Annotated in this window: 38 protein-coding genes, 2 pseudogenes and 1 other annotated feature; of the genes and pseudogenes, 23 read left to right on the top strand and 17 right to left on the bottom strand. The window is 51.1% G+C overall.

What is annotated here, in order from left to right; genetic code table 11:
• Together AD944_RS08015 and AD944_RS08010 are read left to right on the top strand one after the other, a co-directional pair.
• Nucleotides 1-400: transposase (locus AD944_RS08015; protein ID WP_156477254.1), on the top strand; the 400-nt coding region annotated here is incomplete at its 5' end.
• A gap of 649 nt (nucleotides 401-1,049) precedes the next feature.
• Entirely contained in the window at nucleotides 1,050-3,500 is a 2,451-nt protein-coding gene (locus tag AD944_RS08010) for a TonB-dependent siderophore receptor (protein WP_045543582.1), read from the top strand.
• A 38-nt stretch (nucleotides 3,501-3,538) separates the two neighbouring features.
• On the opposite strand, the gene AD944_RS08005 is transcribed toward AD944_RS08010, so the two are convergent.
• From AD944_RS08005 to AD944_RS17410, 3 genes are all read right to left on the bottom strand, one after another.
• Nucleotides 3,539-4,492, bottom strand: coding sequence for a FecR family protein (locus tag AD944_RS08005; RefSeq protein ID WP_045543583.1), 954 nt, complete (start codon nucleotides 4,490-4,492; stop codon nucleotides 3,539-3,541).
• A 90-nt stretch (nucleotides 4,493-4,582) separates the two neighbouring features.
• Nucleotides 4,583-5,086: an RNA polymerase sigma factor gene (locus tag AD944_RS08000; RefSeq protein ID WP_045543584.1), complete on the bottom strand. Its 504-nt coding sequence runs from the start codon at nucleotides 5,084-5,086 to the stop codon at nucleotides 4,583-4,585.
• Between the two features lie 189 nt (nucleotides 5,087-5,275).
• The gene (locus AD944_RS17410; protein ID WP_061138871.1) at nucleotides 5,276-5,611 is read right to left on the bottom strand and encodes an efflux RND transporter permease subunit; all 336 of its coding nucleotides are present in this window, start codon (nucleotides 5,609-5,611) and stop codon (nucleotides 5,276-5,278) included.
• 270 nt (nucleotides 5,612-5,881) lie between these two features.
• Between AD944_RS17410 and AD944_RS07985 the strand changes: the two are divergent.
• Nucleotides 5,882-7,101: pseudogene (locus tag AD944_RS07985) on the top strand (IS3 family transposase).
• Nucleotides 6,160-6,276 (top strand) — a sequence feature (AL1L pseudoknot). It overlaps the preceding pseudogene by 117 nt.
• Here the strand turns inward: AD944_RS07985 and AD944_RS07980 are convergent.
• Nucleotides 7,081-7,629, bottom strand: a complete 549-nt coding sequence (locus AD944_RS07980; RefSeq protein ID WP_166443833.1) for an IS5 family transposase — start codon at nucleotides 7,627-7,629, stop codon at nucleotides 7,081-7,083. The pseudogene AD944_RS07985 and the gene AD944_RS07980 sit on opposite strands and share 21 nt — an antisense overlap.
• A 306-nt stretch (nucleotides 7,630-7,935) precedes the next feature.
• On the bottom strand, nucleotides 7,936-8,862 hold the full coding sequence (locus AD944_RS07975) for a DMT family transporter (protein ID WP_346190210.1): 927 nt from the start codon (nucleotides 8,860-8,862) through the stop codon (nucleotides 7,936-7,938).
• A gap of 182 nt (nucleotides 8,863-9,044) precedes the next feature.
• Here AD944_RS07975 and AD944_RS07970 point away from each other — a divergent pair, with 182 nt between their 5' ends.
• Complete coding sequence (locus AD944_RS07970) at nucleotides 9,045-9,533, top strand: Lrp/AsnC family transcriptional regulator (protein ID WP_035380549.1); 489 nt, start codon at nucleotides 9,045-9,047, stop codon at nucleotides 9,531-9,533.
• A gap of 103 nt (nucleotides 9,534-9,636) precedes the next feature.
• Here the strand turns inward: AD944_RS07970 and ehuD are convergent, their stop codons facing one another.
• From ehuD to AD944_RS07935, 7 genes are all read right to left on the bottom strand, one after another.
• Nucleotides 9,637-10,374, bottom strand: a complete 738-nt coding sequence (gene ehuD, locus AD944_RS07965) for an ectoine/hydroxyectoine ABC transporter permease subunit EhuD (RefSeq protein WP_045543589.1) — start codon at nucleotides 10,372-10,374, stop codon at nucleotides 9,637-9,639.
• Nucleotides 10,375-10,378: 4 nt separating this feature from the next.
• Nucleotides 10,379-11,038: an ectoine/hydroxyectoine ABC transporter permease subunit EhuC gene (ehuC, locus tag AD944_RS07960; protein ID WP_035380554.1), complete on the bottom strand. Its 660-nt coding sequence runs from the start codon at nucleotides 11,036-11,038 to the stop codon at nucleotides 10,379-10,381.
• A complete protein-coding gene (gene ehuB / locus AD944_RS07955) occupies nucleotides 11,035-11,919 on the bottom strand; it encodes an ectoine/hydroxyectoine ABC transporter substrate-binding protein EhuB (protein WP_052427293.1) in 885 nt (294 codons plus the stop codon). Before ehuB ends, ehuC begins: the two co-directional genes overlap by 4 nt.
• A gap of 8 nt (nucleotides 11,920-11,927) precedes the next feature.
• Entirely contained in the window at nucleotides 11,928-12,725 is a 798-nt protein-coding gene (locus AD944_RS07950) for an amino acid ABC transporter ATP-binding protein (protein ID WP_082741347.1), read from the bottom strand.
• Nucleotides 12,722-13,732, bottom strand: a complete 1,011-nt coding sequence (doeB, locus tag AD944_RS07945) for a N(2)-acetyl-L-2,4-diaminobutanoate deacetylase DoeB (RefSeq protein ID WP_045543590.1) — start codon at nucleotides 13,730-13,732, stop codon at nucleotides 12,722-12,724. Before doeB ends, AD944_RS07950 begins: the two co-directional genes overlap by 4 nt.
• 10 nt (nucleotides 13,733-13,742) lie before the next feature.
• A complete protein-coding gene (gene doeA, locus AD944_RS07940) occupies nucleotides 13,743-14,924 on the bottom strand; it encodes an ectoine hydrolase DoeA (protein WP_039903830.1) in 1,182 nt (393 codons plus the stop codon).
• Between the two features lie 66 nt (nucleotides 14,925-14,990).
• Nucleotides 14,991-17,246, bottom strand: a complete 2,256-nt coding sequence (locus AD944_RS07935) for a TonB-dependent receptor domain-containing protein (RefSeq protein ID WP_045543591.1) — start codon at nucleotides 17,244-17,246, stop codon at nucleotides 14,991-14,993.
• Nucleotides 17,247-18,025: 779 nt separating this feature from the next.
• Here AD944_RS07935 and AD944_RS16755 point away from each other — a divergent pair.
• From AD944_RS16755 to AD944_RS07920, 3 genes are read left to right on the top strand one after another with little or no spacing between them, the layout of a single operon-like run.
• Entirely contained in the window at nucleotides 18,026-18,199 is a 174-nt protein-coding gene (locus AD944_RS16755) for a hypothetical protein (RefSeq protein WP_156477253.1), read from the top strand.
• Between the two features lie 12 nt (nucleotides 18,200-18,211).
• Nucleotides 18,212-19,180 (top strand): hydroxyectoine utilization dehydratase EutB, encoded by a 969-nt coding sequence (gene eutB / locus AD944_RS07925; protein ID WP_045543592.1) that lies wholly within the window; start codon nucleotides 18,212-18,214, stop codon nucleotides 19,178-19,180.
• The gene (locus AD944_RS07920) at nucleotides 19,177-20,145 is read left to right on the top strand and encodes a cyclodeaminase (protein WP_045543593.1); all 969 of its coding nucleotides are present in this window, start codon (nucleotides 19,177-19,179) and stop codon (nucleotides 20,143-20,145) included. The genes eutB and AD944_RS07920 overlap by 4 nt, the downstream gene beginning before the upstream one ends.
• Nucleotides 20,146-20,321: 176 nt before the next feature.
• On the opposite strand, the gene AD944_RS07915 is transcribed toward AD944_RS07920, so the two are convergent.
• Nucleotides 20,322-20,801, bottom strand: coding sequence for an Lrp/AsnC family transcriptional regulator (locus AD944_RS07915; RefSeq protein WP_006558068.1), 480 nt, complete (start codon nucleotides 20,799-20,801; stop codon nucleotides 20,322-20,324).
• Between the two features lie 238 nt (nucleotides 20,802-21,039).
• On the opposite strand from AD944_RS07915, the gene AD944_RS07910 reads away from it, so the two are divergent.
• From AD944_RS07910 to eat, 9 genes and pseudogenes are all read left to right on the top strand, one after another.
• Complete coding sequence (locus tag AD944_RS07910) at nucleotides 21,040-22,215, top strand: cystathionine gamma-synthase family protein (protein ID WP_045543594.1); 1,176 nt, start codon at nucleotides 21,040-21,042, stop codon at nucleotides 22,213-22,215.
• 322 nt (nucleotides 22,216-22,537) lie between these two features.
• Nucleotides 22,538-23,095: pseudogene (locus tag AD944_RS07905) on the top strand (transposase); the annotation flags it as partial.
• Between the two features lie 486 nt (nucleotides 23,096-23,581).
• Nucleotides 23,582-25,993, top strand: coding sequence for a TonB-dependent receptor (locus AD944_RS07900; protein ID WP_045543595.1), 2,412 nt, complete (start codon nucleotides 23,582-23,584; stop codon nucleotides 25,991-25,993).
• A gap of 36 nt (nucleotides 25,994-26,029) precedes the next feature.
• Entirely contained in the window at nucleotides 26,030-28,099 is a 2,070-nt protein-coding gene (locus tag AD944_RS07895; protein WP_045543596.1) for a phosphocholine-specific phospholipase C, read from the top strand.
• A 68-nt stretch (nucleotides 28,100-28,167) separates the two neighbouring features.
• Nucleotides 28,168-29,337: an HAD family hydrolase gene (locus AD944_RS07890; protein ID WP_052427294.1), complete on the top strand. Its 1,170-nt coding sequence runs from the start codon at nucleotides 28,168-28,170 to the stop codon at nucleotides 29,335-29,337.
• Between the two features lie 124 nt (nucleotides 29,338-29,461).
• Nucleotides 29,462-30,541 (top strand): AraC-like transcriptional regulator QhpR, encoded by a 1,080-nt coding sequence (qhpR, locus tag AD944_RS07885; RefSeq protein WP_045543597.1) that lies wholly within the window; start codon nucleotides 29,462-29,464, stop codon nucleotides 30,539-30,541.
• A 106-nt stretch (nucleotides 30,542-30,647) separates the two neighbouring features.
• The gene (locus tag AD944_RS07880) at nucleotides 30,648-32,024 is read left to right on the top strand and encodes an ethanolamine ammonia-lyase subunit EutB (RefSeq protein ID WP_045543598.1); all 1,377 of its coding nucleotides are present in this window, start codon (nucleotides 30,648-30,650) and stop codon (nucleotides 32,022-32,024) included.
• Nucleotides 32,021-32,776, top strand: a complete 756-nt coding sequence (gene eutC, locus AD944_RS07875; protein ID WP_045543599.1) for an ethanolamine ammonia-lyase subunit EutC — start codon at nucleotides 32,021-32,023, stop codon at nucleotides 32,774-32,776. Before AD944_RS07880 ends, eutC begins: the two co-directional genes overlap by 4 nt.
• Nucleotides 32,773-34,125: an ethanolamine permease gene (gene eat, locus AD944_RS07870; RefSeq protein ID WP_035378850.1), complete on the top strand. Its 1,353-nt coding sequence runs from the start codon at nucleotides 32,773-32,775 to the stop codon at nucleotides 34,123-34,125. Before eutC ends, eat begins: the two co-directional genes overlap by 4 nt.
• A gap of 303 nt (nucleotides 34,126-34,428) precedes the next feature.
• Here the strand turns inward: eat and AD944_RS07865 are convergent, their stop codons facing one another.
• From AD944_RS07865 to AD944_RS07855, 3 genes are all read right to left on the bottom strand, one after another.
• Nucleotides 34,429-35,679 (bottom strand): M20 family metallo-hydrolase, encoded by a 1,251-nt coding sequence (locus AD944_RS07865; RefSeq protein ID WP_045543600.1) that lies wholly within the window; start codon nucleotides 35,677-35,679, stop codon nucleotides 34,429-34,431.
• 84 nt (nucleotides 35,680-35,763) lie between these two features.
• Nucleotides 35,764-36,705: a 2-hydroxyacid dehydrogenase gene (locus AD944_RS07860; RefSeq protein ID WP_045543601.1), complete on the bottom strand. Its 942-nt coding sequence runs from the start codon at nucleotides 36,703-36,705 to the stop codon at nucleotides 35,764-35,766.
• 127 nt (nucleotides 36,706-36,832) lie between these two features.
• Nucleotides 36,833-37,705, bottom strand: coding sequence for a dimethylarginine dimethylaminohydrolase family protein (locus AD944_RS07855; RefSeq protein WP_035378844.1), 873 nt, complete (start codon nucleotides 37,703-37,705; stop codon nucleotides 36,833-36,835).
• Nucleotides 37,706-38,132: 427 nt separating this feature from the next.
• On the opposite strand from AD944_RS07855, the gene AD944_RS07850 reads away from it, so the two are divergent.
• From AD944_RS07850 to AD944_RS07820, 6 genes are all read left to right on the top strand, one after another.
• Entirely contained in the window at nucleotides 38,133-39,113 is a 981-nt protein-coding gene (locus AD944_RS07850) for a LysR family transcriptional regulator (RefSeq protein WP_035378842.1), read from the top strand.
• Between the two features lie 200 nt (nucleotides 39,114-39,313).
• Nucleotides 39,314-40,834, top strand: a complete 1,521-nt coding sequence (locus AD944_RS07845; protein ID WP_373317150.1) for an ABC transporter substrate-binding protein/permease — start codon at nucleotides 39,314-39,316, stop codon at nucleotides 40,832-40,834.
• A 64-nt stretch (nucleotides 40,835-40,898) separates the two neighbouring features.
• Nucleotides 40,899-41,624, top strand: a complete 726-nt coding sequence (locus tag AD944_RS07840; RefSeq protein WP_045543612.1) for an amino acid ABC transporter ATP-binding protein — start codon at nucleotides 40,899-40,901, stop codon at nucleotides 41,622-41,624.
• A 339-nt stretch (nucleotides 41,625-41,963) separates the two neighbouring features.
• Nucleotides 41,964-42,815 carry a sugar phosphate isomerase/epimerase family protein gene (locus tag AD944_RS07830; RefSeq protein ID WP_045543603.1) on the top strand — a complete coding sequence of 284 codons (852 nt, stop codon included), beginning with the start codon at nucleotides 41,964-41,966 and terminating at the stop codon, nucleotides 42,813-42,815.
• 14 nt (nucleotides 42,816-42,829) lie between these two features.
• Nucleotides 42,830-43,894, top strand: coding sequence for an isopenicillin N synthase family dioxygenase (locus AD944_RS07825; RefSeq protein WP_045543604.1), 1,065 nt, complete (start codon nucleotides 42,830-42,832; stop codon nucleotides 43,892-43,894).
• A gap of 38 nt (nucleotides 43,895-43,932) precedes the next feature.
• On the top strand, nucleotides 43,933-44,679 hold the full coding sequence (locus tag AD944_RS07820) for a class II aldolase/adducin family protein (RefSeq protein ID WP_045543605.1): 747 nt from the start codon (nucleotides 43,933-43,935) through the stop codon (nucleotides 44,677-44,679).
• A 260-nt stretch (nucleotides 44,680-44,939) separates the two neighbouring features.
• Here AD944_RS07820 and AD944_RS07815 read toward each other — a convergent pair whose 3' ends face one another.
• The gene (locus tag AD944_RS07815) at nucleotides 44,940-45,788 is read right to left on the bottom strand and encodes a phytanoyl-CoA dioxygenase family protein (RefSeq protein WP_045543606.1); all 849 of its coding nucleotides are present in this window, start codon (nucleotides 45,786-45,788) and stop codon (nucleotides 44,940-44,942) included.
• A 238-nt stretch (nucleotides 45,789-46,026) separates the two neighbouring features.
• Between AD944_RS07815 and AD944_RS07810 the strand changes: the two genes are divergently transcribed.
• The gene (locus AD944_RS07810) at nucleotides 46,027-48,348 is read left to right on the top strand and encodes a TonB-dependent receptor (protein ID WP_082741349.1); all 2,322 of its coding nucleotides are present in this window, start codon (nucleotides 46,027-46,029) and stop codon (nucleotides 48,346-48,348) included.
• Nucleotides 48,349-48,527: the final 179 nt, after the last annotated feature.

The following is a 48,527-nucleotide window of genomic DNA, read 5'->3' as shown; positions in this document are numbered from 1 at the left end:
CATCCAGAAATGGAAGACGACAGATGCCGCCGCCAGTGATGGCACGCGATTGCGAGAAGGGCTGCTGGATAAAACCAATACGACCTCAAGCGTCTGGGCAGACACGGCGTATCGCTCCAAAGCCAACGAAGACTTCATGGAAAAGCAGAGCTTTGTCTCAAAGGTTCACAGGAAAAAGCCGCATCTCAAACCTATGCCCCGGCATATCCAGAAATCGAATGCTGGAAAGTCAGTGGTCCGATCTCGTGTCGAGCATGTCTTTGCCGATCAGAAATTGCAGACGGGACTGTTCATCCGAACCATCGGTATCACCCGGGCCACCATGAGGATCGGACTGGCCAATATTGTCTACAACATGCGCCGCTTTCTCTTCCTCGAAAGATTGAGCGCGAGCGCGTAGTCATCCAGAGGGGGCAGTCCCCTGTATGCTCAAATCGCAGAGCGAAAATCAGGCTAAGGAACCAGAAATTAACACGTCAAAAACAGGAAATCAGGCACAAAAGTAGTCAGTCAAAGGTTTTTCGAACCCTCCAGATTGCACTCCTTCTACTTAGCAAGACCACCGGCCTATTCGGCTTCGATTAGATGACCCTAATGCTCGGCTGGACAATCAGAACTATGTTAGCCAGCACCACAGCAACCCTCTTCAGGACGCCACAAGCCATCTATAAATGAAAGCAGACAAGCCCCCTCCGACCTTACGTTTAAACCGACATTAGATTTTGCGCTTTCTCCCGAAACACCACTCCATTGCTTTACCATTATCTATTTTTGGAATATTTAAATTAAATATACGGTATCCTTTGGTATAAATTTTATTTTATATATAATAATAATTTGAAAATTTTAAAACCATCTTTTATCCTAAAAACTGAATATACCATTTATTACTCTATATTTGCCAGCATAATTTTCAGACGATTTTGCCGCAGAAAGAAAATCTCAAAAAAAACTTACCCGGATGTGAAGACCCGCACTTTCATTTCGTCTTCCTTTTATAACTTTCTTTTTGAGAACACATCTCAGTTGCATTTAGGAAACCAGAGCCGATGGATGATATACGACGCCACGCGTCAGCCCCTCTTGTGAGCCTCTACCTTACTCTCCTCACATCCACCATCGCGCCTGGCCTGCTGTCACGGGCGGCCCATGCGGCAGAAAGTAACAGCGAAGCTACACACCATTTTTCAATTCCGGCACAACCACTTCGCACGGCATTGCAACACTACCTTGAACAATCTGGTGTGCAGGTAGCCTACCCCACCCTTGCCGCAGGGAACGCCCGCTCAACGGCAATATCTGGCACCATGACAGCGCAAGAGGCACTTACCCGACTGGCGGCGGCCTCAGGCCTTTCGCCACGTTTTACCGGCGCTCACAGCGCCACTCTTGGCAAAGAAAACTCAGCCATCATGTTAGGGCCTGTGCGTGTAGGGGGGAGAGCGTCTGTACTACAAGACGCACAATCTGCTTACGGACCCGGTGTAGGGTTTGTGGCAACGCGCAGTGCATCTGCTACCCGCACGGATACACCTTTAATCAGCACTCCCAAGTCTGTTTACGTTGTAACCCGACAGCAGATGGATGACCTCCAACCCCTGACCATTGGTGCTGCGCTTCGTTATACACCTGGGGTTGTCAGTTTGACTGCAAACGACAGTACACCCTCGGCCAGCCTGTTTCAGCCTGTGCATCAACGCGGGTTTGAGTCCTATACTTTTGTGGATGGCCTTCTGAATGGCACATCCGTAACCGATCCCTTTTTTCTTGACCGGATTGAAGCGCTGAGCGGCCCCTCCTCTGTCATGTATGGGCAGGCCAACCCCGGCGGCCTGATAAACATGACACTGAAGCGCCCAACAGAAAAAGCGCAAGGGCAGGCAAATATTGGCTTTGGCAATTATGGGCGCTACCAGGGGCAGATCGACCTGAGCGGCCCTTTAAACAAAAGCCGCACTGTGCTGTACAGGCTTATTGGCATGGGTGTTACGCAAGGCTCTCAAACTCAATATAACCACTATAAACGCCTTGCGACACAGGGTGATATTGAATGGAAAATAGACAAAAAAACCGATATTACGCTTATTGGGCAATTTGCCTATGACCCGCAAAGCTGGAGCCCATGGATTGGCATTCCCGCCTATGGAAGCCTGATTAAAAGCCCGACAGGCCGCATACCTGTTTCACGATTTTATGGTGACCCGGCTTTTAATGAAAACTGGAACCGGCAATATATGCTGGAAGCCCTTTTTCATCATGAATTTACAAAAAACCTCCAGTTTAACGTAACAGCCCGGTTTGATGCACAAAGTGATGGAAGTTGCAGCCTGATGTCTGGTGCGGTTGATGTTACAAAAAACATCATGAAGCGCTCAGCATTTTGTAATAGCGATGCACACGGGCGCTCTTCACAGTTAACGGCCAATGTGAGTTACAAAATGAAAACTGGCCCTGTTTCTCACTCCTTTCTGGTAGGCGTTGATTATCGTGGTCAATGGTCGCAGGGAAGCTGGGGCTTTGCTTCTGCCCCTGCGGTCAGTATTACTAACCCGCTTTATAACCAATATACGTTTTCAGATTATATTCAGGCTACGGGCGGCAAATCTACAACGGCAAAATATGCTTACTGGCAAGACGGTATTTATTTTCAAGACCAGATTAACTGGCGGCGTTTCTATGTAACCCTTGCAGGGCGGCAAGACTGGAATGGCTACGGAAAAATGTTTAACAGACCGTTTACATGGAATGTTGGCATCAATTATGTTTCCAAAATTGGGCTTGCTCCCTACTTCAATTATTCGAAGTCTTTCATGCCGCAAACCGGGAAGGTTTATAGCGCAGGAAACCTTGTTCAACCCGACCCGCTAAGCGGGCACCAATGGGAGGTTGGGCTGAAATATCAGATCCCGCATCTTCAGTCTTTTATGACCGTTGCTTATTATGATCTTTCTGAAAATAATGTGCTGGTCAGTGATCCTTATTTTCCACAATATAGTAGCGAAATAGGGCAAGTAAAATCCCGGGGGGTTGAAGTTTCAGCACATGCCAACCTGGCACAGGGCCTTGACCTTATCCTGAATTATACATGGAATAAAGTTTACAATTCGCGTACAACTTTAACAGGTAACACCATTTCTGGTGAAAGTGTTTCTCTTTTGGGTAAACGCCTTGTGCAGCAACCAACCAATGCGGCATCAGGCTTCCTTGATTACCACCTGCCTAAAAGCCTTGCCCCTGGTCTTTCGGTCAATTTTGGTGTCCGGTATCAAGATAAAAGCTGGGCAGACCAGGCCAACTCTTTCCGAAACCCATCTTTTATACTGTTTGACACGGGTATGAGCTGGAACGCAGGAGAAGTATTTAAAGCCGTAAACGGGTTAAATTTTCGCCTGAACATGACAAATTTTGCAAATAATACATATGTTCAGTGCGGTTCAACCCGTTTCTGCCACTACGGTAACCAGCGCGTTGTTTACGGCACGATTGGTTACCACTGGTAAACGTACCCTACACTCTGTTCAGGCGGCCTTTTCCGTTATTATAAAGGCCGTAACACCAGAATATGACCGGGCAGATAAAGCATTTTCAGCCCTGCGGTAGCCGCAATGGTTTTGAGTGCATCATCTATCCGGTCCAGGCGAAAAGACCCACTTATTCGGATATCTTTTGCTTTTCCTCCCCAAACATAGACCGCACCATGCAGATAGCGTGCCATAGCCCGCACAGCCTCGGGTACTGTTGCGTTATCCAGCATCAACTCACCCCGCGCCCAGACTGCAATATCGTCCGGGCTTATGTTTTTCTCAAATACAGCATCTCCATGCCCGCCATAGGTAAAACGCTCCCCTTCGTGCAGACGCGCTGCAACACGGGAGGACTCGGAGCCATGCACATCAACACACCCCTGAAGAACCGAGACGCTCACTTTCTCCAACTGGTCGCGCACCTCAAAAACAGTGCCTATGTCCTCCACCTTGCCGTACCTGTCTGCAACCCGAAAAGGCCGAGCGGGGTCATGCCGAACTTTAAAAAGAGCATTCCCGCGCAGTAAACCAATATCCCGGCGAGTGGCTGTGTAATGCACCGTAATAGCGGTATTGCTATCAAGAACAACCTCGGAACCATCAGCTAACATGACCGTGCGAACAGATGTGCCGGTCCACTGGTCGGCCTGTAACCATAGTTTGAGGGTGGGTGTGTACAACAAAAAGACTGCCGATGCAGCAAGTACGGTCAGAGTATAAAGACGTGTTTTAAATTTATGCTTGCGCTGCATACGGTGCGCGGAGGCCTGCAAAGTGTGGTCTTGTAGGGGTGTAACGGCAAGCGTGCGCCAGAGTGTGCGCTCACTTTCAAAAATTCTGTTATGTTCGGGGGAGAGATGCCGCCATTTTTGAAATTCAGACAGTTCATCCGCTGTCATCTTGCCTGATGCCATGCGAACAATCCAGAACCGTGCAGTTTTTGCTATCTCATTGTGCGCGCTGATCAAGATTTGTCCGTACTCAGTTGTTTTTTATTGTCATATTATCAAGGCGATATCAGCAGGATATTGACACATCATGACCCTGACAAAAGAATATCATTTATCTCTGGCGCAAGACAACCTTTCCAGGGCCTGATGAATATAACGATTGACAATAGAGACAGATTTACCATGGCGGCTGGCAATTTCAGTTTGCGTCAATCCCTGAAAACGGTTTAGGTAGAAAAAGGTTTTCATGGGTTCTGGCATGGTCTCTATAATATTTTCAACATTTTCGAGCTGTTTTTTAGCAGCCGTATGCTGCTCTGCCGAAGGTTTGTCATCTTCCAGCCAAAGCAGGTCATGAATGCTATCCTGCACATCATCCTGCCGCCCGATACGACGGGCGTGGTCAATGGCAAGATTAGAGGCCAAACGGTAGAGATAAGCTTTGGGGTTAGTAATCAGGCCTGGCTGCTCAATACGCAGAATTTTCTCAAATAGAGACTGTACAGCGTCTTCTGCTGCTTCTTTATTACGAATGATACGGTACATCAGGCGCAAAAGCACAGGCCGTTCATCGACAATAATATCCGTTAAAAAGGCGATTGTGTCCTGCATTTTATGCCGGTATCCAATGAGAGCTAAGGCTTCCTAGCATTTTTAGGAATCATTCGCAAACTCTTCTTGCGCAGGACATGAACCTGCTGTCAGCAGGTAAATTTTAATTCTGTCAAACCCTATTTTACGCCGGATGAGACCCAAGTCATGTGGAATACAATCTCGTACTACTGCCATCAGACATATCATTTATCTCCTCCACCCAATAAGCCGCCCCACCACCACATAGAGTGCTGGCGTGGTAAACATGGTCTGGGCCTGACTGACGAGCAGGCCACCGATCAGCGCTATACCCAATGGCTGACGCAGTTCCTCGCCGTAGCCGCCCATCAGTATTAGTGGCAGCGCGCCAAGAGCGGCGGCAAAGGTGGTCATGACGATGGGCCGCAGCCGCAGCAGGCACGCCTCCCGAATAGCCTCGCGCGCCGTCATGCCGCGTGCGCGCTCGGCATGGATGGCGAAATCCACCAGCAGGATGGCGTTCTTCAGCGAAATGCCCGTCAGCAGCATGGCGATCACCGCCATACCCGAGAACGGCAGGCCGAACAGGTCGATGCATTGGCCCCGCCCGCCAGAGAATGGGCGATCTGATTCCTGAACGCCGTCGCACTCGTCGACGCCGTAGTGCTGGCTGTCGGCGATGTCACCACCCAGATGGTGTTTGACGCCGAGCTACCCGAGGCGGAGCTGCCGGATGGGCTGATCCAGAACTGTTTCAAGATCTCCGAATCGCGCTGGAAGTGAATTGCCCTGGGATTTGTGGAGGCAGAACGACCCGAGAGGTAAGAAGAATTCATGAGCAACAAATCGAAGCGTTTTCCGCCTGAATTTCGTGACCGTGCAGCCTGCATGGTTCTGGAGGAAGAGAAGAACCATCCATCACGCTGGTCCGCAGTGATGATAATAGCGCCAAAGCTGGATATTCATCCTGACACGCTGTCAAAATGGACCCGTCTGCATGAGCGGGCCAATGCACCTGCGGTAAGTGATCTTCCTGATCGGGAGAAGATCAGGCAACTGGAGCGAGAGAACCGCGAACTGCGGCCGGCCAATGAAATCCTGCGCAAAGCGTCAGCATATTTTGCGGAAGGAGAGCTCGACCGCATCTTCAGGCCATGACACGCTTCATTGAGGAGCATCGGCAGATATATGCTGTCGGGTCAATCTGCAGGGTTCTGTCGATTGCACCATCTGCCTCTTATCCTTATCAGGCGAGACAGAAAAATCCCTGTTTGCGCAACCAGAAAAACAAAGAGATGTGTCATGAAATCCGCAGGGTCTGGAACGATAATTTTTGCGTCTATGGAGCGCGCAAGGTCTGGTATCAGCTCAAACGTGAAGGTCTGGATGTCGCCCGCTGCACGGTAGAGCGGCTGATGCGCTGGATGGGGCTAAAGGCGTCATTCGTGGCAAGGAGGTCAGAACCACACGGCCCGATCCGGCACGGCCCTGTCCACAGGATCTGGTGCAGCGCCAGTTTCATGCACCAGCCCCCAACAGGCTCTGGGTTTCGGATTTTACTTACGTTTCCACCTGGCAGGGCTTTGTTTATGTGGCCTTCATCATTGATGTGTTTGCCCGGGTTATTGTGGGCTGGCGTGTCTCTTCAACGGCCCATGCCGACTTCGTGCTGGATGCCCTTGAGTAGGCTCTGTGCCAGAGGCAACCTGAGGGAAAAGTGACCCACCATTCCGACCGCGGCTGTCACTTATGTGTCCATTCGCTACACACAAAGACTGGCTGAAGCGGGTCTTGTTGCTTCTGTCGGCAGTGTTGAGGGTTCCTATGATAATGCTCTCGCGGAGACCATTAACGGACTTTACAAAACCGAACGGATCTATCGGCAGGGGCCATGGAAAAACAGGGACGCTGTTGAGCTGGCAACGCTTAAATGGGTCGACTGGTTCAACAATTGGCGGCTCCTGTCCTCCATTGGAAACATCCCGCCAGCAGAAGCTGAAGCACGTTTTTATGGGAAACAGAAATCACATGCATTAGCCGATGAAATCAGATAAAAAACGTCTCCACAAATCCCGGGGCAATTCAAAACAATCGCAGTCGTAGGCCTTATCGGCGATGAGCGCGCCCGCAGTCTGACCTTCGAGCAATGCAGATGCCTGGGTGGCATCATGAAGCTGACCGCTGGTGATAATGAACCGTAACAGTCGCCCCTGGGAGTCGGCCAGCGTGTGGATCTTGGTGGCCAATCCACCTCGGGAACGCCCCAGCGCCTGATTTTGCGCCCCGCCTTTTCCTTTCGTCGCGTGCGGGTGGGCGCGGACGATGGCACTGTCGATCATCATATACGCTTTGTCGCGATCGGCGGCCAGCGCGGTAAATACCCGCTCCCACACGCCGGCATGACACAAGCGACTGAAACGCCGATGGAGCGTCTTCCAGTTTCCATAGCGTTCAGGCAGATCGAACCAATACGCGCTTGATCTCAAGACCCATAAGCATCCTTTTAAAAACAGACGATTATATAATCCCGTCCGCCCAGGATCACTCACTTTCCCGGGCACAGAACCCTGATCTGCTCGCATTGAGCTGCGCTCAGTTCGTATTGCTTGATCCCCATCGTCCGCTCCACACATCAGCACGGAGATCTGTCAATCAGCAATCAGGCCATTTGGAAATCATGAATATGGATTGGCCCTAGAACCCTCCAAGGGCAACATATTGCTGGAAGCCGTATTAAAAGCAGATCAATCTATCTGAATAAGAAGCAAACTTTTTTAGCAGGAACATCTCTACATGTTCCTGCTAAACTGAGCAGCACGTAACACCGTCACGAAATTACGAAAGAATTTGCTAAACACGTAAACTTACCGAGAGTAAAAGATACTCCATCATCCTTCATCAACACTCTTCCGCGCTCTTCCTCCTGCCCATGTCGCGAAAATAACGCCACCAACAATCAGCGCCAGTCCAATTGCCAGCAAAGCGGTAATGTGTTCATGAAGGAATACCACTGAAGCAAGAACGCCAATAACCGGGACGCCCAATGTCACATTGGACATGGTAAACGTTGAAACACGACGTCCATATTCCGCTGAAATTACGAAACAGAGTGAGGTTGCAACCGGTCCAATAAACAGCAGCAGTCCCCACAGTTCGGGCGTCCAGCTTTTAACATGGGGCAAACCCACAATAGCCAAGGACATCGCGGTCAGGCTGACAGTTGCAAACAGCATCTGCCAAGGGGCCAGATCAATAGGACGGGAAACCCACTGATGCCGCTTTACATGCAGGATCACCAACGCCCAACCTACCGCCGCCAGAAGCAACATAGCGGCCCCCAACACTGCGCCAGGACGATTCCAATCCATCTCTAGCGGCGAACAGATCAAACCAATGCCACAAAGCCCGACACATAGTGCAATTAACTGTGTTGAAGTTGGTCTGTCCCCAAAAAGCAACCAACCAGCCAGCAAGCCCCATAAAGGCGTTGTGTAAGCAAGAAGTGCCGCGTGACTCGCATCTGTATACTGCATTGCTGTTACACCAAGCGCTGTGAAGGCCATCATTTGCAGGCCGCCTATACTTGCCAGAATGGCCCAGTCACCGCGCTTGGGTAGTTTGAGTTCACGTCGCCACCCCAGAAACAGAAACAGGCAGAATCCTGCCGTCGCAAAACGGAGTGTTGCCATCCACAGCGGATCCATTAGCCCAACAGCGATTTTCATAGCAGGCCAACTTAATCCCCAGAGCACAACCATAACACCCAACCAGAAGTTAGTTTCATTTGTTGCCGAAATTCTTACTGGCTGTACCATTGAGGACGACATTCAAGAAAGTCCGTTCTTTTGAAATTTCGCGGGCTGCAAAGCAAAAAGAACCTTGCAGCATCATGTGCCGAAATATTAAAAAAGGCTTGTTGGAAAATCTGACTTATCTTTTGCGTTTTTGTGAATAATCTGGTAATAATAACCTTGATGCTCTAATTTAGGGGAACATCTTGCCTGAAACATCTTTTACGCTGGACACCACCAGCATACGCATTCTGAATGTGCTTCAGGAAAATTGTGAAATCAGCAATAACGATCTTGCTATGGCAGCAGGAATTTCAGCCTCTCCCTGCTGGCGCCGTGTCAATGAGATGAAAAATCAGGGCGTAATTCAGCGATCGGTCGCCATTGTGAATCCACTGGCACTTGGCTTGGCAGTGAATGTCTTCGTCCACGTGTCTTTAACACATCAGGACAAACACTCTCTTGAGATTTTCAACAAGGCCGTAAAAACCAGACCCGAAGTCATGGAATGTTATCTTATGTCCGGAGAGTCTGATTATATGCTGCGTATTGTTGTTGAAGACCTGGTGAAATTTCAGGAATTGATTCTGGATTTCCTAACAAAAATTCCTGTTGTCTCCAATATACGCTCAAGCTTCGCCCTGAGCCAGATCAAATACACAACCGCTCTTCCAACAGGACATCTGGGCAAATAAATGATAGCAGGTCATGTTCGTCAAATAATAAAATACAGTGAATCTCCATTATTTCTGAAAAAATGGATTTATTTGCGTTAATTAATTTCTATTCTGTTACGTTTTACGAGATAAGATTCTCAGACGGGTCCATTTTAGAATTTTCATAAGGCCCCTTGAGAGAAGACGCAGAATGATCGTCTTTTTCACGCAGCACACCGAGAATCCTCGTCATACTTCCAACGCAACCTCTGGCAACCATACCAAGAGCTAGAAACAGCACTCCGACCATAGTAATGGGTTCAAGGTAGCGATAGTGCATATCGCCAAACAAACTGGCTTCTCCCATCATTTCCATAACAGAAATTGACGACAAAAGCGGTGTTTCCTTGATCAGAGCAATGAAATAGTTGCCCAGAACGGGAAGTACAGAACGGATGGCCTGAGGGAGAATAACATATCGCCATGTTTGGAAAGGCGAAAAATTGCAGGCTTTACTCACTTCCCACTGCAATACGGGAATTGCTTCAATTCCGCTTTTATAAACATTTGACAGATATGTTGCGTAATGAACACCAAAACCCAAAATTCCACAACCAAACGCTGGAAGCGTGATATTTGCGTACGGCAGAAGATAGTAAAGAAAAAAAAGCTGAACAAGAAGCGGTGTGCCACGAATGAAATGTGTGACACCAGAGATCAGAAAAAAAATTGGCCCTCGGGTTATTTTTTCAAGGACGGCGATTGCCAGCCCTAGACACACCGCCACAGCGAATGAGCAGAGAGTTGCTATGATAGTAACTTGCAACCCTTTCAGCAGATAAGGGAAGACCATGACGACAAAATGGTTATCCCACGTCATATTATTATACCTTCACCTTTTGAGGGTTAGCCAATCGCGTTACAGAACGAATAAAGAAAAGAATGCCAAGATAGAGAATAAAATAAACAATCAGCGTCACTGCAAATGGAAGAAAAGTCTGCCCCGTCCGGATACGGAACTGCTGTGCCTGAAAAGTAATATCTGACAACGATATTAACGAGACAATAGAGCTGGCTTTCATCAACTCGACCATATTATTGCCGAACACAGGCAACATACGGGGAAAAGCCTGCGGCAGAATAATATATCTGAATGTCTGATACCGGGTAAAATTTAACGCACAACAGGCTTCATACTGATCTCGGCCAGTCGCCTGCACTGCGCTTCTAACAACTTCTGCCCCGTACGCACCAACATTGAGACCCAGCCCCAGGATGCCAGCAAGCAAAGGCGATAGTAACAACCCGAATGCCGGAAGAGCATAATAAAGCCAGAAAACCTGAACAAACACCGACGTACCGCGGAAAAGTTCAATATAGCAAACGCTGAAAACTCTAATGAAACGCCACCGCGAAACACGACCCAAACCAAAAACGAACGCGCACACAAAAGCGAGAATGCTACCGGAAATTGTCAGAATGACCGTAATTTCCAGCCCACGTAGAACAGAGCGGAGCAGATCAGATAAAACGAGTTCTGTCATAAGGACTCTTTCCCCCTACAAAACTCCTCTCGCGTATGACCACGCGCGAGAGAGGGATCAAAGCCGTGCGCCCGCAAGATCCGGTCATACGTCCCGTCGGCCTTCAGTTTTGCCAGCACATGATCATAAGCATCCCTGAGGTCAACAGCATTCGGGCTGAACGCTGTTCCGGCACACATAACCGGCGCGTCTTCTACCGTCACAAGAGAAAATTTTTGTCCACGCCAGAGATCAACCAGATGCTGTGCAGAAGATGCAGGTAAGGAATAAACCTGTATGCGGCCTGCCAGAAGCATGATCATTCCACTAGGACCATCTGGAACGGGAACAAGGCGGCTCGCTGGAACCCCCGCAGCCAACGCCTCTCGTTCCTCCGTACCTCCTGCGGGCACGCCCACTTGCAGCGAGGAGTCTGTCGCCAAATCACGGTAGGTTTTTAGTGCAAGAGGCATATCCTTTTTCATGAGAAATGCTTCTCGGTCACATAAGTCCGGTTCTGAGAAAGCAACGGCTTGACACCGGCCGGGTTGGATAAACAAACCTGAGCTGATTGCATCACTTCGTCCGGCCAGAAGCCCTGGAATCAGGCCGCCAAAAGTTGACAACACACCCTGCAGTTCTGAAACCCCCATTCGTTGAAACACAGCATGAGTCAGGTCTGGGCCAGCACCACCCACCTGCCCGTCTGCATCAATTACTGTCCAGGGAGGTTCATTGGACAGACCAATTCGTACATACCCACGTTTTTGCAATTTTTCCAGCCGCGTTGGGCGGCTCTCACCGTTTGCTCGGCAATCTGCTGAATGGATAAAGTACAAAAATGAAAGAGAAATCCCTAAAATAAAACTATATTTTTTTATTTTCTTTGAAAAAGAAATCATATTCCGTATCACACATCTATGACAGGGAGCCCCAGAAAGGCCCGTGTGCGATTATCCTTTGGATTGGTGAACACCACATCCGGTGCGCCATCTTCGACAATCTGACCGTGATCAAAAAACAGGATACGATCGGCAAACTGCCGGGCAAACTCCATTTCATGAGTTACAAGCAACATGGTGGTGCCAGTTTTCCGACAAATCATGTTAAGCAGATCTAGGACGTCAGAAACGCGCTGCGGATCAAGGGCTGAAGTCGGTTCATCAAAGAGCAAAATATCAGGTTGAAGAGCTAGCGCCCGTGCAATAGCAACCCGTTGCTTCTGGCCGCCAGAAAGCTGGTCAGGAAGAAGGTAGGCCTTTTCCCCTAATCCAACCATTTGCAAAAGCTCGTGTGCTCGGTTCTCTGCCTCAGTCTTTCCTGCCTGGCCATTGAGGATCTGAGGAAGTGCGATATTATTCAGAACATTCAAATGCGGAAAAAGACCGAAATGTTGAAATACCATTCCAATTCGTGATCTAACAGCACGAATCTGGCCTTCGGGAAGCAGGCATGGCGCGTCAGGTGCTCCCTCATACATCGGAACACCTTCAATCCGCACCTGGCCTGCATCAATTGTTTCCAGCGTCATGAGAAGACGCAGGATTGTCGTTTTTCCGGACCCTGAAGGGCCAAGCAAAGCAACTTTCTGGCCTATGGGAATTTCCAGGTTCAAACCATCAAGAACCGATATACCGTTGAACGCCTTTGAAACGTCTGAAATTTGTACCATCGGACGTGACGCGGCTATCTGCTCCATGATGATCATAAATCTTCTATTACAACGCCAAAAGATGCCACACAGTCACCCATTTTTATAAGGCCTGGAAAGTGCCGAGCAATCAGAATACCATCACAGGGCGCAAGAATGCGTGTCGGTGCGACACCAGTTCTATCAATTGTATGAATGCGCGCTATTGTCAGACCTTTTTTTACCGGAGCTTCAAGATCAACACACATTTCAAGAAGACCGTCCTGCTCTGCAAAAACAAAACTCTCATCTCCCGGCATGTCCAACCACTGCGTAGGTGACGTCACAACGTCACCCGCAAGGATACCCACGTGCCGCAGGACATTCCTCACGCCTTGCCGGGCAATTTCCGCTGTTCTTGCTGAAACCGTGCCACCACCGCCAAGTTCGGTTGTGACAAATACCTTTCCCATCTCTTCAATGGCTGTATCGAACATTCCGCGTGAATCGATTTCGACCATTTTTAATGAATAGGGAGCTCCAAAAGCCTTGACAGCAGAGAAACATTTCTCTTCCTGAACAGGATCAGGTAAAACATGTGCCGCCGCAAATGGAATAAAATCCAGTGTTTTACCACCAGAATGGAAGTCCAGAACAATATCACACATGGGCAATAGAACGCGCTGAAAATAATCCGCAATTTTCTCTGTCACCGTGCCATCCGGGCGGCCGGGAAAAATGCGGTTCATGTTCCCACGATCAATAGGCGAGGTACGTGTGGCTGCACGAAAGGCAGGATAATTCATTGCCGGGACAATGATGACACAACCAGAAACATCTAAAGGATCAGTTTCTTGCGCAAGCCCAAATAGCGCAACAGGCCCTTCATATTCATCGCCATGATTACCACCGGTCAAAAGAGCGGTTGGCCCCTCCCCGTTACGCACAACTGTTAGGGGAATCATGATTGATCCCCAGGCGGAATCATCACGGCTGTAAGGCAGGCGGAGGAAGCCATGATGAATACCGTCTTTATCAAACGGAACGGTAGCGACAATAGGGGAATCAAGCTGTGTATCCGTCATGATGCGGCGCTCAGTCCTTCACAAACAGTTTGCGGGGCACATTTGCCAAACACTCGTACCCTGTCTCGGTAATAAGAATACTTTCGGTTGTTTCAAAACCCATTGTATCCAGCCATAAACCAGTCATGAAATGAAACGTCATTCCGGGTTTCAATTCAGTCTTGTCTCCGGGCCGCAAACTCATCGTGCGTTCGCCCCAGTCTGGCGGATAGGACAGACCAATAGGATATCCTGTCCGATTATCTTTTTTGATTCCGTATTTTTTCAGAACATCGAAAAAGGCATTGGCAATATCTTCACACAAATTGCCAGGCTTTGCCGCCAGAAGCCCCTCTTCCATACCCTCAAGAGTCGCTTTTTCCGCATCAAGAAAAGCCTGTGTTGGCTTACCAAGAAAGACTGTTCTGGAAAGCGGGCAGTGATACCGATGGTAGCATCCGGCAACTTCAAAAAAAGTGCCCTCACCCTTGAGCATAGGACGGTCATCCCATGTAAGATGAGGAGCCGACGCATCTGTGCCAGATGGCAGCAAAGGAACAATTGCAGGGTAGTCTCCACCAAACTCCGCTGTGCCACGAAGCCCTGCATCATAAATCTCTGCAACCAGGTCACATTTTCTCATTCCTGGTTCTATTTTTTCATAGATTCTGGAATGAATATTCTCGACGATCTTACCTGCCCGCCGCATATAAACAATTTCCTGCGGACTTTTTACCGCGCGCTGCCAGTTGACAAGACTAGTTATATCCAAAAACCGGGCATTTGGCAGACCCTTCATTAACGCGGCATAAGCGGCAGCAGAAAACCAATAATTATCCATCTCCACGCCAATAGTAGCAGCCTGCCACCCCCGTTCCGAGATCTTGGCTGCCAGATAAGTCATTGGATGGCGTTCTGGTGACTGAACATAGATATCAGGATAACCAAGGATATTCTCTTCACTGATCCACGCTGTTCTGCGCGCACCATTGGCATCCTGTTCCCGACCGAACCAGATTGGCTCTCCCGACAAGGGAACAATGACGCATTGATAAACGTAGAATGACCATCCATCGTATCCCGTCAGCCATGCCATGTTTGATGGATCACTTACGATCAGAAGATCGACATTGCGTCGGCTCATTTCCTGACGTGTCTTCTCAAGACGCGCAGCATATTCTTCGCGGGAAAATCTCAACCTTGCATGATCCATATCACACATTCTTTCTGAAAAAGTGAAGACAGGCTATTTTATAAAACAGTTTCCGAATATCGTTTGTCAGAATCTGGCACGTACTGTCCCGAAATACTGTCTGGGCGCACCAATCATGAAGCTCTGATAATCTCCCATAAAGGGGTTTCCATTCTCTCCCATCGTACTGATGTAAGAGGAATTGAAAAGGTTGTAGACGTTGAATTCAAACGTCATGTTTTTCAGGAAGCCTTTTGTTCCCAACTGATACTTTGCCCCAAGATTGGCAAGCCAGTAGCCCGGAACGGATGTATCATTCATATAGCTCAGATACCGTTTGCCAATATAATTGACATCAAAATGGGCCGACATTCGTTTATAGGTATAATCCACACCCGCTTTGTACATGAAATCCGGGTAGTTCACGACCTTCTTTCCCGCCTGATGATACACCACACCCGCCGATGTTATATCCGATCCGTAACGAGAATCGTTATAGGAAATACTGTTATATATGGAAAGGTTCTTTATTGGCCTGATTGTAAAAGCAGCATCAACACCGTTCATCGTAACGGATCCAACATTCACAACGGTAGAAACCGGATCGACAATGGATGCGGATGCCATGGATTGAAGACGATTGAAAAAATTAACCCGATAGAGATTAAGCGACGCCGAAATCAGGTTGGAATTATAACGATAGCCCAATTCATAAGCCCAATCTGATTCGGGTTTGATGGTTTTCTGCAATTCATGGAACGTTGCCTGATTGGTTACACCCCAGGCCTGGCCCATCTGATAACCACCCTGAGCATAAGCGCGCTTGTTCTGGGAGATATCAAAATAGAGTTCGTGCCCCGGCAGGAAACGCCAGTTGGCGCTGATGTGCGGAAGAAAAGCGGCGGCTGTGGTCAAGGAACCAGAAGGAAGCTCAGACTGCCCTGTATAAGCCACATCATTCGCTGTTGCACCACCATGAGTTGTAACCAGCATGGAGCGGAAGCCAGCGTGTACGCTTAGATTTTTGAGAATACGGTAGGTGTCCTGAAGGTGATATTCAAACGTGTTTGTGTTGTACGTTGTGCCCCACAATTGCCCAATCGGATTTCTGAAACTGCTCATGGAGAGCGGATTCAATGGCTTTCCTTCACCAAGGAGCGGCATCTGATACGCAAAATAATCCATCATATAACGGTTATTTTCATACCATACGCCACTGTTAATCGTGTTGTGAGCGATCTGATATGTTACGCCCGTCGTAAAGCCATACCGGGCAATGGATCCTTGATGTTCCTGATAACGCAGGGGGGCACCATTTGGTGAGGACGCAAATGGACTGGCGTAGCCGCCCCATCCAAGGTTTGAGTGACCATACGCAACACTATCCCATGTCAGGTTGTCGGCAAGTGTAATATGCGCTTTTAGCCCACCCAGATAATCCCGAGCGATTGCACTTGAATCATAGAACATGGCATCCAGCGGATCATTGCTTTTATCCTGCCCGTTTGTGAAAATACCCTGCGCAGCAAGATAAGCCCCTTTATAATTTGGATAAAAATTATCCAGACGTGGCCCCAATGTGTGCAGATAATTAAGAGAAAGGTCCTGATAGCTGAGATATTGCTGGTCGTCCCAGTCAAAAAATGCCGAGATTTCACTGTTCTCACCAACCGGCTGAACCAATTTGGCATTCACTTTCTGATCAAACAGCGGGCCGGAACCTTTCCATTTTTCGCTATTGCTACGCGCATAGGAAACGAAGAACCGTGTACCGGACGCGTTGAGATCGCCGGAATTGAGACGCACGAATGTTCTAAAAGCACTATTGCTTCCAAACGTCTGGCTAATATCAATCTGCCGCTTCCGTGTCGGGTCCATGGAAACAAAGCTAATCGCACCGCCGAGATTATTGGTGCTGGGGGTATCAACCGCCCCTGCCCCCTGCGAGACATCCATCCGACTGATATTATCAGGTGAGATCGCCTGATTGATGCCCAGACCATTGTAGTTTCTGTAAGTCAGCTCGCCAAGTGGAATACCATCAAGGGTAAAGCCAATCTGGTCCTGAAAGAAACCGCGAACGTAGAGCTGTGTCGCCCAGCTATCCTGCCCCATAGGGTCGGCTGCTGTTAAGAGCACACCCGGCTGTTGCGCAATCACCTTGAGAGGATTGGTGCCAGGAACAAATTTTTCTATGTCACGCGCCGTCATGATTTCATTGGAGCCATGGGAGGCGCGGCGCGTGACAACATTTACAGACTCTTCTCCAGAAGAGATTGCTGCGCGCGCTCGGCCCTTTGCTCTCGTAATCTTTTTGACGCCGGCCTGTTTGGGCAACGCCACATGGCCCTTCGCTTTCTGATGCGACTCAGCTGCGAGACTTTCAGAGCCCCCGACCGACACAAATAGCGTCGAGCATAAAAGCAAAGGGCACAAAGTGCTTTGTTTCATCCGTACGTTCCTCATCAAAGGCCAAGGGCCACTGGTCCATGCGTCTCGTCAGGAAACAGTCGGCAACGAAAACCCAGATTACGTATTGGGCGTATCTCACAGCGATGGCATGGCTGGAGAAAGCATTCCGAGAAGATCTGGGGATCGCGCCTTTTCCAGTTTCATATCGAAACCAGAATAACAAAGCGCGGGAGACTCTTTGCATCATATCGATGCAAATATGAGAGGATAATATGCGCTATAAGCGTACTTCTCACATATTTTCGTAGTGAAGCATGCGCCTCTGTTTTAGTCTCCTTGGCAACGTTGCGTCCACGCGTTGAAAGATACTGGCTGCAGTCCTTAGCCCCATCCTCTTTCAGAACAGTATCCCGACCAGCGTTTTGAGTGACCTCCCTGTTTTTTAACGTAAGGATTTTTTGCATTCCTAAAAAAAACGATAATTGAGAAAAATCGTTTTATTATCATTACAATCTCATTCATATAGGAATGCGGTATCGCAGAGAATATCCCTCAGAGGCATAACGTTACTAAAAAATAACAAAAAGAAGAGCCATTCCGATGTCTCTTTTGGCGATGAAATTCTGCATTAATTTTCATATATGCGTAGAAATCCATATCGTCAACGTATCAAAATGCGGGAAAACAGTTCAGCATCATGATACAGTGCTATGGAAACGATTCGTCAGGCACGTGAGCAGGAAACAGATGAAACTTCCAAAAAAGGGGGCTTTGCCCGTTATCGCAAGGCTTTACAGAACAAAACCCGATTTCCTGTTTTCTTTACAAACAGATTACAAGAGATCATCTGTAAAACAAATCGGCGTGACGACGTATTTTTCTGAACAACTTTCATCATGACACTGCCTGTACTAAGTGACGTCATAGCCGCCGCAGGACGACTACGGGAACGAATTGTTCGGACACCGTTGATCTCGTCGGCATCATTATCTACGACTCAAGCCTCATCTATTTTTTTGAAACTGGAAACTCGTCAAACCACCGGAAGTTTCAAATTACGCGGTGTCAGCAACACGCTTCTTCTCTCTGGCCAGACGGCAAAAGGATTTGTTGCTGCCTCAACCGGCAACCATGCCCGCGCACTGGCATATGCGGCACAGCAGATGGGAAAACCGTGCATTGTCTGCATGTCGAAACTTGTTCCTGAAAATAAAATCAGCGCTGTAAGGGCGCTTGGTGCAGACATAAAAATCGTTGGGTCCTCGCAGGATGATGCGCAGGAGGAAGTTGATCGGCTTGTTCTTTCTGAAGGATTGCTTCCGGTTCCGCCATTTGATGATAAGCGCGTGATTGCCGGACAGGGTACAATCGCACTGGAAGTTCTGGAAGATAGACCCGAGGTTGATACCCTTCTTGTTCCTCTTTCTGGAGGTGGACTTGCCGCGGGTGTGGCCATGGCGGCCAAATCAGTCAAACCTTCCATTCGGGTTATTGGGGTCAGCATGGAAAAGGGCGCTGCCATGGCGGCCAGTCTTCAGGCTGGCAAGCCTGTTGTGGTAACGGAAGAGCCGACACTGGCAGATTCTCTTGGCGGTGGCATCGGTATTCCCAACCACTACACGTTTAATCTGTGCCAGACATATCTTGATGACATTATCCTTCTGACGGAAGAAGAGATTAGTGCTGGCATTAGTCATGCCTACTGGCAGGAACAGGAAATTGTTGAAGGAGCCGGAGCTGTTGGAATTGCAGCTTTACTGGCAGGGAAAGTGCACCCATCTGGCACGGTAGCTGTTGTTGTTTCTGGGAGAAACATCGACATGGGTGTGCATCAGAAGCTCGTCTCAGAATACCAGAAGATATGAGCATGCAAATTCTGACCGAACTTCAACTGCGTTCACTGATAAAGCTGGATGTAACGCTGATTGATACCATAGCCGATGGGTTCCAAGCGTTGACCGAGGGCAATGTTGTGATGCCCGATATCCTGCGGCTTGATATTCCCGATCGTGGGGAAGTGGATGTCAAAACAGCCTATGTTAAAGGGGTTCAAAGCTTTGCTGTCAAAATAAGCTCTGGTTTTTTTGGAAATAGCGCTTTGGGGCTACCGAGCCTAAGCGGCATGATGGTTCTTCTGGATGCAGAAACAGGTCTGACAAAAGCTCTTTTGCTCGATAACGGCTATCTGACGGATATACGGACTGCAGCAGCCGGTGGTGTCGCAGCGCGCGCGCTATCACGCCCGAATTCCCATATTGCTGCTATGTATGGTGCAGGCTTACAGGCACGCCTGCAACTGGAAGCCCTGACGCTGGTACGCCCCATCACCGAGGCACGGATTTGGGCGCGCCGCCCGGAGCAGGCGCAAGCAACTGCTGAATGGTGTGAAAAAGAATATGGTCTGCCCGTTCAGGCTTATGCCAACCCAGCAGAAGCTGCCAAAGGGGCCGATATACTCGTCACGACAACACCATCAGCTAGCCCCATTCTGCTACAGGATTGGCTGGAGCCTGGTCAGCACGTTACCGCCATGGGATCAGATGCCGAATTCAAGAATGAATTAGACCCGGCCATTATTTCTCACGCATCCCTTTATGTGGCTGATAGTCTCCCTCAAACCACTCGTCTTGGGGAGCTTCATCATGCATTGGAAAGCGGCCTAACCATTGATCCTTCCCGCTCCACAGAACTGGGAGCCGTTTTGAACGGAAACCACTCTGGCCGACGCGCATCGGATGAGATTACTGTAGCCGATCTGACTGGAACAGGTGTTCAGGACACTGTTATTGCTACAATGGCTTATGACCTATGGGAAAAGACAACTTTATGAAATGAGGGGCAGATAATCCACAAAATGGTCTTTTTAAAAAAGAAATAGAAAAATCCTCTATGTTATGGCAAGGAAACCCCTCCATCAGGATCTGACATAACTTTCAAACACTCTTCGCATGCACAAGCAAGAATACAGCATGATGCCGAGTGTTCTGTCAGCTCCTGATAACGGTACTAATCCTCATCAGGAACTTCTACAGGGACCGAAAAACCTGCCTTGACCCTGTCCATGACCACCAGAGTCTTGAAACCTCGGATATCTGGGTTTTCATAGAAGAAGTTTCTGGTGAAGACTTCATAATCCTCCATGCTACGGGCAGTAACATACAGAACGAAATCTGTTTCACCTGTCACATAAAAGCTATTGACAATTTCAGGCGTAATACGCAGTGCTCTTTTGAAACGATCAATAATATCAGACCGTTCACGTTCAAGAGTGACCAGAACAATCATCTGAATCGGGCGCCCTACTGCCCGCGCGGAAATGATCGAGACATCCCCTTCAATCACACCAATATCACGAAGCCGTTTCAAACGCCTTTGGCAGGCTGTGGCAGACAAGCCAACCTGATCTCCGATAACCTGAGATGTCAGACGGTTATTTTTCTGAACGATCTCAAGAATACTCGCATCAATGCGGTCATAAAGCTTCATAAGCCGGAAATCCTCATCGAATACATCATTACGAACGATATCATATCATAATCGGAAGATTACGCAGTAAATATGTTTATGGATAGCCCTATACTCTGATGATCGAGACGTTCTCCACTTTTTGTTACAAGAAGGAAACATAATGATGAAATGGTTCCGGACTGCGTGGCAGCCAGAAAATGGATGAAATCAGAACGTCCGCCGCTTCAATGAAATCTCTTCTGTTCAGGTATACGCTATGAAAAACGTGGGTGTTGGCACAGAATCCGTTTGGGCCGGAGAAAGTGACGTTTTTTCCGAAGGTGCCATATGCGTGCCGGTCTATAATTCCGTTGCATTCGGCTATGACGATATGGAGGAATGGTTTTCCGTCGCCACGGGGGCAAAACCCGGCCATATCTATTCAAGAAACACAAACCCGACGGTACGTGTTCTTGAAGAGAAAATAAAAATCATGGACGGTGGAGAAGAAGCAACCAGCTTTTCCACGGGCATGGCGGCCATAAGCAATACGTTGCTGGCTCTTTTGGGCCCGGGCGACCGTGTTGTGACAATCAAGGATACATATGGCGGCACAAACAAGATTTTTATCGAGTTTCTGCCAAACATAAATGTTGATGTCTGCCTGTGTGATACCGAAGATTATGATCTTATTGAACGTGAGATCGCAAAAGGCTGTAAGGTCGTTTATCTGGAATCACCAACCAACCCGACGCTGAAAGTTCTGGATATTGAGCGCCTTGCCAAATGCGCCCATGCCCAGGGTGCGATTGTAATTGTGGATAATACATTCGCCACCCCGATCAACCAGACTCCCCTTGCTCTAGGAGCCGATATTGTGGTTTACAGCGCCACAAAATATCTGAACGGCCATTCTGATGTAATGGGCGGGTTGGCCGTCGGCCGGAAAGATCTGATCGATACGATTTTTCATTATCGTGAGATTACGGGTGCAACGCTGCATCCACAGTCGGCCTATATGATTTTACGAGGAATGAAGACTCTGGAACTGAGGATGCAACGCCATAATGAAAATGGCATGAAAGTTGCAGAATTTCTTTCTCACCATCCCAAAATTGACAAGGTCTTTTATCCGGGCCTAGCGACACATCCGGGACATGACGTTGCCAAAAAGCAGATGAAGGCTTTTGGTGGAATGCTCAGCTTTTCTGTCAAAGGCGACTTTGACAAGGTTGTCGTTTTGCTGGAAAGCCTGCGCTACGCCCACAAGGCAGCCAGCCTTGGCTCTGTCGGCACATTGGTTGGCCCCCCAAAAACTACCAGCCATGTGGAACTCAGCGCGGAAGAACGTCAGGCTGCCGGCATTCCTGAAAGCCTGATCCGATACTCGGCTGGTGTGGAAGACATCTGTGATCTGATTGAAGACCTGTCGAGCGCGTTAGACAAACTCTGATATAAAATCACTAAACAGTCGAAAATTGTATTCACTGTGATTACCCAGTCCTCAACATAGGAGTGGGTAATGGTGAACAGACAGATCTGACTGTGCTCTCTCTGCTGATTTTCATTAAGGAGTAGGCTCTTCCGCAAAGTGTATGGTTTTTTGCATTGTAAGAGTGAAAGCACACGCAGCTTTAGGAGTTCGAAGCCCACTCTGCCAAACATCGTGCGCTTGATGATTTTCAATCGACTGATCTGGAGTGTTCTCAAAACCCATGGTTTTTCATTCATATCTATGATTCCATACCTCTTATAGTGATATAGGAGGATGAATCATAAAGCCTCCGGGCTTCTTTGATATTGAAGAGCACCTTGTCCGGTTGAGCAGGCTGGGGGTTCAGCTTGAAGCATTTTCCCGGACTGTGGATTTTGAGGCATCCCGCCCTGATCTGGACAAGGTTCTGGCGTATGCGGACGGCAGCAAACGCGGCCGTCCGCCCTTTGATATGGTTCTGATGTTCAAGATCCTGGTGATCCAGACGCTGAACAACCTGCCCGACGAACGGACGGCATACCTCATAAACGACCTACTCTCCTTTATGCGTTTCCTTGGTCTGGGCTATTGCACCGCGTGCCTGATGCCCAAACGGTTTGGCTGTTTCGCGAACGACTGACACAGACTGGTGTAAGTGACGTACTGTTTAATCGCTTTGATGCCTCCCTACGTAACGCCAGTTATTACTGATGTCAGGTCAGATCTTGGACGCAACGCTGGTGGCTGCTCCAAAATAGCGCAATATAAACGCGGAGAAGGCGGGTCTCTGAGCGGACCGTATCATCAGGCTTGCAAGGACAACCCCGCAAAGCGGTCCCTCAAGGACCGCCATGCGCGCTAGAGGCTGAAATTTATCAAGGCGAAACGGCAGGATGATGGAACGATTCCGTCAAAGAAAAACTAAGAACTGGCTCCTCCCTCACGGCTACGCAACTTATCTCCATTATAATCAGTACTCACTGACAACATCTCGAACCGGAAAAATTCATCATTAATTTAATCCTTGAAACTCAGGGCTAAGCACCTACGCATCACCTCCTGTTACTCTGGCCGAGTGAGCCTTCGTGCAGTCTGGTATCACCTTGGACCATAGTATCAGCACTCTTCCGTTTGTGGATCAGGCTGAATTTTCGGTCGATAGAAGCACCATTCCTTATTCCTTACAACGAGGCCTGAAGACGCACGCCATCATTACGGCCTGTCAAGAAAGTGTGTCGCCCCGTCAAGACTGCGCATCACGATATTTGGTAGAGAAAAAATGTAACACATTCGTATCGAACCGAGGGGGCACATCTTCCCGCTCTTACGAGGAGACGACCATATTATGCTATCCGGGTACCGCCCCCCTCTTGTCATTGCCATTTCAATTCTCAGCTTCAGTGTGAACGCAGCAGCAATGCCGCATCACCCCACAAACCGTCTGCCTACAACGGATAAATCAAGGCGCGTTCCGACTGCATCCGGCCGGAAAACCGCCGTTATCAAGTCTTCAAGCGAAGCCATTTCCGTCACGGGTGCTCATCGATCACATGGTGTGCAGGAAGTGGTGGGTTCGGCAGCTATTCGCGCTGAAACACCTGGAACCAGTGTTCTCAAAGTGCTGGGAAAGCTGCCAGGCATCATGCTCCAATCTGCTGACGCACAGGGTGTAGACATCTGGTCGCAGATGTTTTTCATGCATGGTTTCCTGCAGAATCAGGTCGGCATGACCCTTGATGGCATCCCACTTGGGGATCAGCAGTACCATTCCTTCAACGGCCTCAATATCATTAATGCCATCGCTTCCGAGAATATCGGGCATATGGTGATTTCCCAAGGCGCAGGCGCAGAAGCTATTGCCAGCACCTCCAACCTTGGTGGATCGATCGAATATTTCTCCAGCGACCCGAAGCATAAAGCTGGCGGCCAAATCGCCCAAACCTTCGGGTCCAGCATGAACATGCACACCTTCATTCGTTTCGATACCGGAGACCTCAACAAGACCGGTACGCGGATGTATGCCTCCTACATGCGCAACAACCTTAATAAATGGAAAGGTGGCGGCAATCAGTTCATGCAGCAGGTCAATGCCAAGATCGTGCAGCCCATCGGAGAAGACAGCCATATCTCCGCTATCTTCGACTGGGGCGACCTTGATCAGTATCAATATCAGGATCTGTCGTTTGACATGCTGAACAACTATGGCTCCAGTCTGGACAATTTCATCGGCACTCCCAAAGCCTATGAGAAAGCCTATAAGCTGGCACTTGCCGCCAACAACAAGCCAGGAGGAGCCCTTCCTGCTGGCTACAGCAAGCTCTCGGACCCGTATGATGCCTCATATTATGATGGCGGGACGGTCGAACGTGACTATCTTGGTGGCCTGAACATGGACTTCGCCCTGACATCACGCCTACGCTGGAAATCGACCGTTTATGCGCAGGGGCAGTATGGACGCGGCACATGGGCCAGCCCCTATCCGTGGTATTCGGATGGCTTAATGCCGAATGGATCTCCGATTTTCGACCAGATCACCCTCGAACATGCCCAGCGCGGAGGCTTCACCTCAGCCCTACATTACCAGATCGCCAATAATGATCTGAGCGCTGGTATCTGGTACGAACATTATCATGTGAATGTAGGCCGCAACGCCTACGAGGAACCAGTTCTTGGCGAAGGTAACCCGATCAACTCGATGGGATCCTTGCCTGACCCAACGGCCCATTTGTGGGGCGACAGCTTCTCGTCCAATAGCTTCACGGCGTTCGTTCAGGACACCTATCGCGTCCTGCCGAATGTAAGCCTGCATTTTGGCTTCAAATCCCTCTGGCAATCCGTAACTGGCGATCAAACCACCAACATTCCAGCCTATACTGGCACGGATGCCCTTGCCAGCGGCACGGTAACAACTGCCCGCGCGTTCCTCCCGCATATTAGTGGAGACTGGCATTTTCTCAAGAACCACGAACTATTCTTCGATGTTGCCGAGAACGTAAAATCATACCCGATCGCAGGCTACAAAGGCGGCGCCTCGCCGTTCGCAATGACCCAGAGCGCTTACGACCAGACCATGGGGGCCGGAAAGATGAAGCCGGAAACCAACTGGAACTTCGCTGTCGGTTATCGCTACGTGGACCATCTGCTGAACACCAGCCTCTACGCTTACCATACGAATTTCCACAACCGCCTGCAGCAGATAACGAGCGGCCCGATCACAAACCCTTATTCCGCTGTTATGAATGTGGGCGGTGTCACGATGAACGGCGTGGATGCAGCTCTGGTTATCACTCCTGTAACAGGACTGTCTCTGTCCAACTCCATCAGTTGGAATCATGCAACCTACGACCAGAACGTAACCAGTGGCGGCACAACTTATGCCATTGCCGGACAACAGATCGTCAATTATCCGCGCTTCATGTATAAGGCGAGCCTGTCTTACACTTGGCGTGACCTCAGCGCTCATATCGACACGATCTATATGGGAAAGCGCAATTATACCTATACTGGTGATCTGAGCATTCCATCCTACTGGCTGACCAGTGCTGGCGCACAATATCATCTGCGCAATCTGGGCCAGTATAATCGGCACCTCGGCTTCCTGCAGGACCTGACCTTCAGTTTCAATGTCTATAACCTGACCAATACAACCTATATTGCCACCGCCGGCGAGAACGGAAACTCCATGTCCGGAGACAACCAGTCCTTCCTTATCGGGGCACCGCGGCAGTATTTCGGCTCCATCGCAGCAGCGTTCTGAGGCTCACCACCCTTCCGACGGGCAAGGAGATCACACATGTCGCAGTTTAATGCGGGCAGACGGTTTTTCATGAAAGCCGGAGCCACTGCCGCTAGCATGACGCTCCTGCCCGCAAACATCCGCAAGGCTCTTGCCATTCCCGCCAAACGTACGACGGGCACAATCCAGGATGTCCAACATGTCGTGCTCCTCATGCAGGAAAACCGATCTTTCGATCATTATTTTGGGTCTCTCGGCGGGGTACGGGGCTATGGGGATCCCCGTGCGCTCCCCCTGCCGGATGGGAACTCGGTCTTTGCCCAGCCGGACGGACACGGCCATCAGATCCTGCCCTTCCGCCTGAACACGGTTCATACATCTTCAGCCTGCCTTGCTAGCCTTGATCATAGCTGGAAAGCTTCCCAAGCCGTCTGGAACGAATGGGACGTCTGGATTCCGCACAAGACCGCAATGACCATGGGACACTTCACGCGCGAGGATATCCCTTATTACTATGCTTTAGCAGAAGCTTTCACGATCTGCGATTCTTACCATGCGTCCATTTTTGGCCCTACCAATCCAAACCGCCTCTATTTTTTTACCGGTACGAGCGGCCTGGCTGTTGGGAACCAGGAACCTCAGGTCACGGTCAATATCGATGATGGCAACCCCTCGGCCGATAGCGCGCTTGATAATCCCTCCTTCAGGCCCTTTGACTGGAAAACCTATCCGGAGTGCTTGCAGGAAGCCGGAGTTTCATGGCGCATCTATCAGGAATATGACAATTTTACTGACAATCCCCTCCAGTCTTTTGCCACATTCAGGAATGTTCCTGCAGAAAGCTGGCAACACAAACGGGCACGCCAGATCGTTCCGGGATCTCATGCAGGTAACAGCACCACCTCTGAAGGTCGGTTTCTGGTAGAAGAGTTCGAGAAAGACGTAGCATCCGGAAAATTACCACAGGTCTCATGGATCGTCCCTTCCCAAGCCATGTCCGAGCATCCGGATGCTCCGCCAGGATATGGCGAAAGCCTGATCTCAAGGCTGATGGATGTGTTTGTGCGTCATCCAGAGGTCTGGGCAAAAACCGTTTTTATCCTCAATTATGATGAGAATGACGGTTTTTTTGACCATATGCCAGCACCTGTCCCGCCTCTCCGCGCCGATGATCCGTTACAGGGCTACAGTTCTGTCCCATTGGACGGGGAGGCCTTAGGGAACGTTCCTGTCGGGCTCGGCCCACGTGTTCCCGCGATTGTCATCTCTCCTTGGACAAAAGGGGGATGGGTCAATTCTCAGCTCTTTGACCATACATCCGTTCTCAGGTTCCTCGAAGCCAGATTCGGTGTGCCTGCGCCCAACATTACCCCATGGCGCAGGACAGTCTGTGGCGACCTGACAAGTATTTTCGATTTCACGAACCCAGACCTGCACTGGAATACCAATCTTCCCGAAACCGAACATTATCTGGCTGAAACACGGGCATCCTGCCGCCTTCCTGCGCCCAGTATCCCGCAGCCACAGACAATGCCACGTCAGGAGATCATGCAGCGCCCCGCCCGTTCACTTCCCTACGCGCTGAGCGCAGACCTTGTACGCGACAGAACCAACCCGCACAGCCTCCACCTTGCCAATACCGGAACGCAAGGCGCAGTCTTCCAGCTTCTGGAGCACGGTCGCCCTATGCGGCACTACACTTTAGGTCCGCGTCACACACATGACGTTCTTCTCAACGCGCACGAGCCTTATTCAATAACCCTTCATGGCCCAGACGGGTTTTACCGAGCCTTTTCAGGCACCGATCTTCCGCAGGCTGTTCTTGAAACGGGCAAGTCCTTCGATGAGATCACCCTGAAAATCAGAAATTTTTCTTCCACCACGCGGAATTTGATCATTTCCAGTAATTACATTCCCTCCGATATACGCAAGATCATTCTTCTTCCCCAACAGGAAGCACAGGTCACTTGGGACATTTCCGCCAGTGACAACTGGTACGATATCGTCGTGACCGAGACCTCCACACGGCTTAGCCCAACTACCAAACCCATGCTGCATTTCGCTGGCCACATTCAGACTGGACGTCCGAGCCGAACTGATCCTCTGATGGGCCGATACGGCGTATGACTACGCTTGATCGCAGAAGCTTTCTCGCCTGCACTGCCGCTTTCATGGGAAGCAGGCCAGCTTTTGCGATGCCGACCGACAACGCCCCATTGTCTCCCTTGAAATGGGCACCGCGCAACCGGCGCCTCCTGTCAGAACTGATCGTCAGTAGGCAGACATTCAAACGGCCCTATGCCGTATTCGACTGGGATAACACCTGCATTTTTGGCGATTGCCAGGAAACACTTCTGCAGTTCATGCTCGAAACATTCAGTTTTGCCCTGACTCCCGCGTGTTTTGAGCATGTAATCAAGCAGGACGTGCCAGAAGGTGAACTCGGTCCCCACTTCCTGAATCAGGACGGAAAGCAGATACGTTTCTCCCATCTCGTGGAGGACATGACCCGCGATTATACCGAGCTCTGGTCTCGGTATGGTGCGTGGTCGTCCGTACGAGCGCCCGTTCCGTCTCACATCACAGCTCTCGTCGCACTCCGGGCCCGCCTCCTTTTCAGCTATAGAGCCATTGATGCTGTAGCTGGGCCAGAAGTTGCCTTATACTGGATCATTCGTCTGCTCTGCGGCATGACGGAGACGGATATTGCGACTCTTGCTGCCATGGCTAATCACTGGGCTCTCGGTCGTGATATCGGATATGTTGAACATATCGTCCCACCTGAACGATCCGGCAGATCAGGTATACTCCAATGCAAAGTCTTTCACGGGTTGCGTCTGACCCCGGAAATCGCTGACCTGCAAGCAGCCCTGAGACAGGCAGATATTGACGTTTTCATCTGTTCCGCATCTCTGGAAACTGTCGTCCGGGTTTTTGCCACGGCCCCCGGTTTCGGCTACGGCTTGCCTGCTGACAATATTTTGGGTGTCCGGATGTCTTGGCCTTCCGGAAAGCTGGGGGCTCAACCTGCTGCAGACTGGCCTTTGACCTATGGTGCAGGGAAAGTCGATGCCATACGCCACCGGCTTGTCCGGGAGCGCGGGCACGGCCCCGTTCTTGTGTGTGGGGACAGTGGCGGGGATACCGCCATGCAAACCGCCTTTCCCGATACGAGCCTGTCCGTGATCATCAATCGCCTGGCAGACGGGACGGAAGGGGCCCTCAGCCAGCGGGCAGCCAATGAGATGACATCGTCTACGCCCCGATTCATCCTTCAGGGGCGAGATGACAATACTGGTGAATGGTGCCCCTCAGAGGAGACCCTAGGTTTCGGAAGCCAGACGCCCCGCCTTCTGGGGGGGTAACTGACCCCTACTCGTGGCAGAATGCTTGACAAAATTCATTCCGAAGGAGGATTTATATTTAGATCGCAACAAGATATTGCGATACAGAAATGACTGGCGGACTCCGTCCTGGTTGTGAGGAGAGATGACCGTGTTCTCTGCACAGGTCCTAACTGATGATTGCCTGCATTCCTTTCCCCAGACAGACAGGCAGACTGGCAGCGTCTTGGCCGCGGCCATGACGGGTGCCAGTTCCTTCATCCGTCAGCAAGGATGTGACCCTGACATCATTGCTCGTTCAGTGGGTCTTCAGATTGCTGACGATCTGCCACCCACTCTTGCGCTTCGTCTGGAAGACTACTGCAATTTGTTCGAGGAAGTGGCACGCCAGTCTGGCCGTTATGATACCGGCCTTGTCTATGGTCAGCAGTTCCAGCCCGACCAGCTCGGCCTTATCGGCTATATCGCCCTGACCTCCGCAACTCTCGGAGATGCTCTCGTTAATCTTGCAGAACTTTTCCCTTACCATCAGAAAGCTACCCAGACACGTCTGGTCCGGATGCCTGGTGGGTTTCGCATTGAGTACCGCATCACTGATCCCCTCATCTCCCGTCGTGCACAGGACGCCGAGCTGACCATGGGAATGTTCTGCAATGTCTTCCGTCGGGCGCTTGGCAAGAGCTGGCATCCTGATGCTGTCTGGTTCGAACATCCCTGTCAGTCCACTGCGGCAGATTATGCCGCAGCTTTTGATGCCCCCGTTTTCTTCCAGCGCGGCACGACCGCCCTCCTGTTTTCTGACATCGGTCTGGACGTCCCCATGCCTGCCGCCAACGCTGGGCTCCTTTCGGTCCTCCGCGAAAGCCTTACGCGTCTTGATCACTCCCAGCATCTGACGACTGACGGGCGAGACGATCTCCTGCTTCTGGCTCGGCGTGAAGTTCGCACCATGTTGCCACAGGGAATCGTGAAGCTTCCTGTTCTGGCTGAAAAACTTGGTGTTCCACGATGGACACTACAACGCCGCCTAGAATCCATGGGTGTTACTTATACCAATCTTGTGGACGAGACACGCCGTAGCCTTGCTCAGACCTATCTGCGCCAGAAAGGCGTGTCTATTGGGGAAATCGCTTATCTTCTGGGCTATTCTGAAGTCAGCGCTTTCAGCCGTGCGTTCCGCAAATGGTACGGCGTTTCGCCCCAGGCATTCCGCAAGGAACTGTGATGATGCAGGATGTCAACCAATTGTGTCGGCTGGGCGGTCAGCGTCCTTCTGTCCATGTTAGGATTATGCAAAGAACATATCCGGATTGTGGCAGGACATCGACGTTTTGGTTCATCGCATTTCCCTCGTAGGCGAAACATTTGTTTTTCAGGATCTGAAACATATCCTGGCCAGCGCCTCGCTGCTCCGTTCGGGAGATGAACTGGCCGGCATTGCCGCCCGAGACCCTGTTGAACGGGTTGCCGCCCGTGAAGTGCTGGCTAATCTGCCACTGCGTCATTTCCTGACGGAAGCCATTGTCCCGTACGAAACCGATGAAGTTACCCGCCTTATCATGGACAGCCATGATGAAGCCGCTTTCACCCCCATCTCACACATGACGGTCGGCCAGTTTCGGGACTGGCTGCTAAGTTATGCGGCTGATACCTCAAGCCTAGAGAAACTTTCCCCAGGGCTGACCCCTGAAATGGTGGCTGCGGTCAGCAAACTGATGCGCAACCAGGATCTGGTTTCAGTCGGACGGAAAATGCGTGTTGTCAGCGCATTTCGCAACACACAGGGCCTTCCTGCTCGTCTCGGCTCCCGTCTGCAACCCAATCACCCGACTGACGATCCAGATGGCATTTCCGCAGCCCTCCTTGATGGTTTGCTTCTTGGTGCTGGAGATGCGGTTCTGGGGATCAACCCGGCATCCGATCATATCGGACGAGGAATGGATATCTTGTGGCGTTTTGATGATATCCGCCAGCGTTTTGATATGCCTGTGCAAAGCTGCCTTCTGACGCATGTGACTAACACCATTACCATGATTGAAAAAGGTGCGCCGGTAGATCTGGTTTTCCAGTCCATCGCAGGATCAGAACAAGCCAATTCTGGCTTCGGTATTTCGCTGGGTATCCTCTCCGAGGCCTGGCAGGCTGCTCGGGAACTGAACCGGGGAACTGTTGGCACAAACGTCATGTATTTCGAGACAGGGCAAGGATCTGCACTTTCGTCTGGTACTCATCATGGCGTGGATCAGCAGACCATGGAGGTGCGGGCCTATGCCGTGGCACGTGTCTATTCACCACTTCTCGTCAATACGGTCGTGGGCTTTATCGGTCCAGAATATCTTTACGATGGCAAGCAGATCATCCGAGCGGGGCTTGAGGACCATTTCTGTGGCAAGCTGCTGGGACTGCCGATGGGCTGTGATGTCTGTTACACCAACCACGCGGAAACAGATCAGGACGACATGGACACCCTGATGATGCTTCTTACGGCCGCGGGCGTGAATTTCCTGATTGCCGTGCCCGGTGGCGATGACGTCATGCTCAGCTACCAAAGCCTCTCCTATCATGACATCCTGACCCTACGCTCTGTGTTTGGCGTGCGTCCGGCACCTGAATTTGAAGCGTGGCTTGAAAGGATGGCGCTTGTGGATGGTACCCGCCTGCGCATGAACCAGCCGTATGCCTTACCGAATTTCAGAGCCGGTTCATGAGCCAGCTCGCCCAGGATCCCTGGGGACCGTTACGACGTTACACGCACGCGCGCATAGGACTACCACGAACGGGCGATAGCATTGCAGGGTCCGAAGTCCGCGCCCTGCAGGCCGCCCATGCATGTGCTCGCCGTGCTGTCCATGCCTGTCTTGATCCTGCTAAGCTGGCCGTCGGAGATTCTTTTATTGAGGTACGAAGCCAAGCAAAGGATCGCTCTGAATTCGTGCGTCGGCCTGATCTGGGACGCAGACTTGATGGGCCTTCCATCGCACTCCTGAAACAGATTGCACCGGCCGGTCCATGGGATGTTGTGCTCGTCGCTGCGGATGGGCTGTCAGCCGTTGCCGTTGAACGACAAGCCCCCCCCCTTCAGAACGCCGTCCGAGCCGCCCTTGCTCACACATGGCGTATTGCCCCACTCGTAGTCGCCCATAATGCCCGTGTGGCTCTGGGAGACGAGATTGGCGCTCTCCTTGGCGTGCGTTGTGTCGTCATGATGATCGGTGAACGTCCAGGACTGAGCGTATCAGACAGCCTCAGCCTTTACATGACATGGAACCCGCATGTTGGGCGGCAAGATTCCGAACGTAACTGCATCTCCAACATCCATGCTCGTGGCCTCTCGACTGGAGAAGGTTGCCACAAGCTTTGCTGGCTTCTGAAAAGTGCCCGCAAACTGGGATATACGGGCGTGGCCCTCAAGGACGAAAGCACGAACATGACACTTCTGCCGGAAACCAAAACCCCATGACGGACCATTCCAAACCGCAGTTGGCCAAGAGCCTCGGCCCCGTTCAGTTATGGGCGATTGCCGTAGGTCTTGTCATTTCCGGTGAGTATTTCGGCTGGAGCTACGGCTGGGCAAGCGCTGGCACCCTGGGCTTCCTGATTGCGACCATCTTCGTGGCGCTTATGTATCTTGCTCTGATTTTTTCCTACACTGAACTTACAACCGCCATGCCCAAGGCAGGCGGTCCATTCGTCTACGTCAGTGCCGCTTTCGGGCATCGTGCCGGTCTTGTGGCGGGCTATGCTTCCACGGCTGAGTTCATTTTCGCGCCGCCGGCCATCGCACTGGCCATTGGTTCCTACCTGCATGTGCAGTTTCCTGCACTTCCGCCCAAGGCTGGTGCCGTAATGGCCTACCTGCTTTTCATGGGCGTGAATATCGCGGGCGTTCAGGTAGCGGCAAGCTTTGAACTGATTGTAACCGTAGCCGCCATCATTGAGCTTTTCATTTTCATGGGCGTGGTCTGGCCCGGCTTTTCATGGCACCGTTTCGTGACACACGGTTGGGCCGGAACCGATCATTTCTCCTGGTCAGTGCTGGGGGGCATTGCAGCCTCTGTTCCCTTTGCAATCTGGTTCTTCCTTGCCATCGAAGGCGTAGCTTTAACTGCCGAAGAAGCCCGTTCACCCAGACGGACCTTGCCCATCGCCTATATCGCCGCCATCGTGACGCTGGTGCTCCTGTCTTTTGGCGTCATGATTCTTGCTGGTGGTGTCGGAGACTGGCGCAATCTGGCCAATCTCAATGACCCACTTCCGTTTGCCATGAAAACAGTTGTTGGTTCACATAGCCCTTACCTTCACATGCTTGTCTGGCTCGGGCTATTTGGCCTTGTTGCCTCTCTGCATGCCATTATCATGGGCTGCGCGCGCCAGATCTGCGCCCTTGCACAGGGGGGCGGCCTGCCACGCTGGATGGGGCTGGTATCGCCGCGTTTTCAGACACCCTATACGAGCGTTCTGGTCTGTGGAGGCGTGGGCATTCTGGCCATTTTCAGTGATGATATCGTATCATTCGGAGGAGAAAGCCTGACTGCATCCATCGTCACGCTTTCTGTTTTTGGCGCGCTGACAATGTATATCATGACCATGGCCAGCCTCTTCAAGTTGCGTCAGATCGCGCCCGACATGCCGCGCTCCTGGCATGCTCCAGGCTATCCCTTTATCCCAGCCTATGCCCTGCTCGCCACAGGCCTCTGCCTTGGACTGGTGGGTCTCCAGAAACCCCTGCTTCTGGGGCTTTACGTCTCGATCATCGCACTGATGACTGGCGGACGTCTTTTATTTGACAGGCACATGAAACGCACATGACCTGATCGAAAGAAATAGCTCGATATCTACCTCTCCGTAACTGTCATGTTCTAGCTATGTGTCCTGCGCACAGAAAGCCGATCACTCCGTACTTGCTGTGCCAAAATCAGACAGACAGGCCTATTAATCGACGGTTTTTCAATTTCTTCACCTTGGTGAGAGAAGAATAAAAATCTCTCACATCCTGCTTGCCGGGGTGGAAAAGAAAGAACACGTCCAATACGACAGTTCTGTCAAAACCACTGCTAAGCCAGAAGCCTTGTTCAAGACAAATCATGCAGTTTCCCTATCAGCCCAGATGCCTCAGGCATCCAGTCTGGCGTCCGCTGCCAGAATGGCATGCAGCAACACATTAGCTCCTGCTGTAACATGTTCGGGTTCTGCGCTTTCCGCCTCGTTGTGGCTGATACCTTTCCAGCACGGCACAAAGATCATGGCTGTAGGTGCCACTTGCGCTACGTAGACAGCGTCATGCCCTGCGCCGGAGACAATATCCCGCAAGGAATAACCCAGCGCCTGTGCGCTTTCACGCACACATTCCACGCAAAGCGGGTCAAAATGAACAGCTGCAGACACCCAAGTGGGGGTAATATCCATTTCCACACCGCATTGTGTGGCCAGATAGTTCATGCATTGACGGAATTTTTCTTCCATCTTTTCAAGAACACTATCGGACGGATGGCGTAAATCTACAGTAAACTGTACTTCTCCGGGCACAACGTTACTACTGCCAGGCAAACAATCTATAATACCCACTGTACCCAAACCATCCGGCGCGTGATCCATGGCAACCTGATGCACTGCGTCAATCATACGGGCTGCACCCCATAACGCATCAGAGCGCATGGTCATGGGAGTTGTTCCCGCATGCGCATCCTGCCCCTTTACAGTCACGTTATACCAGCGCATCCCCTGCACGCCCTGCACCACGCCAATCGTCCGCTGCTCGGCTTCCAGCACTGGTCCCTGTTCAATGTGTAGTTCAAAATACGCAGCAGCAGGATGCTCACCGCAGACCTCCGCTCCAACGTAGCCGATTTCCTCCAGTGCTTCCCCTAATCTTACACCTGCACGGTCTGCACGACTTTGGGCAAACTCCTGGGTAAATACGCCTCCGAACACGCCTGATGCCAGCATAGGGGGCGTAAAACGCGCCCCTTCCTCGTTGGTCCAGTTGATAATTTCAATAGGGTGCCGCGTGCTCAAGCCAGCATCGCGTAGCGCGCGCAACACGGCAATACCGCCCATCACGCCTAGAATGCCATCAAATTTTCCGCCGGTAGGTTGGGTATCTAGATGACTGCCAATCATGATGGGAGCCAGCCCGTCTTCTTCACCCATTCTCCGCGCAAACTGATTACCCATGGAATCACACGAGACAACACACCCCAGAGCCTCACAGGTACTTTTGAACCACGCCCTTACTTTTGCATCTTCTCCTGACAAAGCGAGACGGCATATCCCCCCTTTGGCTGTTGCCCCAAACTGTGCGGTTTCCATCAAGTCCGACCACAAAGCGGCACCGTCCACTACAATATTACTTTGAGCAACCATGTGCTTTCTCCGCTTTCTCAGTTAAGGGTTCTGATCGTCTTTTATCAGAAGGTCAGTATTGGAGATCTTGAAACCACTTTGTTTTTAGTATCCTTTTTCAGGATCATAAAGCAGAGGAGGCTGTTCACCACGCTCCATCTGGGCAATGGTCTCTGCAACGTAACGCGCCTGCATATTTCTGGAAGCTACAGATGCAACATGCGGAGTAACCGTAATACGCGGGTGCGACCAAAGCGAGGAAGTGGGAGGCAACGGATCTGGTGTCACCACATCCAGCACTGCACCGCTGATCATCCCCTCATCCAATGCACGCACCAAATCGGCCTGCACCACATGATCTCCACGGCCGACATTAATAAAGCCAGCGCCCTGCGGAAGCGCACTCAGGAAAGAATATGTTATCAACCCACGGGTTTCGGCTGTACTTGGCAGAAGATTAACAAGAATATCAGATTTTTTCAAAAAATCTGGCAAAGCAGCCTTACCGGAAAACACGTCTACACCCGCCAGAAGGCCTGTTGAACGCCGCCAGCCTGAGACCTGAAACCCTATGCGCCCCAGATGAGCTGCTACGTGGCTCCCCAGATGCCCAAGCCCCATAACGCCAATCCGGGTCTCCCCACTGGTTCTGGCCACACCATTATAGGACCAGATATGCCCAGCCTGTTGAACAGCCCATGTCCGCGCGTCACGCAACAGGCCGATTGCCGCCCAGGTTATATAATCTGCCATCAGTTCAGCCGTCTGCGCCCCCCCCATACGCACGAGTGGAACATGACGCGGAAACTGCGGTGTACGCAGCAGGTGATCAACCCCTGCCCCGACGCATAAAATACCTTTTACGAAAGAGAGCTGTTCAAAATGGTCCTCTTCGGGGGTCCAGACCAAAGCATAATCCGCCTCACCCGGCTTTACGGAAGCTTCATACCACGAACAGACATCCAGATCAGGCGATACCTCTAAAAAAGCTTTTTTCCAGCTTTCAAATTGGTCTGCCCCATCAGCACTGATAATAAGCCTGACCACGCTTTATTCTCCCAGGCACACGCTTCTGCTACCGACCACAGCCTCTGGTCATGCTGGGCGCAGAGCCTCAGCACCAGATTTTCACTCCCCCTCTCCGCTTTCTGCAAGAGAGGGGCGGAAACAGCCTTTAGACTGATTGAAGCGATTTCCGACGCAGTGGCATGGTCATGCAGTGCACACTGCCGCCCCCCCGGGAAAACTGGTTGAGTTCTGGGTCAAGCACTGTCAGCCCTTCAGCCCGCAACATCTGATTAATACGGGTTGAATGGTGCGGGCTTACAACGCGCTCGCGCCCCAGTGCCAGCACATTACACCCCATATCACGCATCGCTTCTTTATAGGACACCGGCAGAAGACGAATACCCTGCGCCCGGAACCAATCCAGATCTTCATCCGCAATACAATCAACGGCTGCAATCGCCAGATTTTCAGCCACCATGGTGAAAATCACATCCAGATGCAGGAAATGCTCAGGGAAGCGTATCATGCGGCAGGTCCAGCCAGCCTCTTCAAACCAGCTGATAAATTCGGCGGCTCCGGCTTCATCCGTACGTCCACCACTTACTCCAACAGCCAGCAGACCCGGACGGATGATATGAATATCCCCGCCTTCAATGTTTCCTTTTGTACAGGTTTTCCAGATCTCATCCGCCCCATAGAAAGACCGGATTTCTGTTTCTTCCCCAACCCGTTCAGGACGAGAGAGGCGCGTCACAACCGTACCAAACGGTGTGGTCTGTGAGCTATCCCGCGTATAGACCTGATACGGCATTCCTTCCTGAGGCTTCAGGAAATGGCAGGAAACATCTGCTTCCCGCAAAGTGGAAACCAGTTCGGCAAACTGGATATTCAGGGCTGCACGGTCAACCGCTCCCCCCTGTGCCATGGTCTGAATGGCGATATCATTACTGGGAATCCACTGATAATACTCAGGCGGGCACAGAAGCACATCAGCCAGATCACCGGTCTCGCTATCAATAAACCACCGGTTCGCTTTCATTCCTGAAATCCTTAGACTGCTGAATTCTCGCCCACACTAACCAATTTAGAACGGCTCCAAAATAAGAATAAACCGGAGTTCACTTTGTCATTTTGTTAATCATCAGAATGAATGCCCCATCCGAAAATCTTACTCTTACAAAAATAGCCTTTATTATCAGTATAACTACCGAATCCTCTCCCTTTCATCGCATCCTGTGACGGCCTTCAGGATAGGGGGAAGAGGATCATTCCCCTCTTGCATCTTTTTTTCGAAAGCCGCAGGCTCAGTCTTCTAGGCCGGATCAAAAACTCAGGAGAATGGACTGCCCCTTGCTCACCCTCTAGCCGAAGCGTTTATCCGCCGTTCATCAGGCAGGAACCTTGCTTCACATCCTGTTGTTATCTCTCCAGCATGTTATATCTGACAGAGGACACGCCAGATCCACATGATAAGATCAGCTTCTCCCCCGCCAGCAAAAACATCTTCAGTCGTTCGTTCCCCAAAACATAGACGCAGCAGCGGCTTTCAGGGGCAGGTTTCTGAGGTTGATCTGCGGCTGCTGCGGGTATTTCATACCGTAGCGGAACAGGGCGGGTTTTCTGCGGCAGAAATTTCCTTGGGCAAAAGCAAATCCTCCATCAGTCTGGACATTTCCGCCCTTGAAACCCGGCTTGGCCTTAAGCTGTGCTTACGCGGGCGTAGTGGGTTCTCCCTGACGGGAGAAGGCCGCGCCTTACTGGAAGCCACCAAAAGCCTCTTGCTGGATATTCAGCGCTTTCAACAGCGCATCAATCAGATCAGCGGGGTACTCTCCGGCATATTTCGCCTTTATGTACCGGATAACATTCAAGCCCATGGGGAAACTCCTCTGGTGAGGGCTATAGAAACCTTTACCACCCAGAACCCAAATGTATTCATGACCGTTCATTCCGCCTCGACACGAGAGGTGGAAGTTGCCGTCATGAACGGCCAAGCCACGGCTGGCATCGCCCTCTACCCGCAGGACATGCCGGACGTAAAAGGCACCCCGCTGGTGGCAGAAGCCCTCAATCTCTATTGCGGCGCGCGCCACCCACTGTTTTCCGTGCCGGAAGATAACATTACGCTGGAAATCTTGACCGCCCAGCGCATGATTGCCGTGGCAGAAGCCGCCACATCTCCCCAGTGGAATGAACTCCGCTCCCATTTCTCATTTCACGCTGCCGCGGAAAATGTGGATGCCCGCGCCCTCCTTATCCTGTCCGGTAATTTTATTGGCTTTCTACCAGAGGCCTTCGCCAAACCACTGGTAGACCGTGGGCTGCTTCGACGCATTTCGTTTCACAACCTGCAACTGATCACCTGCTTTCATTTTCTGGCGCGTTCCTCTCCGGAAACAGGATTGATGGTTGAAACATTCCGCGCTCTTTTGGAAGAATCCTACTGATGCCCTTAACGCCATGGCTTTCTGGGTCTTCACATCCTGACCTGCCTCTTACCGCACCTTTACACGCTTCCCGAGCCGCCATTGGAACACCTTACGCCAGGAACAATTTTTTCCGGCAACGCCTCTCCGGTATAGGGTTCTCCCGTAAGGCGTTCCCGTTGAGGAAACCGGTGCACCATATCAGAACCACTTTCCTGCTTATGGCCGGACTGATGATGGGAGGCGCAAACGTCGCCCATGCCCAAGGTCATCAGGAAGATATCCCATCTTTTGTTCAGAATGGCACTTTAACAGTCTGCACAAACCCAACCTTGCCTCCCATGACCTTTGTGAAAGGGTCGGACGCCAGCAAGCCGGAGGGCATGGACATTGATGTCGCCCGCGCGCTGGCTGAACGATGGCACGCCACACTCTCCATCATTCCCATGGATTTTACGGGCCTGTTCCCCAGCCTTGGCGCACAACGCTGTGGCATGGTGATCAGCGGCATTATCCAGTTGCCGGATCGGGAAAAGAATTTTGATGCTGTTGCCTATCAGGACACGGCACTCACGGTTGTGGCACGCGCCAATACCGCACCCATCAACAGCATGGCTGATCTATCCGGCAAAACCATAGCCGTGCAGTCTGGGACCAGTTACGCTACCCGCATCAATCGTGAAAACGAGGCCCTGACCGCCGCGGGCAAACTGCCCATTATCATCCAGCAATATCCTACAGAAGATCAGGTTGTACAGCAGGTGCTGATTGGCCGCGTGTTTGCTTTTGTCAGCCAAGACGTGGAACTTTATTTTCGGCAGAAGCAACTGCACGGCAAGGTCCGTATTATCCTGAAACCCGACTATTCGGACTACAGACACTTCGCCATCTATCTACGCAAGAACGCACAGGACCGCACACTGGTCCAAAATGCCATTTCTACCTTGGAACAGGACGGTACCCTTACCGCCTACCGTCAGAAATGGTCCATTTCATCCCAGACTGAGCAGGCGCTTACACAAGACACAGGCGCCTCAGCCTTCAATTGGGGCGCTTTTTTCTCTGCCCTGACCTCCATGGCCTTCCTGCGGGGAGCCTTTATTACCTTGGCCGTGGCACTCTTATCCCACGCCATTGCCATTGTCATTTCCATCCCCATGGCTATTACCCTCAATGGTCGCGGCAACTCCCTTCTCAAGGCTGTTCTGAAAACCTATGTCTCGGTTTTCAGGGGTGCCCCCACGCTCTTGCAACTTCTGTTTATCTGGAATGCCTTGCCGCAATTTTTTCCTATCTTCCGGGAACAATGGTTCACGCCTTTTCTGGCAACACTCGTGGCGCTTTCCATCAATGAATCCGCCTATCAGGTGGAAATCAACCGCTCGGCCCTGAGCGCTGTGGATGCAGGACAGGAACTGGCGGCAGATGCACTGGGCATGAGCCGACGGCAAGTTTACCGCTACGTGATCTTCCCTCAAGCGCTGCGCATTGCCCTGCCGCCCACCATCAATGACTTCATCAGTCTCTTGAAAACTACCTCTCTGGCTTCCGTGATCTCCCTGCAGGAACTTCTGGCCATTACGCAGGTACAGGTGGCCCGCACGTTCGAATTTACGGAATATTACGCAGCCGCACTGGTCTATTATCTGGCCATGGTGTTCTTTTTCCTGTTTCTGCAAAAACGGGTTGAGCGTCGTTTTTCCTGGGCTGACCGCAAGAAAGCTTCCGCCAATGCCTCCTGAACCTGATCTGACCGGCGCGGCCCCTGCCCTTCACGACGCCGTTGGCCCTTTGGCTGACGGCTCCATGATTTCCGTGCGAAACATGAGCAAGCTCTACGGAGATTTTGTTGCGCTGGACCGACTGAACTTTGATGTTCAGCGTGGGGAGAAGATTGTTGTGCTGGGGCCCTCCGGCTCGGGCAAATCCACCCTTATCCGCACCTTCAACAGAATTGAACCACATGACAGCGGCAGCATTCTGATTGATGGCACTGTGATTGATGACAAGACCAACCTTACCCCGCTCCGCTGCATGGTTGGCATGGTGTTCCAGAACTACAATCTGTTCCCTCATCTGAGCGTAGTGGACAACTGCACTCTTGCCCCTCAGCTTGTGCGCAGCCTCTCGCGCAAGGAAGCGAAGGATATGGCCCTCCACTTTCTGCAACAGGTAGGCATTCCGGAGCAGGCCAACAAATATCCCATTCAGCTTTCAGGCGGCCAACAGCAACGTGTGGCCATTGCACGCGCCCTGTGCATGCAGCCTGAGGTCATACTGTTTGATGAACCAACCGCCGCCCTTGATCCGGAAGCCATTACCGGCGTGGTCAGCATCATGAACACTTTGGCAGAACAGGGTATCACCACCCTGTGTGTGACACATGAGATGGCTTTCAGCCGCCATATTGCTGATAAGATCATTTTCATGGACCGTGGCCGCATTCTGGAAATCACGCCGCCGGAAGAGTTTTTCACAACGCCGCAGACGGAACGGGCCCAGAACTTCCTGAACCAGATGATCCGCTACTGAGGCACCTCCACGCGCGAGCCCCACCAAAAGTAAGGTTTGCAACATTTCAAACGAAAATTCTCCCACTTCATTATTAACTAGAAATGAAGTTGTTACCTGAGCAGGTTTGCCTGCTTCCGCCTACAGGGGATGTCATGACCACCCGTTCTCTCCGCTTTTTTCTGAAAAACGGCTTGGTACACGCCCCTGCAAATTTCTGTCTGCCTACACAAAACAGCCAGACAAGCCACCTCTACAGGCATGCCACCTGCCGGGAATGGACTTCCCCTCTCGTTATCGGTCATCAATACGCTCCAGTTCTGCCTCAATCAGGCTGGGGCCTGCTTTCAGGATCATCCAATGCGTCTTGATGTTTTCAAAACATTATGGGGAGATTTCCGTCCCTGGCACGCCGCGATAGACGACCTGAAAAAAGCGGGCTTTACCGGTATTGAAGCCCGCATCCCCGCCACCATGGACGAGGCCCGCCAAAATGCGGATGTGCTGGCAGGAGAAGGTATTCCCTATATTGCCATCGCCATGACAGGCGGCGGCGTGATCCCGCATCAGGCGGCCACCATTGAAGATCATCTGGCTGATCTGCGATCTGCTCTTGAGCGCGCACTCTGCATGAAGCCGCGCTTCATCAACGTGCTGGGGGGGAATGATCGCTGGTCTGCCTCACAGCAGGCTGAGTTCATAACCCGCGCTCATGCCATCGGGCAGGAAATGGGGCTGCTGTGCAGTTTTGAAACACATCGCTCCCGCATTCTGGCCACCCCGTGGGTCACGATGGATGTGCTGCCACAGCTTGCCGATGATATCCTGTTCACTGCCGATATCAGCCACTGGGTTGTCAGTTGCGAGCGGCTTCTGAATGACCCGCTTGATGATTTCTCAGCTTTTCTAAGCCGCGTGCATCACGTTCAGGCACGCGTTGGCTATGATCAGGGCCCACAGGTGCCGCATCCTGCTGCCCCCGAATACGAACCTGCCCTCCGCTTCCATCAGCACATCTGGGAACAGATATGGCTGGCGCAAAAGAAACGTGGGTATAGCGTCACCACTCTCACCCCAGAATGCGGGCCTGATGGTTACCTGCACACGCTGCCCTTCACCAACGCCCCCATTGCCGATTTGTGGAGCCTGAATGTGTGGATGGGCCAAACGGAACAGGTCCACTTCAAACAGTTCATGACCCTCTGCCCTTAACCGGAGATCCCGACATGACATCAAACACCCCTCAGGCAGAACAGACTGAAACCTTCACGTCCATCCCGGTTGTCAATATTGCGGGCCTGTACAGTGAAAACCCGCAAGACCGTAAAGCCGTGGCGGAAGAGCTAGGGCAAGCCGCCCGGAATGTCGGCTTCCTCTATATCTCCGGCCATCAAGTGCCTGATGATCTGATCAAAGGCGTGCGCGAAGCCGCGAAAAACTTCTTCGCTCAACCCTTTGAGCGCAAGATGGACTATTACATCGGCACGTCCGCCACCCACAAAGGCTTTGTTCCTGAAGGCGAGGAAGTGTACGGTTCTGGGCGGCCAGACCACAAGGAAGCCTTTGATATCGGCTTTGAGGTTCCGGCAGATAACCCACTGGTCAAGGCAGGCACGCCGCTGCTGGGCCCGAATAACTGGCCCACAGTTCCCGGCTTCAAGGAGGCCGCACAGGCCTACTACAAAGCGGTTTTCTCACTCGGTCGCACGCTGTTCCGTGGCTTTGCTCTCGCTCTTGATCTGCCAGAAACCTATTTTGATGATCACGCCAATTTTCCACCGTCAAAACTGCGCATGATCCACTATCCCTATGATGCCGAGGCGCAAGACGCCCCGGGTATTGGGGCGCATACGGATTACGAGTGCTTTACCATTCTTCTGGCGGACCAGCCGGGGCTGGAAGTTATGAACGGGCACGGAGACTGGATTGACGCCCCGCCCATTCCCGGCGCTTTTGTGGTCAATATCGGGGATATGCTGGAAGTGATGACGGCCGGCGCCTTTGTGGCAACAGCCCACCGCGTACGGAGCGTCAAGGAAGAACGCTACTCCTTTCCTTTGTTCTACGCCTGTGACTATCATACCCAAATTCGTCCGCTGCCCGCCTTCGCCACAGGGAATGAGAATTACGAAACCATCACCATTGGCGAGCATATGTGGGCGCAGGCGCTGCAAACCTATCAGTATCTGGTGCGCCGCGTGCAGGAAGGCAAACTCACTCTGCCTGAAGGGGCACGCAAAACTGCTACTTTTGGCCATTTCAAACGGGCCAAACCTCAATCAGCAGCCTGAAACGGCCGCATGTTTTATAAAAACAGGACGTGTTTTTGATGTCTCTTGCCTCTCCTGCCTCAACAGAACAAACGCTGCGTGAAGAACTGGCGGCGGCCTACCGCCTTATGGCGCTCTTCAACATGACCGATCTGGTTTACACGCATCTGTCCGTACGGTTGCCCGGTGAAAGCCACCGCTATCTGGTAAACCCATATGGGCTGCTTTTTGAGGAAATCACGGCCAGTTCTCTGGTCATTGTGGATGCAGACGGCCAACCGCGGCAGGAAACATCCTGGCCGGTCAATCCTGCCGGGTTTGTCATTCATTCTGCTATCCATCGCAGCAGACCTGATGCCGCGTGTGTCATGCATAGCCATACCGTAGCAGGCATGGTTGTTGCTGCTCAGGAACAGAAAATTCTTCCCCTGAACCAGATGAATATCGAATTTTATAACGCTGTGGGTTTTCATGGCTACGAGGGTATTGCCGCGGATGATAATCTGAGCGAGCGTGAACGCCTGGTGCGTGATCTGGGCAGCCATTGCGCGCTCATCCTACAAAATCACGGCCTCCTCACTGTGGGCGCGACCGTAGCCCAGGCCTTTTACCGGATGTATTATATAGAGCAGGCATGCCGTATCCAGATTGCGGCACAAGCAACAGGGGTACCGTTGCATATTCCATCCGAAGAAAAAATCCTTCGTACCAAAAAGCAGTTTGATGATGACCCTGATCAGGGCGAGCTTATCTGGCAGGCACTCCGCCGCAAACTGGACAGAGAACAGCCTGACTACAAGAACTAACCTTAGACTACCCAGCTGATACGGAGATAGGCATAGGGACGAACAGTTATCCAACTGCGCCCCTATGCCGGTTACGGGCAGGGATGCCGGCAACTCTGCCTACTTCCAACCCCACATCTGTTCCTCTTGATCTACTTATTCAAGGGGATAAGCTTGTACCGCCTTCCTCATAATGCATCTATAAAAATGCCTGTTATTTCTTTTTTCTATACGAAAAAAATAGAAAAACATTCAAGCATTAACAGGCCTTAACACAGACGCTATATGACACCTGACACTGAAGTGGGTGCAGGAAGTATCTGCGGAAAAGTAGCACAGGTGAGTGGACCACCCGGGATAAGATTGTCTCCTTTCACGGGCGGAGCCAAATCGCTTTCTATTTCCATATAGCGCGCATCGTCCCCAGCCCAGCACGTGGAAAGCACACGGCGCGAACGATTGGGATTGGCGTTTCCTGGTGCAGCATGCAACGTACGACAGTGGAATACCAAACAGTCACCGGGCTTCAGAGCCCATTTCAGAATATCATGATCCGCCCGTGCAGCATCAATATCTGGAATCTGAGGGCGATTATCGCGGCTCCCATTGAAACTACTGGCACTGTCAAACGGCACGGCTTCATAAAGCGTGTTCCACAGATGCGACCCACGGACAAATTCCAGAGATGTTTCAAGCGGAATCTCATCTAACGGCATCCACACCGTAAGCGCCTGAGAGCCATCCACACACCAGTAAGATTGATCCTGATGCCACGGTGTACGTTTGGACGTACCTCCCTCCTTGATCAGCAGAAAATCATGGTAAAATGTGACAGTACGAGAATGCATCAATGCACCCGCCACATGTGCCAGCGGGCCAGACCACACAAAATCACGAAAAGCAGGAACACGCTGCCACACTAGAACATCCCCGAAAAAACCACCTTTTTCTTCCGGGTTGCCAAACTTGAAATGATGCGGGCCAGCCGCAGCGATAGCCTCAGGCAACGCCTTTTTTAGTGCTTCCACTGTTTCATCTGGTATCACGTTACGAAGGCACAGTGCTCCATCCTGTTGGAACTGGGCATATTGCTCTTCAGATATGAACGGAGAGGTAATAAAGGGAGACATTACGAATCACTTCCTTCTTGCGGCTCTGTTGCCAGGATAATGCCAGAAAAAAAGCATGATTTCGGTCAATTATTTCGAAAAGTAAACTTTTTCCATTTGATAACTGAAACGCCTGAAAAGCTCTCCTCCTCAAGACAAATTCTGTTACTCTTCCGGAAGAAAATGCAGACTGGCCACACCGCCTGCCAGATCTTGCTGGTTCTTCAACAGAGATTTGAGGATAAGGAAACCACAGATCATGATGTCTGGTCGTTGTCAGCCTTCCGGAAGAACCGGACTACGCAGAAAACAGCTTCTCCTCTGTTGTGCCGTTTTTGCAGGCGCAGAATGGGCACATACAAACCTTATCCCCCTTGCAAATGCGCAACCCGTATCAGCAGTTACGGGCAAAGCAGGGAGTGTAAAAAAACACGCCCCAGCTACAAAACGAAAGACTGCGCCCCGTCCCCGCTCCATTGAAGGCGCGGTGGAAGATCTTGAGGTCCGCACCAGCCATAGAAATGCCGCCATGCATACGGCCGGAGCAGTCACCTCCATTGGTGGCGCGGAAATTCGGGCACTCAACCTTAACAACCCCAAGGATATTGCGGGGTTTGTGCCCGGGCTAAGCGCCGTTGAAGCTACGTCCGGCAGTGTACCCATTTTCAGTATACGCGGGGTAGGACTGGATGATTTCAATGCCTCGAACATGAGCGGCATTGGCATGTATTTTGATGGGATCTACTCTCCTTTTCCTGTTTTCTACTCAGGGCAGATGCTGGATATCCAGCATGTAGATGTCATGAAAGGCCCGCAAGGGTTTGACTCTGGCCGAAGCGCAACCGGTGGAGCCATAAATTATGAATCTGTCAAACCTACCGATCAATTTGGCGGTTATCTGACATGGGGTTACAGCAGTTATGCGACCAACACCGCCAAGGGGGCAATTAACGGTGCACTGACAGACCGGATTACAGATCGTTTTGCCTTTTCCTATCGCAATGGGGATGGCTGGCAGAAAGACCTGCATAACGGTAACCGCTATGGCAGCAATGATCTTCTTGCTGTGCGCAACATGACAAAGTTTGAACTGGATGACAAAACATCCCTTTTGCTGAACATCCATTATACGCGTAATTACGGCACACCCAACTCCCCACAGAATACGACAACAGATAGCTTGATGGGCTTGCCTGTAGGTACCAATGGTGTCTCCGGTTCCAACCGTGATGCAACCCGCGTAAATGTGGGCGATTTTCCCGTTAGCCGTCGAGAAAATGGAGGAGGTGCCGCTCTTACGCTCCGGCATGATTTCAGCTTTGCCACATTGGTGGCAACCTCTGCTGTGGATGCGTATTCCCGCCGAATTTACGATAACTTTGATGGATCCCGTCTGGAACGGTCAGACTACCACTTCCGAGACAACTATTTTGTGCAGTCTCAGGATATCCATCTGGCTTCCAAAGCGACGTCGCCTGTGCGGTGGACAGTGGGTCTGTTTGAATCCTTCGATCATATCGACGGTCTTTACAAACATATGGAAAAAGACCTGTATGAGATGCCAAGCGCCAATTTTACATCTGACTACCGGCAGCAGAATGTCTCGTTTGGTGTCTATACCAACAACGTTGTAAAAGTGACAAACAAGTTTCGCCTGATTTTCGGCGGCCGCTATTCCATGGACCAACGGTCTTATTTTGGTGGCACAGTTGATAATGATGGCGCAGTCAGCGGCGTGCCCATGGCTAATCTCACCCATATCAGCCAGACACGATATAATAACCGCTTTACCGGAAAAGTTGGTGCAGAATATCAGGTCACGCCCGATGTGCTGCTGTATGCTACAATTTCCAACGGCTACAAACCCGGCACCTATTATTCTGCTGCCGTTGGCAGTCAGCAGGCATTGGCCTATGTAAGGCCAGAAAACCTGGTAGCGTATGAGGTCGGTGCCAAGGCTTCGTTCTTCAACCGCAAACTTACTCTACAGGGCGCACTGTTTGACTATGAATACCATAACCGTCAAACACTGGTGGTCGCTAACACGCTTACTGGTGTTGCAGGAACATTGGGCAATGTTCCACGCGCCAGATCCCGCGGTGGAGAACTACAGGCACGGTGGGTAACACCGATCAAAGGGCTCGATTTTAACGCCGGTTTTTCCTATATGGATGGGATTATTCTCAAAGCCCCCTCATCTGTACGTGGGATGAGCCTGATTGCCCCTATCTCCAACAATACCGTTCTACCGTTCTCTCCACGTTTTTCATGGGATGCGGTGGCACGCTATCAGTGGAATCTGTCTAAAAATTACGTCATGGCGTATCAGGTCAGCTATACGTGGAAAGATAACCAGATTGACGGTCTGGCCGATCCAAACGGTATTACCGACAAAATCAGCTCCATGGGCATGCGTCTGGCGTTGCGTCCCGCCAACAGCAAGTGGGAAGCATCAGTCTGGGTAGATAACCTTCTGAACAAACACGGAAATACCTACTCTTTTTCCAGCAACGACAATTCCCGTGTGGAATACAGACAAACACCCCGGTGGATTGGTGGAGATCTGACCTACAATTTCTAGGCACATTGAAAAACCATGTGAGGCCGATAGCAGACAAGAAAAAACCGGCCTCACAGTTCTCGACTTTGACTTACTTCTTTATAAAACACACAGCGTTCCCATCGGCTATTTCCTGGCAGACCTCCTGACACACTATTATTCGGTAATCCCCCCATAAAAAGAGTGGCTTTTGAATGAGA

It is taken from the genome of Acetobacter tropicalis (assembly GCF_001580915.1).
In the GTDB taxonomy this organism is placed as follows: domain Bacteria; phylum Pseudomonadota; class Alphaproteobacteria; order Acetobacterales; family Acetobacteraceae; genus Acetobacter; species Acetobacter tropicalis.
Note: the sequence above shows the minus strand (reverse complement) of the source record. Positions and strands in the feature narration are given on the sequence as shown.

Coding starts and splice junctions, on each gene's coding strand:
- AD944_RS08010 (WP_045543582.1), top strand. CDS start 1,050: ATGGATGATATACGACGCCACGCGTCAGCCCCTCTTGTGAGCCTCTAC.
- AD944_RS08000 (WP_045543584.1), bottom strand. CDS start 5,086: ATGCAGGACACAATCGCCTTTTTAACGGATATTATTGTCGATGAACGG.
- AD944_RS17410 (WP_061138871.1), bottom strand. CDS start 5,611: ATGGCGGTGATCGCCATGCTGCTGACGGGCATTTCGCTGAAGAACGCC.
- AD944_RS07980 (WP_166443833.1), bottom strand. CDS start 7,629: ATGCGAGCAGATCAGGGTTCTGTGCCCGGGAAAGTGAGTGATCCTGGG.
- AD944_RS07975 (WP_346190210.1), bottom strand. CDS start 8,862: ATGGTACAGCCAGTAAGAATTTCGGCAACAAATGAAACTAACTTCTGG.
- ehuD (WP_045543589.1), bottom strand. CDS start 10,374: ATGACGTGGGATAACCATTTTGTCGTCATGGTCTTCCCTTATCTGCTG.
- ehuC (WP_035380554.1), bottom strand. CDS start 11,038: ATGACAGAACTCGTTTTATCTGATCTGCTCCGCTCTGTTCTACGTGGG.
- ehuB (WP_052427293.1), bottom strand. CDS start 11,919: ATGATTTCTTTTTCAAAGAAAATAAAAAAATATAGTTTTATTTTAGGG.
- AD944_RS07950 (WP_082741347.1), bottom strand. CDS start 12,725: ATGATCATCATGGAGCAGATAGCCGCGTCACGTCCGATGGTACAAATT.
- doeB (WP_045543590.1), bottom strand. CDS start 13,732: ATGACGGATACACAGCTTGATTCCCCTATTGTCGCTACCGTTCCGTTT.
- doeA (WP_039903830.1), bottom strand. CDS start 14,924: ATGGATCATGCAAGGTTGAGATTTTCCCGCGAAGAATATGCTGCGCGT.
- AD944_RS16755 (WP_156477253.1), top strand. CDS start 18,026: ATGGAAACGATTCGTCAGGCACGTGAGCAGGAAACAGATGAAACTTCC.
- eutB (WP_045543592.1), top strand. CDS start 18,212: ATGACACTGCCTGTACTAAGTGACGTCATAGCCGCCGCAGGACGACTA.
- AD944_RS07920 (WP_045543593.1), top strand. CDS start 19,177: ATGAGCATGCAAATTCTGACCGAACTTCAACTGCGTTCACTGATAAAG.
- AD944_RS07915 (WP_006558068.1), bottom strand. CDS start 20,801: ATGAAGCTTTATGACCGCATTGATGCGAGTATTCTTGAGATCGTTCAG.
- AD944_RS07910 (WP_045543594.1), top strand. CDS start 21,040: ATGAAAAACGTGGGTGTTGGCACAGAATCCGTTTGGGCCGGAGAAAGT.
- AD944_RS07900 (WP_045543595.1), top strand. CDS start 23,582: ATGCTATCCGGGTACCGCCCCCCTCTTGTCATTGCCATTTCAATTCTC.
- AD944_RS07895 (WP_045543596.1), top strand. CDS start 26,030: ATGTCGCAGTTTAATGCGGGCAGACGGTTTTTCATGAAAGCCGGAGCC.
- AD944_RS07890 (WP_052427294.1), top strand. CDS start 28,168: ATGCCGACCGACAACGCCCCATTGTCTCCCTTGAAATGGGCACCGCGC.
- qhpR (WP_045543597.1), top strand. CDS start 29,462: ATGACCGTGTTCTCTGCACAGGTCCTAACTGATGATTGCCTGCATTCC.
- eutC (WP_045543599.1), top strand. CDS start 32,021: ATGAGCCAGCTCGCCCAGGATCCCTGGGGACCGTTACGACGTTACACG.
- eat (WP_035378850.1), top strand. CDS start 32,773: ATGACGGACCATTCCAAACCGCAGTTGGCCAAGAGCCTCGGCCCCGTT.
- AD944_RS07865 (WP_045543600.1), bottom strand. CDS start 35,679: ATGGTTGCTCAAAGTAATATTGTAGTGGACGGTGCCGCTTTGTGGTCG.
- AD944_RS07855 (WP_035378844.1), bottom strand. CDS start 37,705: ATGAAAGCGAACCGGTGGTTTATTGATAGCGAGACCGGTGATCTGGCT.
- AD944_RS07850 (WP_035378842.1), top strand. CDS start 38,133: ATGATAAGATCAGCTTCTCCCCCGCCAGCAAAAACATCTTCAGTCGTT.
- AD944_RS07845 (WP_373317150.1), top strand. CDS start 39,314: ATGGCCGGACTGATGATGGGAGGCGCAAACGTCGCCCATGCCCAAGGT.
- AD944_RS07840 (WP_045543612.1), top strand. CDS start 40,899: ATGATTTCCGTGCGAAACATGAGCAAGCTCTACGGAGATTTTGTTGCG.
- AD944_RS07830 (WP_045543603.1), top strand. CDS start 41,964: ATGCGTCTTGATGTTTTCAAAACATTATGGGGAGATTTCCGTCCCTGG.
- AD944_RS07825 (WP_045543604.1), top strand. CDS start 42,830: ATGACATCAAACACCCCTCAGGCAGAACAGACTGAAACCTTCACGTCC.
- AD944_RS07820 (WP_045543605.1), top strand. CDS start 43,933: ATGTCTCTTGCCTCTCCTGCCTCAACAGAACAAACGCTGCGTGAAGAA.
- AD944_RS07815 (WP_045543606.1), bottom strand. CDS start 45,788: ATGTCTCCCTTTATTACCTCTCCGTTCATATCTGAAGAGCAATATGCC.
- AD944_RS07810 (WP_082741349.1), top strand. CDS start 46,027: ATGATGTCTGGTCGTTGTCAGCCTTCCGGAAGAACCGGACTACGCAGA.